Raw genomic sequence first — 47,666 nt, forward strand, 5'->3', positions numbered from 1 at the left:
TCGGCCACGGTCAGCGCATAGACGAAACCGCTGCACACGGCCTGCACGTCGAAAGCCGGGCAGCCGGCGATGCCGAGCTTGTTCTGGAGGATGGCCGCCGACGAGGGGAACACCATGTCGGGGGTCGAGGTGGCGACGATGATCAGGTCGACATCGGTTGCCTTGCGCCCGGCTGCCTCGAGGGCATGGCGGGCGGCATGCAGGCCGAGGTCGCTGCTGCCCACGTCGGGCGCCGCGAAATGGCGCGCATGGATGCCGGTGCGCTCGACGATCCACTGGTCGGAGGTCTCGATGCCGCGCGCCGCCAGTTCCTTGGCGAGATCGTCGTTGGTCACCCGGCGCGGCGGCAGGTAGCTGCCGGTGCCGGTGATGCGTGAATATGGGCTCATCAAAACGTGAAGCTAGACCGCGTCGGCCGTCGCCGCCGATTCCTGCCGCGCGAGCAAAGGCGCGGCGTGGGCGATGCGGGCCCGAACGCGGTCGAGCAGGTTGTTGCGAGCGGCATCATAAGCGCGATCCAGCGCATGGCCGAAAGCCGTCTCGTCGGCCGAACCATGGCTCTTGAAAACCAGCCCACGCAGGCCCAACAGCGCCGCGCCGTTGTAACGACGGTGATCCAACCTGCTTTTGAACGCTTTTAGAACCGGATAAGCAACGATAGCAGCAATCTTCGTGAAAATGCTCCGCGAGAATTCGACGCGGATGAACTCGCCGATCATCGAAGCCACGCCCTCGCTGGCCTTCAACGCCACGTTGCCGACAAAGCCATCGCAGACCACGATGTCCGTCGTGCCCTTGAAGATGTCGTTGCCTTCCACGTTGCCGTAGAAGTTCAAATCCTTGGAGTTGGCTGCCGTACGCAGCAATTGGCTGGCCTTCTTGATCGTTTCGCTGCCCTTGATCGCTTCCTCGCCCACATTGAGCAGGCCGACCGAAGGCGACTCGTTGCCCGTCAGCGCCGACACCAGCGCCGAGCCGAGCACGGCGAACTGAAGCAGATCCTCGGCATCGCAATCCACGTTGGCGCCAAGGTCAAGCACCGTGGTGGCGCCACCCTTCGCGTTGGGCAACTGCGGCGCGATCGCGGGCCGGTCGATGCCATCGAGCGTTTTGAGCAGGTAGCGCGCGATCGCCATCAGCGCGCCGGTGTTGCCGGCGGAAATCGCGGCCTGGGCCGCGCCATCCTTCACCTGCTGGATCGCGACCCGCATCGACGAGTCTTTCTTCTTGCGCAGCGCGATCTCGATCGGATCGTCCATGCCGACCACCTCGCTGGCCGGAACGACCCGGGCGCGGGGATGCGCGGCAAAGCCGGCCAGCGCGGCGGGGGCGCCGACCAGCAACAACGAGGCCTCGGGATGGCGCTCGAGAAAGGCACGGCAGGCCGCGAGCGTGACGCGCGGGCCATGGTCGCCCCCCATGCAATCGACGGCGAGCGTGATTGCCGAAGGCGCAGCAGTGGAAGCCGGGGAAGAGGAAGGCGTAGCCATCAAAACAAAGGCCCGATGCTACAAAAAAAGTAGCTTCGGGCCTTGGCCTTGGAGTGCGAAATCAGGCTTCGGACTTGTTCTTGAGCACCTGACGGCCACGGTAGAAACCGTTGGGGCTGATGTGGTGACGCAGGTGCGTTTCGCCGGTGGTCGGCTCGACGGCGATGCCGGGCACGCCCAGGGCATTGTGGGAACGGTGCATGCCGCGCTTGGAAGGCGACTTCTTGTTTTGCTGGACGGCCATGATGGCTCCTGGACGGTAAGGTGGGTGAGAGGATGCGGGCTCAGGCTGAAGCAGTGAGGCGGCATGAAGGACATGCCCAGGTTCCGAGGTTCTTGACCGAAACCCGCACTGCTGCGTACGGCGGCGCGCGCGAAGCCCATGATTATAGCCCAGACTGCCCGGATCGGGCTAGTCGCCCTGCCCGGGCTTGCGCGAACGCAACGCCCCGAGCACGGCGAAGGGGTTTTCGCGCTCCTTGTCGGGCGACTCGAAATCGGGGTCGACGGCCGAGAGCCGGACCGGCGCGGGGCACACCTCGTGCACCGGCATGACGGGAATCTCCATCAGCAGCTCGTCCTCGATCAGCGCATGCAGGTCGAAATCGCGGCTCGCGACCAGCAGGTCTTCCTCCGAGTCCTCGTCCTGGGCCGCCGCGGTCTCCTCGTCGGCCACGAAGCGGAACCAGCGGTCGACCTGCACCGGCGTGTCGACCGGCGACAGGCAGCGCTGGCAGACCAGCGGCACCGTGGCCTCGGCCGTCAGATGCAGCCAGGGCTCCTCGCGACCGTCCGCGCCGACGCGCTGCTCGCCGTCGGCCTCCCAGTGCACCACGGCATCGGGGGCTTCGGCCGCCATCTCGTCGACCAGCCGGGTGTAGTTGCGCACCGGATCGTCGGCGGACAGGGTGGCCGCCGCGGCGGCAAAGCCGGCGACATCGAGCCGGCCGGGGGCAAATTCTCTCTTCATCCGCCCCAGTCTAGCGCGCCGACGCCGGCTTGCCCGTCGGGCCGACCCGAAGGGTTGCGGCGCCTCCTTCACAATCGCCGCATGCAACGCACCGTGATCCTCGCCTCCACCTCGCGCTACCGCCGCGAGCTGCTCACCCGCCTGCGCCTGCCCTTCGAGGTGCATGCGCCCGAAGTCGACGAAACGCCGCGGGCCGGCGAGGCCCCGCAGGCCCTGGCCCAGCGGCTCGCGCTCGAGAAGGCCAACGCCGTGGCCGCCCGCTCCCCCGACGCCGTGGTGATCGGCTCCGACCAGGTGGCCGACCTGGCCGGCGAGTCGCTCGGCAAGCCCGGCGACCATGCGCGCGCCACCGCCCAACTGCGGCGCATGCGCGGCCAGACGCTGGTCTTCCAGACCGCAGTGGCGGTGGTCTGTCAGGCCACCGGCTTCGTCCAGCGCGACCTGGCACCCGTGCGCGTGGTGTTCCGCGAGCTCAGCGACGCCGCGATCGAGCAGTACCTGCTGGCCGAGCAGCCCTACGACTGCGCGGGCAGCGCCAAGAGCGAAGGCCTGGGCATCGCGTTGCTCGAGGCCATCGACAGCGACGATCCCAGCGCGCTGGTGGGCCTGCCGCTGATCCGCACCGCCCGCATGCTGCGCGCCGCCGGGATCGACCTGCTGTGAGCCGCGGCAAGCTCTACCTCGTGCCGGCGCCGCTCGATTTCGGCTGCGACACCCAGGCCCCGCTGCAGGACGCGCTGCCGCTCGGCACGCTGCAGACCGCCGCCGGCATCACGCACTGGATCTGCGAGAACGCCAAGTCCGCGCGCGCCTACCTCAAGCGCATCGACGCCGTGGCCCCGCTGGCGGCGCCGCTGCAGGCGCAGGTGATCCAGGAACTGCCGCGCGAGGTGCACAAGAAAGGCGACCACGCCGGCCAGTTCGACGCCCGCCCGCTGCTGGCCGCGGCGCTCGAGGGCCACGACATCGGCCTGCTCAGCGAAGCCGGCATGCCGGCCGTGGCCGATCCGGGCTCGTCGGTGGCCCGCGCGGCGCACGATCTGGGCATTTCGGTGGTGCCGCTGATCGGCCCGGTCTCGCTGCTGCTGGCGCTGGCCGCCAGCGGCCTCAACGGCCAGAACTTCGCCTTCGTCGGTTACCTGCCGCAGGACGCCGACGAGCGCCAGCGCCGCATCCGCGAGCTCGAGGCGCTGGCCCTCAAGACCGGGCAGACCCAGTTGTTCATCGAGACGCCCTATCGCAACGCCGCGCTGCTGCAGGCCCTGGTGCAGACGCTGCAGCACAACACGCGGCTGGCGGTGGCGCGCGGGCTCACGCTGGCCGAGGCGAACCTGCGTAGCGAAACCATCAAGGGCTGGCGCGCCAACAAGCCGCCGGCCGGCGTCGACGAACGCCTGCCCGCCGTGTTCGCGATCGGGCGCTGACGATGGCCGTGACCGCCGCCACGCGCTGGGCCTCGCGCGCGCAATTCTTCGCCTCGGGCTTCATCTTCGCGACCTGGGGCGTGCACGTGCCCACGGTCAAGGGGCACTACGGCATCGACGAGGCCCAGCTCGGCCTCGCGATGCTCGCGGCCGGCGCCGGCGCGATGTACGGCCTGACCAGCGCCGGCCGCTGGATCGGCCGCCACGGGCCGCGCCGCATGGCCGCGCTGTGCGGCTGCGTCTACGCGCTGCTGCTCTGCGGCCTGGTCGCGATGCCAGGCTACGCCGCCCTGCTGGGCCTGCTCGCGGTGTTCGGCCTGGTCACCAGCGTGTTCGACGTGGCGATCAACACCGAGGCCGCGCAACTCGAGCTGCGCGACGGCAAGCCGCTGATGAGCGGCATGCACGGCATGTTCAGCCTCGGCGGCATGGCCGGCGCGGCCAGTGGCAGCGCGGCGCTCGCGGCCGGGCTGGCCCCGCAGAACCATCTGCTGCTGGTGTCTGCCGCGATGGTGGCGCTGGTCGCGCTCTCGGCCACGCGCATGCTGCCGAAGCCGCCCGCGACGCCCGGAGCGGCCGAGGCCGATCACGGCTTCCGCCTGCCGCGCGGCGCACTCGCGGTGCTGGGCGTGCTCGCGGCACTGGGGTTGATCGCCGAAGGCGCGATCTACGACTGGAGCGTGCTCTACCTGCAGCAGGAGTTGGGCAGCCCGCAGAAGCAGGCCGCCCTCGCCTATGCGAGCTTCTCGGCCGCCATGGCGGCGGCGCGTTTCGGTGGCGACGCGCTGCGCGCGCGTTTCGCGCCCGCGGTGCTGCTGCGCGGCAGCGGTCTGCTGGCGGCGGCGGCGATGACGCTCGCGCTGCTCACCGACTGGCCCTGGCTCGCGCTGGTGGGTTTCGCGGGCGTGGGCATCGGCTTCGCGAACGTGGTGCCGATCCTGTTCGCGGCCTCGGCCAAGGTGCCGGGCGTGGAGCCGGCGCGCGGCATCGCGGCGGTCTCGGCGATCGCCTACCTGGGCTTCATGGCGGGCCCGGCGGTCATCGGGCTGATCGCGCGCGCCACCTCGCTGACGGCGGCGCTCTACGTGGTGGTGGTGTTCGCGATCGCGCTGGCGGCCTCGGCGCGCTACGCCGCGGCCGACCAGCCGGCCCGCTGAGGCCGCGCAGGCTTCAGCGCAGCGCCGGCACCGACTTCAGCGAACGGATCGTGGCGTCGCCCATGGCGGCGCCGAACTTCTTGGCCAGCTTCTCGGCCACGTTGTCGCGGCGGGTGTAGTCGATGACCTCCTCGGCCTTGATCACCTCGCGCGCCACGTAGTCGACGTTGCCGAGCTGGTCGGCCAGGCCGTAGCTCACGGCCTGTTCGCCACTCCAGAACAGGCCGCTGAACAGGCCCGGGGTGTCGAGCTTGAGGCGGTCGCCGCGGCCGGCCTTCACCACGCCGATGAACTGCTCGTGGATCTGGTCGAGCATCTTCTGCGCGTGCTCGCGCTGGGCGTCGTTCAGCGGGCTGAAGGGGTCGAGGAAGCCCTTGTTCTCGCCCGAGGTCAGCAGGCGGCGCTCGACGCCGACCTTCTCCATCGCGCCGGTGAAGCCGAAGCCGTCCATCAGCACGCCGATGCTGCCCACGATGCTGGCCTTGTCGACGTAGATCTTGTCGGCGCCGGCGGCGATGTAGTAGGCCGCCGAGGCACAGGTTTCCTCGACCACGGCGTAGACCGGCTTCTTGTACTTGGCCTTCAGGCGCTTGATCTCGTCGTTGATGATGCCGGCCTGCACCGGGCTGCCGCCCGGGGAGTTGATCAGCAGCACCACGCCCTTGGCACCGTCGTCCTCGAAGGCGGACTTCATGGCCGCCACGACGAACTCGGCGCTGGCATCGCCGCCGTTGGCGATCTCGCCCTTGATCTCGACCACCGCGGTGTGGGCCGTGGTCTTGGCGGTGCTCGGCGTGCCGCGCGACAGCGCGAACCAGGCCAGGAAGATGAAGAAGGCCAGCCAGGCCAGCCGCGTGAAGGTCTTCCAGCGCCGCGTGGCCTTCTGCTCGTTGAGGGCCGCGAAGGCCAGCTTCTCGAGCGTGGCGCGTTCCCAGCCGGCGCGCTGAGTGGGATCTTTGGACATGGTGCGTTGGGGGTCGGTCGAGGACGAAAGCGAGGGCGGGCTCGGCTCGAAAGGCTCGAAACCCTGGGGATCGGTGCGGTTCTGGTCGTTCATGGGAGCGGCGGGCGAACAGGCAGTCGCGAAGCGCGGCGCATGCTAGAAATTGAAGGGTTGGAGGTTCCAGGCAGTATGCCAGTGCACCACGCCGTCGCGTTCGCTCAGCGCGATCTTCACCAGGCCGCCGCGGCACGGGCCGCCCGCGCATTCGCCGGTGTCGGGCCGGTACACGGCGCCGTGGGTGGCGCACAGCAGCCACTGGCCTGTGTCGTCGAAGAAGCGGTCGGGCTGGAAATCCATCTCCATCGCCACATGGCTGCAGCGGTTGAGGTAGGCATGCGGCTGGCCCTCGAAGCGCACCGCGAAGGCGCGGCAGGTTTCGCCGCCGTAGACCACGTCGAAGGACACGGCCCGGCCGCCCTCGGCCAGGTCGGCCGAACTGCACAGTGGAATGCTGTCGTCGCTCATGACCCCATTGTCCCGATTCAGGCGTTGCGCAGCAGCCAGTCCCGCAGGTCGGCGATCGAATGCGCGATGTGCAGCGGCTTGAACTCGGCGAAGCTGTCGGGCTCGTGCGCGCCGTAGCTCACGCCCACGCCGGCGCAGCCCGCGTTCACCGCCAGCTGCAGGTCGTGGGTGGTGTCGCCGATCATCAGCGTGCGCTCGGCGGGCACCTCCAGTTCCTCCATCAGCTCGAGCAGCATGCGCGGATGCGGCTTGCCGAAGGTCTCGTCGGCGGTGCGCGAGGCGTCGAAGCGGTCGCGCAGCGCCACCGTCTTCAGTGCCTCGTTGAGGCCGCGGCGCGACTTGCCCGTGGCCACGGCCAGCTTGTGGCCGCGCGCGCGCAGCGCATCGAGCATCGGCAGCACGCCGTCGAACAGCACGATGTCGTCCTGGTGCTGCAGGTAGTGATAGCGGTAGCGGGCGCCGAGCTCGGGGTACTTCTCCTTGGGCACGTCGGGCGCGGCGCGCGCCAGCGCCTCGGCCAGCCCGAGGCCGATGACCCAGGCGGCGTCGTCCTCGCTGGGCTTGGCGCCACCGACGTCGACCACGGCGGCCTGGATGCAGCGCACGATCAGGCGCGTGGAGTCGTAGAGGGTGCCGTCCCAATCGAAGGCGATCAGGTCGAAGCGCGGGGGACGGTCGTTGGCGAGAGGTTCGGTCATGGGGTCGTGGGCGTGGGGTGGAGCGCCATCGCGTCGAGCGCGGCGGGCGGCATCAGCGAGCGCAGCTCGGGCGGCAACTCGGCCTGCAGTGCGACGCGTTCGCCGGTGGCGGGATGGTTGAACTGCAGCCGCCAGGCGTGGAGGAACATGCGCTTGAGGCCCAGCTTCTGCAGCGCGCGCCGGCGCTCGGATTCGCCGTACTTGTCGTCGCCGGCGATCGGATGGCCGGCCGACGCCAGGTGGACGCGGATCTGGTGCGTGCGGCCGGTCTTGATGGTGACGGCGAGCAATGACATCGGCGTGGCATCGCCGGGCAGCGACAGCGTGGCCAGCGCTCGCACCAGCGTCACGGCGCGCATCGCGTCGGGATGGTCCTTGGCCACCACGCGCACGCGGCGCTCGCCGGCGCCGGTGCCGCCATCGGGCAGCAGGTACTTGGCGAGCGGCGCGTCGAGCACCTTCCTGTTGGCGGGCCAGGCACCCTCGACCAGCGCCAGGTAGGTCTTGCCGGTCTCGCGCTCGCGGAACTGCTCCTGCAGCGCCACCAGCGCGCTGCGCTTCTTGGCGACCAGCAGGATGCCCGAGGTCTCGCGGTCGAGCCGGTGCACCAGCTCGAGGAACTTCGCGCCCGGGCGCGCGGTGCGCAGCTGCTCGATCACGCCGAAGCTCACGCCGCTGCCGCCATGCACCGCCACGCCGGCGGGCTTGTCGACGGCCAGCACGGCCTCGTCCTCGAGCAGCAGCGGGAATTCGCGCGCCGGCGCCGCACTCGCGACCTCCTCGGCGCGCTCGGCCACGCGGATCGGCGGCAGCCGCACCACGTCGCCGGCCTCGACGCGGGTCTCGGCCTGCACCCGCCCCTTGTTGATGCGCACTTCGCCCGACCGGATGATCCGGTAGACGTGGGTCTTCGGCACGCCTTTCAGATGGCGGAAGAGGAAGTTGTCGAGGCGCTGCCCGGCCGACTCGGCATCGATCGTGAGCAAGCGGATGGCCGCCGGCTGTCCGGCAAACTCCTTAGCCGCGGGGGCTTGCTTCGCACCTATAATGTTTTTCACCAGCGCGGTCGTGTAAGTGCTTGATTAGACAGAAGTTTAGAGCACTGCTGTCAAACACCCCGGCGGCGCTGCGAGGTCGATGCCGCTTTGGCGACGAGCCTGCAAACCCCGCGCAACTGCGCAAAGTGGCAGGCCAGACGCCCAAGTCAAGCCGACACCCACGAAACACCGATACGGAATACCAGCCTGCAGCCTTCAGCTGCCGGCGGATCGAAGCGAGTCCCTTTGTGCTGATGCTGCTGATTCAAATGTGCCTGCGCTGGCTGACCTGGTCCCGACCAGCGGCCTCGGGCATCGAATCGCCAGAACCGCGCGCCACCCTTGCGCAACGAGTTGTCGAACAGACAGCTTCTCAGCACCACGAAGGGCTCGCCCCCATCCACGCGCCCCCACTCCGGCTGTCGTCACCGAGCTGACGCTCGAGACGGCCGCTCGCGCTCGCGCGCCGCGGCACCCAGCATCCGGAGCCAAGCGGCAATTCCCCAAGTTTCGCGGGCGTCGTCCGTGCATCGTTGGCCCTCCAGGGCCGGTAGAACGATACATATAAGGACAACGCATCATGAAGCGGATGCTGATCAATGCCACGCAGGCCGAAGAACGCCGCCTGGCCATCGTCGACGGGCAGAAGCTCCTCGACTACGAAATCGAGATCGAGGGACGCGAACAGCGCAAGGGCAACATCTACAAGGCCGTCGTGACCCGCGTCGAGCCCAGCCTCGAAGCCTGTTTCGTCGACTACGGCGAGGACCGCCACGGCTTCCTGCCGTTCAAGGAAATCTCCAAGCAATACTTCGCCGAAGGCGTCTCGGCCAGCCAGGCCCGGATCCAGGACGTGATCAAGGAAGGCCAGGAACTGGTCGTCCAGGTCGAGAAGGAAGAGCGCGGCAACAAGGGCGCGGCCCTCACCACCTTCATCTCGCTGGCCGGCCGCTACGTCGTGCTGATGCCGAACAACCCGCGCGGCGGTGGCGTCTCGCGGCGCATCGAGGGCGACGACCGCGCCGAGCTCAAGGAGGCGATGGACCAGCTCGAGTACCCGAAGGGCATGAGCATCATCGCGCGCACCGCCGGCATCGGCCGCTCGGCGCCCGAACTCCAGTGGGACCTGAACTACCTGCTCAAGCTCTGGAGCGCCATCGACGGCGCGGCCAAGGGCGGCAAGGGCGCCTTCCTGATCTACCAGGAATCCTCGCTCGTGATCCGCGCGATCCGTGACTACTTCAATCACGACATCGGCGACATCCTGATCGACACCGACGACATCTACGACCAGGCGCAGCAATTCATGGCGCACGTCATGCCCGAGCATGCCGCCCGCGTGAAGCGCTACCGCGACGACGCCGCGCTGTTCAGCCGCTTCCAGATCGAGCACCAGATCGAATCGGCCTACGCCCGCACCGTGCAGCTGCCCTCGGGCGGCGCCATCGTGATCGACCACACCGAGGCGCTGGTCTCGGTCGACGTGAACTCGGCCCGCGCCATCAAGGGCGGCGACATCGAGGAAACCGCGACCCGCACCAACCTCGAAGCCGCCGACGAAGTGGCGCGCCAGATGCGCCTGCGCGACCTCGGCGGCCTGATCGTCATCGACTTCATCGACATGGACGAGTCGAAGAACCGCCGCGAGGTCGAAAGCCGCCTGCGCGACGCGCTGCGCCAGGACCGCGCGCGCGTGCAGTTCGGCTCGATCAGCAAGTTCGGCCTGATGGAGATGAGCCGCCAGCGCCTGAAGCCGGCGCTGAGCGAAGGCTCGTCGATCCCCTGCCCCCGCTGCGGCGGCTCGGGCCACATCCGCGACACCGAATCGAGCGCGCTGCAGATCCTGCGCATCATTCAGGAAGAGTCGATGAAGGACAACACCGCCGCCGTGCACGTGCAGGTGCCGGTGGAAGTCGCGTCCTTCCTGCTCAACGAGAAGCGCACCGAGATCGCCAAGATCGAGCTCAAGCAGCGCGTGAGCGTGCTGATGGTGCCGAACAAGACGCTCGAGACGCCCAACTACAAGCTCGAGCGCCTGAAGCACGACGACCCGCGCCTCGACCACATCGAGGCCAGCTACAAGATGGCCGACGAGATCGAGGATCCGACCTCGGTCACGCGCCGTTCGCAGGAACCCACCAACAAGCAGACGCCGGTCATCAAGGGCGTGCTGCCCGACGCGCCGGCACCCGTGGTGCCGGTCAAGCCCGAGCCGGTGCGCGCGCCCGTCGCCGCACCCGCGCCGGTCGCACCGCCCGTGGCGGTGGCGCCCGCGCCGGCCGAGCTGGGCTTCTTCGCCCGCATCAAGAGCTGGTTCGGCGGCGGCACGCCGGCGGCCGCGCCGGCACCCGCGCCCTCGGCCATTCCGGTCGAGCCGCCGAAGCCCGCGCGCCGCGAAGGCCGTGACGGCCGTCCGGGCCGCGATGGCGAAGCGCGCGGTGGACGCGACGGCGAACAGCGCCGTGGCGGCCGCGGCGGCGAAGGCCGCAATGCCGAAGGCCGTGGCGAGAACGGTGCCCGTTCGGGCAACCGCGACGGCGAACGCCGTGGCGGCGGCCGCAATGGCGAGCGCCGCGAAGGCGGTCGCGAGGGCCGTGAAGGTCGCGACAACCGCAGCGCCGAGCTGCGCGCCGATGGCCAGCCGCGCGAGAACAACCGCGAAGGCCGTCCGCCGCGCGAGGGCGATCAGCGCCGCGGTCGCGGCGAACGCCGCGAGGGCGAAGGCCGCAACGTGCCGGCCGAAGCGCTCGAAGGCGTCAGCCTCGAAGCCCAGCAACTCGCACCGAACGCGGTGCCGGGCGAGGAAGGCACGGCTGGCGGCGAACGCGCACCGCGCGCCCGTCGCGAACGGGGTGAGCGTGGCGGCGAGCGCGGTGAACGTGGTGAACGTGGTGAACGTGGTGAACGTGGTGAACGCAACAGCGAACGCGGCGAGCGCAACCTCAACGGCGAAGCGCCGCGCAGCGAAGCAGCCGCCGGCGAAGACGGCAACGCCGCGCAGGGCGAACGCACCGAGCGTGCGCCGCGCAACGGCCGCGAAGAGCGTGGCCCGCGTGGCGAACGCAACGACGGCCGCCGCGAGCGCCGCAACGACGGCCAGCCGCGCTTCAACGAGGAAGGCGAAGCCGCCACCGCCGCATCGGCCGACGCCGAAGCCGGCCGCGAAGCCGCACCGCAGGACGGCGCCGAGCAGGCACCGCGCCGCGACGGCGAAGAGCGCCGCGGCCGTTCGCGCGACCGCTACGGCCGTGACCGCCGCGAACGCGCCCCGCGCGAAGAAGGCGAAGCGCAGCAACCCGTGGCCGCCTTCGAAGGCGCGCCCGCCGAGGCGCAGAACCTGCAGGACGCGCCCGTCGCGCGCCAGCCGCAGCCGTTCGCGGAGCAAGCGGTGGCCCAGGCCGCCGACAGCGTCGCGGTCGTCGCCGAAGCCCCAGTCGCCGCGCCGCAGGTGCGCGAGCCCGCACCCCAAGCGCGCTTCGAGCAGCCGCAGCAACCCGCGGCGCCCGCGGCACCGATCGTGGTCGAACGCGCGAGCGCTCCGCAGCCGGCCGCCAACGGCCGCGCGCTGCCGAAGGTCCAGTCCTTCGAACTGCCGCTCGACGAGCTCGCGCAGATCGCTCAGAGCTCGGGCCTGCAGTGGGTCAACTCCGACGCCGAACGCATCGCGCAGGCGCGTGCCGCGATCGCCGCCGAGCCGAAGCCGGTCCATGTGCCGCGCGAGCGCCCGCCGGTGATCGTGCTCGACGAAGGCCCGCTGGTGCTGGTCGAAACCCGCCGCGAACTGGCCGCGATGACGTTGCCGTTCGAGCAGCCCGCTGGCGAAGCGCAGCCGGAGCAACGCGCGCTCTGAGCATCCGCTCGACTGCCATGAAGACGGCGCCCTCGGGCGCCGTTTTTCATGGGGCCGGCATCTCGAGGATCAGCTCTCCGAAGCGGCAGGCGCAGGGCGTGCGGCCGTTCTCGCTCCAGATCAGCGAGAAGTCCACGCTCGGCAAGGGCCGCAACCCATAGCGGCCGTCGACGATCTTCATGCCCGGCTCCACGTCCTCGCGCGTGATCACCGTTGCCGCGAGCCCCGCGAGCACCGCCGCGCGAATGCCCTGCGGGCTGGCCGAGGTGAACACCACGTGCCAGTCGATCGGGGCGAGGTCGAGCGCCGAGCCGGCCACCTGCCGGTAGACGCAGGGCTTGGGAAAGAAGGCCAGCGGCAGCGAGCCACCCCTGGGCGGCTCGAAGGTCTCGGCCGCGGCCCAGACCAGCTGCGTGCGCCGCAGCCGCGTGCCCTCCTCCACCTCGGGCGGCGACATCACGACCGCGAGGTCGAGCTCGCCGGCCTTGATCGCCGCGCGCAGGTCGACGTGCATGCTCACGCAGACCTCCATGCGCACCGACGGAAAGGCGCGCGCGAACTGCGACAGCAGCGGCGCCAGGCGCTCGCCCAGGAAGTTGTCGGGTGCGCCGAAACGCACCACGCCCGAGATCGGCGAGGGCTGGAAGCGCTGCGTCATGGCATCGAGCGTCGTCAGGATCTGCTCGGCATAGCGCAGGAAATCCTCGCCGTCCTCCGTCACCGTGAGGCGGCGCGTCGTGCGGTGCAGCAGCGCGCGGCCCACCTGCTCCTCGAGCCGGCGGATCTGGTGGCTGATGGCCGACTGCGTCAGGTGCAGGCGCTGCGCGGCGCGCGTGAAGCTGCCGGTCTCCTTCACGGCCACGAAGGCGCGCAGCAGGGTGGGATCGAAGTCCATGGCGGGGCGGGCGGGTCGTTCGAGTAGTGATGGAGATTAATGAATCTCACGAAATTAAATCATTTCCCTCATGAAGACCCTTTGCCCAGAATCGCGCTCCTCACGGCCGGCCTCCTCGCCGCGCCGCGCCAACCGGACGCCCCATGACCCTCTCACCCACCGCACGCAACCGCCTCGCGCTGGTCGCCCTCTGCCTCGTCGCCGCGATGTTCGGCCTCGAGATCTCCAGCATTCCCGTGATCCTGCCCACGCTCGAGAAGACGCTGCACGCCGACTTCGAGGCCATGCAATGGATCATGAATGCCTACACCATCGCCTGCACCACGGTGCTGATGGCGGCCGGCACGCTGGCCGACCGCTACGGTCGCAAGCGCGTGCTGGCGATCAGCCTGCTGCTGTTCGGCCTCACCTCGCTGGCCTGCGGGCTGGCGCCGAGCGCGCCGCTGCTGATCGGCGCGCGCTTCCTGCAGGGCCTGAGCGGCGGCACCATGCTGATCTGCCAGATCGCCATCCTCTCGCATCAATTCCAGGAGGGCCGCGAGCGCAGCCGGGCCTTCGCGATCTGGGGCGTGGTATTCGGCGTCGGCCTGGGCTTCGGGCCGATCGTCGGCGGCGCGATCGCCGCGCTGTGGCGCTGGGAATGGGTGTTCCTGGTCCATGCGCCGCTGGCCGCCATCGCCTGGCTGCTGGCCGCCGTCAGCATCGGCGAGTCGCGCGACCCCGAGGCGAAGCGGCTCGACCTCGCGGGCATCGTCACGCTGTCGCTCGCGGTGCTCGGCCTCACGGGCTACATCACGCAGGGGCCCGGGCTCGGCTTCGCGAGCGCGGCGGCTCTGGCCCTGCTCGGCGCCGCGGCCGCGAGCTTGGCGGCCTTCGTGGCGATCGAGCGAAGCCGCACCCATCCGATGTTCGACTTCTCGGTGTTCCGCATCCGCGCGTTCTCGGGCGCGATCCTCGGCTCGGTCGGCATGAACTTCAGCTTCTGGCCCTTCATGATCTACCTGCCGATCTACTTCCAGGCCGGCCTGGGCTACGACGCGGTGCAGGCGGGCACGGCGCTGCTGGCCTACACGCTGCCGACCCTGCTCGCGCCGCCGCTGGGCGAGCGGCTCGCCACGCGCTTTCGCGCCGGCATCGTGATCCCGGCGGGCCTGTTCGCCATCGGCGCGGGTTTCCTGCTGATGCGCTGGGGCAGCGGCGCCGCCGACGCGAGCTGGCTCACGCTGCTGCCGGGCTGCCTGCTGGCGGGCCTCGGCCTGGGCGTGATCAACACGCCGGTGACCAACACCACCACCGGCTCGGTGTCCGCGAGCCGCGCCGGCATGGCCTCGGGCATCGACATGAGCGCGCGGCTCATCACGCTGGCGGTCAACATCGCGCTGATGGGCTTCCTGCTGCTCGCGGGCATCGCCGACGCGCTGCGCCGCGCGCTGCCGGAACTGGCCGTGTCGCTGCCCGCGCTCGCCGAGCGGATCGCGGCCGGGCACCTCGCGACGCTGCACCGGGAGTTTCCGGCGCTTGCCGCGCTCGACCCCTCGGGCACCATCGCCCACGCGGCACTGCTGCGGAATTTCGGCGGGGTGATGCTCTACGGCGCGCTCGGCGTGTGGATGCTCGCGGCGCTGAGCGCGCTGGCCTTCCACGGCGGAAGCAGGCGGCCGGCGGTCGCCTGTGCCTCGCGTCCCTGAGCTATCGCAACGAAACCGGGTGGTTCTCGATCTGCGCCGCGTTGCGCCAGGCCAGCGCGGCCTGCTCGGCATCGCCGCGGTCCTCGGCCAGCTGCGCGAGCGCGAGCCAGGCGCGACGGTAGAGCTCGGGATCCTGCAGCCCCATGCCGGCCTGCGACAGCAGCTGCTGCGCCTTGCCCCAGAGCTGGCGCTTCATGCAGGCCATGCCCGCGAGGTACTGCAGGTTGGCATCGCGCGGGTTGTTGCGCTGGGCGCTCTCGATGCGCGCGAGCCAGTCGGCATCGACGGGATCGAGCCCCGCCTCGAGCGCCAGCGCGAGCTTGACGCGCAGCGCGTCGCCGAGACCGCGCGGCACCGACACCATGCGCTCCCAGACCGGCAGCAGCCAGCCGCGCGCCACCGGCAGGTCGCCCTTGAGCAGCACCATGCGCTGCGCGGCGTGGATGGCGACCTCGGGCATCTCGCGTTCGGCCGTCTCGAGTTCGGACCAGGCACGCAGCAGCTGCGCCGGATCGTGCGCGCCCGTCAGCAGCTCGGTCGCGAGCCCGCGCACGATGCTCTGCGCGGCGGCCTCCGAGAAGGCACGGTGCTTGGCCAGCAGCCGCGCGGTTTCGAGCGCCTCGAGCGTGCGGCGGTCCTGGCGCGCGGCCTTCAGCCGCAGCCGCAACGCCAGCGTGCGGCGCTGCGCGCCCTGCGGCAGTTCCTCGAGCCGCGCGAGCGCGGCGGCTGGATCTCGGTCTTCGAGCGCCCAGCGCGCGGCGCGCAGTTGCACGCCCTCGCGGGTCTCGGGGCTGGCCAGCAGGTTGCGGTCGGCACTCTCGTTGAGCGCCTGCTGCAGGTGGGCGTCGCGCGCCGGGCGGTCCTGCAGCGCCTGCGCGCTCTCGGCCGCGAGCAGGTGCGACAGCACGCGCACCTGCTGCGCCTGCGGCAGGCTGGCGCCGAGCGCGGCCAGGGTCTTCTCCTGCGTGAGCGCGGCCTGCGCGGCCTTGCGCGCGCGCGAGAAGCGGCCCGAGATCAGCTGCACCATCGCATCGAGCAGCGCCGAATGCAGCATGCGTTCCTTCTGCTGCATGCGCCACTGGCGCGCCTGCGTCGGCAGCGAGAACAGCGCGGCCAGCGCGCGCAGCGCCGCGTGCAGCAGCACGAACAGCGTCAGCAGGATCACCAGCACGAGGTTGAGCGAGAGATCGACCCGCCAGGGCGGCCAGAACACGGTGATCGTGCCCTGGTTGTTGCCGGCGAACAGCGCGACAGCCGCGGCGACGGCGAACAGCGCGAGGAGCCAGAGTGCGGCGCGCATGGAAAGCCCTGCCTCCTCAGCGTCCGGCCGCGGCGGTGGCCAGGGCGGCGAGCGTGTCGTCGATGCGCGGCGGCTCGGTGGTCTTCACCAGCGCCTGCAGCTGCTGCAACTGCGTGGCGGCCGCCTGCGTGCGGCGCGACGCGGGATCGAAATAGCGGTTGAGCGAGGCGGCCACGGTGGCGAGCTCGCTGCGCGTGACGTCGACCTGGCGCGACAGCAGCGACAGGCGCGCGTTGAGCAGCTTGAGCTTGAGGTTCTCGCGCAGGAAGTAGGTCTGGTCGGGCGCCAGCAGGATCGCCTCGGGCCGCTCGATGCGGCCCACGCGTACCAGCGAGCGCGCCTCGTTGCGCACCGTGAGCAGCGCGCGCTCCCACCAGGGCGCGTCGGCCGGCACCGGGTCGGACTGCCAGGCATTGAGGCCGGTGCCGCGCATCGCGACCGCGTTGAGCGGCGGCAGGTCGTCCACGCCGCGCATCAGTTCGTCGAGCTTCTGCAGCGCCTCGCCGCCATCGGCGCTGGCGGTGCTGCGCAGCCGGTCGGCGTCGCGCTGCATGGCGCGCTGCAACGGCGCCAGCCGTGGCTGGGCGGCGCGCGCGATGCGCAGGTCGCCGGCCTTCAGCGCGGCCAGCAGCGGCTCGACGCTGCCCGTGACCTGCGCCTGCTGCAGCGCGAGCCGCAGCGTGGATTCGATGTCGACCACCAGGTTCTCGTCGCGCGAACGCGAGAGGCTCTGCATCAGTTCCTCGAGCTGCGAGCGCTGCAGCGCGACCTCGGCGACCCGGGTCTCGGTGAGCGCCACGCGCGCGGCGGTGTCGCGCACCGTGTCCTTGGCCTCGCGTGCCAGCGTGCGCGCCTCGAGCGACTGCATCAGCGCCTCGCTGCTCTGGCGCGCGAGCTGCTCCTTCATGTTGCCGACCTTCTGCCACAGCGTGATCGACGTCAGCAGCGCGCCCAGCGAGACCAGGGCCAGCAGACCGAGGCCGATGCGCGTGAGGGTGGTGGCGGCCGCGGCGAGGGCGGCGGGAGATTGGGAGGAAGTCGTCAGCGGAGCCGGCACGGGTGCCTGGGGTGCGGCGGAGGCGGAAGAAGACTCGTCGGACGGAGGCACGGCGCTCATGCGAGGGATTCTATCGACGCAACCAGCGCCTCCAGCAGCGGCGCGCTCTCGCGCACCGTGCCGAAACCCGCGCCACGCGCGGCTTGCGCGATGCGCGGGTGGGTGGCGATGGCGCGCGCGGCCCGCCAATCGGTGGCCGGCAGCGCGGCGCGCAGGTTGGCGATCGCCTCGGAACTGCTGAAGAGCCAGAGCGCGCGGCCCGCCGCGCCCTCCCCGGCCAGCCGGCGCTGCGCGGCGTCGAGTACGGGCGCGAGCCGGCGGTAGGCCACCACGGTCTCGCGCCGCGCGCCCGCAGCGTCGAGCGCCTGCGCGAGCCAGTCGCGGCCCGCGGGAAGGCCCTGCGCGTCGCCGCCGCGCACGATCAGCACGCGCAATCCGGGCACGACCCGCGGCCCCACGATCGCCCACAGGGCTTCGGAATCGAAGCGGCCTTCGTCGGCCGCTGGCGTGTCGATGGCCTCGGGCGGAACACCGTTGCGTTGCAGCGCGCGCGCGGTGCCGGGGCCGGTGGCCCAGAAGCGGCAGCCGGCTGGCGGCGCGGCGCCGGCGTTGGCCTCGAAGAAGCGGTCGACCGCCGCGGCGCTCACGAACATGCGCGCCGCATGGGCGTCGTTCCAGGCCGCGCGCAACGGCGCGGCATCGGCGACCGGCGCGATCTCGATCAAGGGCAGCGCACGCGCGTCGAAGCCCGCGTCGCGCAGGGCATCGATCCACGGGGGAGCCTCGCGCGCCGGCCGTGTCACGAGGACGGTCGTCGCCACGGTTCCCACGCGCCTCAGTGGGCGCCCGCGTCGCGCAGCAGCGAGGCCGCGTGCAAACCGAGCGCATCGGCCTGCGCGTGATCGCCGGCCTCGGCGCGCGCGCTCACCTGCAGCATCGGCTCGGCGCCCTCGGGGTCGCCCCAGGCGGCGTCGATGCGCAGGCTGCCGTCGGGCTGCCAGCGCGCATGCGCGGCCAGCGGCATCGAGCAGCTGCCGCCCATCGCGCGGCTCACGGCGCGCTCGGCGGCGGTGGCGAGCCAGTCGCCGCTGTGCGCGAGCGGCGCCAGCAGTTCGATCAGGTCGGCGCGGTCGGCGCGCACCTCGATGCCCAGCGCGCCCTGGCCCGCGGCCGGCAGCATGGTCTCGGGTTCGAAGGCGATGCGGATACGCTGCTCGAGGCCCAGGCGCTTGAGGCCCGCGGCGGCGAGCACGATGGCGTCGTACTGGCCCTCGTCGAGCTTGCGCAGGCGGGTGTCGAGGTTGCCGCGCAGCGGTTCGATGCGCAGGTCGGGCCGGCGCGCGCGCAGCAGCATCACGCGGCGCAGGCTCGAGGTGCCGACCACGGCGCCCCGCGGCAGTTCGTCGAGCGAGGCATAGCGCGGCGACACCAGCGCGTCGCGCGGGTCCTCGCGCTCGAGCACGCAGGCCAGCACGAAGCCCTCGGGCAGTTCCATCGGCACGTCCTTGAGCGAATGGACCGCGATGTCGGCACGCCCTTCCTCGAGCGCGAGCTCGAGCTCCTTCACGAACAGGCCCTTGCCGCCGACCTTGCTCAGGGTGCGATCGAGGATCTGGTCGCCACGCGTGGTCATGCCCAGCAGGCGGACCGTGTGGCCCTTGTCTTGCAACAGCGCTTGCACGTGCTCGGCTTGCCACAAGGCCAGCCGGCTTTCGCGCGTGGCAATCACGATATTGCTCAAAACCGCCCCCGAAAAGTACATGAACAGAAACCGGCGGGATGCTAGCATGTTGCGCCGCAGCAACGGCGGCGACGCTCCATTCCAACAGCACTCCAAGTCTCCAGGAACAACATCGAATGAAAGCCAGCAAGACCCCTGCCGCCCCACCGAAGCGCAGGCAAGCCGAAGACCAGCCGCTGATCGACGACATCCGCCTGCTGGGCCGCATCCTCGGCGATGTGATCCGGGAGCAGGAGGGCAAGGAGAGCTATGAACTGGTGGAGAAGATCCGCACGCTGTCGGTGGCCTTCCGCCGCGATGCCGACCAGACCGCCGACCGCGCGCTCAAGAACCTGCTCAAGAGCCTGACCGCGGCCGAGACCGTGCGCGTGATCCGCGCCTTCAGCTACTTCAGCCACCTGGCCAACCTGGCGGAAGACCGCCACCTGATCCGCCGCCGCACCGAGGCCGAACGCGCCGGCGAAAGCGCCGACGGCGACCTGCAGACCGCGCTGGCGCGCATCCGCAAGGCCGGCGTGAAGCCCGACGAGATCGTGGCCACGCTGGCCCACAGCTACCTGTCGCCGGTGCTCACCGCGCACCCGACCGAGGTGCAGCGCAAGAGCATCCTCGACGCCGAGCGCGCCATCGCGCTGCTGCTGACCACGCGCGACGAGATCCGCCTGCGCCAGCAGGCCTATGCCGGCGGCACCGACGCGCTGTCGCCGCTCGAATTCGCCGACAACGAGGCGCAGATCCGCATCCGCGTCACGCAGTTGTGGCAGACGCGCCTGCTGCGCTTCTCCAAGCTCACCGTGGCCGACGAGATCGAGAACGCGCTGAGCTACTACGAGGCCACCTTCCTGCGCGAGATCCCGCGCGTCTACGCCGACCTCGAGAAGGCACTGGCGCAGGGCGGCCAGACGCCCTCGGTCGCGACCTTCCTGCGCATGGGCCAGTGGATCGGCGGCGACCGCGACGGCAACCCCAACGTCACGGCCGAGACCCTCGAGTACGCGCTGCGCCGCCAGGCCGAGCTGGCGCTGCGCCACTACCTCACCGAGGTGCACTACCTGGGCGGCGAACTGTCGCTCTCGGCCACCCTGATCGACGTCTCGGTCGAGATGCAGGCGCTGGCCGAGCGTTCGCCCGACACCAGCGAGCACCGCAAGGACGAGCCCTATCGCCGCGCGCTGACCGGCGTCTATTCGCGGCTCGCGGCCACGCTGCGCGAGCTCACGGGCGGCGAGGCCGCGCGCCACGCGGTGGCGCCGCAGAACCCCTACGCCACGGCCGAGGAGTTCCTCGCCGACCTGCGCACCATCGAGGACTCGCTCGGCGAGAAACACGGCAGCCTGCTGGCCGCGCCGCGCCTCAAGCCGCTGATCCGCGCGGTCGAGGTGTTCGGCTTCCACCTCGCCACGGTCGACCTGCGCCAGAGCTCCGACAAGCACGAGGCCGTGATCGCCGAGCTGCTGGCCACCGCGCGTATCGAGCCCGCCTACGCCTCGCTGGCCGAGGAAGCCAAGCAGACGCTGCTGCTCAAGCTGCTCGACGACGCGCGCCCGCTGCGCGTGCCCGATGCCGACTACTCGCCGCTCGCGAAGAGCGAGCTCGCGATCTTCGCGGCCGCGCGCGTGGCCCGCGCGCGCTACGGCAACGCGGCGATCCGCCACTACATCATCAGCCACACCGAGACCGTGAGCGACCTGCTCGAGGCGCTGCTGCTGCAGAAGGAAGTGGGCCTGCTGCGCGGCGCGATGGACAAGGACGCCACCTGCGACCTGATCGTGGTGCCGCTGTTCGAGACCATCGAGGACCTGCGCAATGCCGCGCCGATCGTGCGCGCCTTCTATGCGCTACCGAACATCCAGGCGCTGATCGAGCGCTCGGGCGCCGAGCAGGACGTGATGCTCGGCTACAGCGACAGCAACAAGGACGGCGGCATCTTCACGAGCAACTGGGAGCTCTACCGCGCCGGCATCGCGCTGGTGGCGCTGTTCGACGAGCTCAACAGGAAGAAGGCCAACCCCATCCGCCTGCGCATGTTCCATGGCCGCGGCGGCACCGTGGGCCGCGGCGGCGGCCCGAGCTACCAGGCGATCCTCGCGCAGCCCCCGGGCACGGTGCGCGGCCAGATCCGCCTGACCGAACAGGGCGAGGTCATCGGCTCGAAGTACGCCAACCGAGAGATCGGCCGGCGCAACCTCGAGACCCTGGTGGCCGCCACGCTCGAGGCCACGCTGCTGCCGCAGGGCAAGTCGGCGCCCGCCACCTTCCTGTCGGCGGCCGGCGAGCTCTCGAGCGCGAGCATGGCGGCCTACCGCAAGCTGGTCTACGAGACCCCGGGCTTCGGCGAGTACTTCTTCAGCGCCACGCCGATCCGCGAGATCGCCGAGCTCAACATCGGCTCGCGCCCCGCCTCGCGCAACCCCAGCCACAAGATCGACGACCTGCGCGCCGTGCCCTGGAGCTTCAGCTGGGGCCAGTGCCGCCTCACCATCCCGGGCTGGTTCGGCTTCGGCTCGGGCGTGGAGCAGTTCCTCGCGGCCGCCGGCAATGCCGCGGGCCGCAAGGAGCGCCAGGCGCTGCTGCAGCGCATGTACGCGCAGTGGCCCTTCTTCCGCACGCTGCTGTCGAACATGGACATGGTGCTCGCCAAGAGCGACCTCGCGCTGGCCTCGCGCTATGCCGAGCTGGTGAGCGACCGCAAGCTGCGCCAGAAGGTGTTCTCGATGATCGATGCCGAATGGCACCGCACTTCGGATGCGCTCACGCTGATCACCGGCGCCAAGCAGCGGCTCGAGGGCAATGCCGAGATGCAGCGCTCGGTGCGCCACCGCTTCCCGTACATCGACCCGCTGCACCACCTGCAGGTCGAGCTGATGCGGCGCTACCGCGCGGGCGACGGCGGCGAGCGGCTGCAGCGCGGCATCCACATCTCGATCAACGGCGTGGCCGCGGGCCTGCGCAACACGGGCTGAGGAGGCACGGCATGCAAGGCTCCTGTCTCTGCGGCGCCGTGGCCTACGAGGCCGCGAAGCTCGCGGGCCCGATCGGCCACTGCCACTGCCGGACCTGCCGCAAGGCGCATGCGGCCGCCTTCGCGAGCACGGCGCGCGTGGACCGCGCCGACTTCCGCTGGCTGCGCGGCCAGGACGACGCGCTCGCGGCCTTCGAGTCGACGCCCGGCAAGCTGCGCCATTTCTGCCGCCGCTGCGGCAGCCATCTGGTGGCCGAGTGGGTGGCCCAGCCGCAGGTGATCCTGCGCGTGGGCTCGCTCGACGACGATCCCGGCGTGCGGCCCAGCCAGCACATCTGGCGCTCGCACGACGTGCCGTGGATGGCCTGCGGCGAGGACCTGCCCTCGTTCGCCGAAGGCGCGCCGCCGAAGCCCTGAGCGCGCATTGCCGTCGATGGACGGCAATGCGCCGCCTGCGTGCGGTCGAGGACACGCAAACCCCTCGATTGTTCGCCCCCGGGAAACTGACAACTGCCGCGCGGCCCCTTTGTCGCGGGCGCCCGTGCGACCACACTGCGAAGCCCTTTGCAACAAGCATCGACCGCCGTGCCGGCCGATGCCCACCGGACTTCCTCCTCATGATGAACGCACCCAGCGGCGCCCCCTGCATCGACGCGCTGCCGCCCGATTCCGCGAAGACCTCGCGCTCGACCTGGCTCGCGGTCGGCTCGCTCTCGGTCGGCTCCTTCGCCATGGTCTCGACCGAGTTCATGCCGATCGGCCTGCTCACCGACATCGCCAGCACCCTCAACGTCTCCAACGGCACGGCGGGCCTGATGATCACCATGCCCGGCATCCTCGCGGCCTTCGCGGGGCCGGGCCTGATCGTGGCCTCGGGCCGGCTCGACCGCCGCACCCTGCTGATCGGCCTCACCGTGGCGCTGATCGCCTCGAACCTGCTCGCGGCCTTCGCGCCCAACTTCGCCACGATGCTGATCGCGCGGCTGATCCTCGGCCTGTGCGTGGGCGGCTTCTGGACCTTCGCGCCGCCGGCCGCCACGCAACTGGTGCCGCCGGCCCAGCAGGCGCGCGCGATGTCGCTGGTGCTGGCCGGCGTGTCGGCCGCCACCGTGCTCGGCGTGCCGGCCGGTGCCTTCCTCGGCACCACCTTCGGCTGGCGCGCCTCCTTCGCCGCCACCGGCGCGCTGGCCGGCGCCGTGCTGCTGGTGCAGCTGTGGCTGCTGCCGCCGCTGCCCTCGGCACGCGCCATCGGCGCGCGCGACCTGCTGATCCCGCTGACGCGGCGCATGGCGCAGGTCGGGCTGCTCGCGGTGCTGTTCTTCATCGCCGGCCACTTCGCCGCCTACACCTACCTCAAGCCGCTGCTGCAGCAGGTCTTCGGCCTCGACCCCAACGGCGTGACCACGCTGCTGCTGGTCTACGGCGCCGTGGGCTTCTTCGGCACCTTCCTCGGCGGCAGCATGGTGGCGCGCAGCGTGCGCGGCACCACCCTGCTGGCCGCGCTGCTGCTGGCCACGGCGCTGATCCTGTCGACGCTGCTGGGCACCGGCATGGTGGCCGGCGCGGTGGTGGTCGTGATCTGGGGCGTGGCCTTCGGCCTGATCCCGGTGGCGCTCACGGGCTGGATGCTCGAGGCCGTGCCCGATGCGCCCGAGGCCGGCCAGGCGCTGCTGGTCAGCGGCTTCCAGGTGGCGATCGCCTCGGGCGCGCTGCTCGGCGGCCGCGTGGTCGACGGCTGGGGCATCTCGAGCACCATGGTGATGAGCGGCGGACTGGTGCTGGTCGCGGCGCTGATCGTGGTCACGCTGGGCCGTGCGCGCGGCGCCGCCGTGGCGGCCTGAGCGGCAGCCTTCCCTTCAACGGCCGGGACGCCCGCGTGGCGCTCCCGGCCGTTTGCCTTCGGCCCCCGCCCGCGTGATCGCATCGAGCACCACGCGAAGGCCTTTGCCCACCGGCTTGTCGCGCCGCAGCACGATCGCCAGGCTGCGCGACAGCGGCGGCACCAGCCGGCTGATCTTGAGTTCGGGATGGGCGCCGCGCCCGCGCATCGCCATGCCGGGCACGATGGCGTAGCCCAACCCCGCGGCCACCATCTCCTTCATCGCCTCGACGCTGCCGAGTTCCATCACCGGCTGCGGCTGCAGCCCTTCGGCCGCGAACCAGCGGTCGACCAGCCGGCGCGTGTTGGCCGCGGGTTCGAACAGCACCAGCGGCAGCGGCGCCAGGTCGGCCGGCCCCACGCGCGCCTTCAGCGGCGCGAGGTCGGCGCGGCCGATGGCCACGAACTCGTCGTCGAGCACCGGCGTCACCTCGAGCGAACGCCCCGTGGCCGGCAAGGTGACGAGCGCGAGGTCGATGCTGTTCTCCTCCACCTTGCGCACGCAGTCGTCGGTGTTGCCGGTGCTCACCACCACGCTGAGCGCGGGGTACTGCTCGCGCAGCGCGCGCAGCAGCGGCGGCAGCAGGTGCAGGCAGGCCGTGGCGCCGGTGCCCAGCCGCACGCGGCCCGCGACCGCGCTCGCATGGTCGCCCAAGGCCTCGATCGCGTTCTCGACCGCCGCATCGATGTGCTGCGCATGCCGCAGCAGCTCGCTGCCGGCCGCCGTGGCCCGCGCGCGCCGGCCCACGCGCTCCACCAGCCGGACCGCGAGGCGGCGCTCGAGCTGGCGCACCTGCAGGCTCACGGCGGGCTGGGTCAGGCCCAGGCGTTCGGCCGCGGCCGAGAAGCTGCCGGTCTCCACCACCAGGCCGAAGGCGCGCAGCTGGTCGAGGTTGAGCGAGCGCTGCAGCGGTTTTTCCAAAGTTTTTCTCATGGCTTGCATAGGTGATCGAAGCTTCATTTATCGATCGCCGCGCGTCAAGATCGCGCCATGCCTTCTTCCGACCCTTCTTCCGCTTCCGCCGCTTCCGCCGCGGTCGAGATCGCCGACGCCGAGCCCCAGCACCTGGACCAGATCCAGGCCATCTACAGCCACTACGTGCTGCACGACCTCTGCTCCTTCGAGGAACAGGTGCCGACCGTGGCGCAGATGCTGTCGCGCCGCCTCGAGGTGCTGCGCCTGGGCCTGCCCTACCTGGTCGCGCTGCGCGAGGGCCGCGTGGTCGGCTATGCCTATGCCGGCGCCTACCGCGCGCGCTCCGCCTACCGCCACACGGTCGAGGATTCGATCTACGTCGCGCAGGGCGAACACGGCCGCGGCATCGGCAAGGCGCTGCTCGCGGCACTGATCGAACGCTGCGCCGCACGGGGCCTGCGCCAGATGGTCGCGGTGGTCGGCCACAGCGGCAACGCGGGCTCGACGCGGCTGCACGAGAGCCTGGGCTTCGAACGGGTCGGCGTGCTGCGCGACGTGGGCTTCAAGTTCGGCCGCTGGGTCGACACCGTGCTGATGCAGCGCGCGCTGGCCTGATGGCGGCGCCGGCCACCCTGCCCGCGCCGGGCTGGCTCGCGATGCTCTGCGCGAGCCGGCTGCTGCAGGCCATGATCGTCACGGCCTATGCCGGCGTGCTGCCCTTCACCATGGTCGACTGGCGGATGAGCGCCGCGCAGGCCGGCTCGATCCAGAGCGCCTGGCACGTGGGCTACATGAGTTCGCTGTTCGCCGTGGGCCTGCTCGCGGATCGCTTCGGCGCGCACCGCGTGTTTCTGCTCGGCAGCGCGGTCAGCGCGATCGCGGCGCTGGGCTTCGCGCTGTTCGCGAGCGGCCACCGCTCGGCGCTGCTGCTGTACGGGCTCGCGGGGCTGTGCGCCGGTGCCTCGTACACGCCGGGGCTGCAGCTGCTCGCGCGCAATGCCGAATCCGCCGTGCGCGGCCGCGCAATGGGGCTGTTCCTCGGCGCCTCGTCGCTCGGCTATGCGCTCTCGCTCGCGGTGGTGGCCGCGCTCGCGAGCCTCGCGCACTGGCGCCACGGCCTGATCGCGGCGGCGCTGTGCACCGCGGTGGGCGCGCTGCTCACCGTGCCAGCACTGCGCCGCATGCGACTGCCCACGGCACCGCCGCCGGCCGCGCGCGAAAGCACGCTGCGTGCGTTGGCCGAGACGGTGCGCGACAAGCCCGCGATGGCCGGCAACTGGGCCTATGCCTTCCATTGCTGGGAGCTGATGGCGCTGTGGGCCTGGCTGCCCGCCTACCTCGTGGCCTCGTCGGGCGATGTGCCCGCGGCCTGGAAGGGCGCGGGCATCGCGCTCGCGGCGCTGGCGCACCTGGTCAGCGTGTTCGGCAGCATCGCGGGCGGTGCCGCCTCCGACCGCTGGGGCCGCGCGCGCGTGATGATGGTCGCCACCCTCGCGAGCCTGTGCATGTCCTTCGCCTTCGGCTGGATGTGGAGCTGGCCGCTGTGGCTGCTGGCGGCGGCGGCCGCGCTCTACAACCTGTTCGCGATCGCCGACTCCTCGGTCTACTCGACCGCGCTGGCCGACGTGGTGGCGCCGCATCGCCTGGGCGTGGCCTATTCGGTGCGTTCGGTGATGGGCTTCGGCGCGGGCGCGGTCAGCCCCTGGGTGTTCGGCCTCGCGCTCGACTGGGGGCAGGCGCGCTTCGGCGTGGGCAGCACCCACGCCTGGGTGGCGGCATGGACCACGGTCGGACTGGGCGCGCTGCTCGGGCCGCTGATGATCGCGCGCTTCGCGCGGCTGGCCAGGCCACCGCGCTGAGCGTCCTCAGCCGCCCTCGCCCTGCGCCCACTCGGGGCTGTAGCCGCCCAGCGTCGGGTGGTACATCTCGTCGCCCGCATGCTGGGTGAACTCGACGTTGAGCCGGTCCTCGCGCAGCCCGAGGATCTCCGCGCAGTCGCGGCACAGCGCCTTCGCGACCGCGAGCCGCAGCTCGGCCGAACGGCCGCGCCGGATGTCGCACATCAGCACCGAGACCTCGACCGGCTGGCCATCGACCATGCGCCACACGCCGCCCTCGCCCGCCTCGCGCACCGCGACGCTGATGCGCCGGATGTCCACGCTCATCATCGCGGCATAGGTTTCGCACAGGCGCTGCGCAAGCCGCCGCTTGTCGGTGGCCGCATGGCGGCCGTTCACGTCGAGTTGCAGATAGGGCATGTCAGGCGACTCCTTCGAGGGTGGAAGCGAGGCGGAACAGCGCGGCTTCCCTGCCGGCCGCGGCCACCAGTTGCAGCGCGATCGGCAGGCCGTCGATGCGCCCCACGGGCACGCTGATCGCGGGCAGCCCGACCAGGTTCCACGGGCTCGTGAGCGACAGCAGCGCGGCGCGCACCTCGACGGCCGCGCCATCGATGCGGGGCATTCGCTCGCCGATGGCGGGCGCCAGCATCGGCACGGTCGGCAGCGCCAGCACCTCGTGCCGCCGCAGCAGCTCGGCCACGGCGCGCGCCACGGCCTCGCGCTGCGCGAGCGCGCGCACATAGCGCCAGGCCGGGATCGCCTCGCCGCGGCGCAGGCGCTGCAGCACCTCGGCATCGAGGGCCTCGGCGCCGCGCGCCACATCGTCCGCATGCACGGCGAAGGCCTCGCTGGCCTGCAGCGTGGAGAAGAGCTCGAACAGTTCGTGCGCCTGCGGCAGCCGCGCGGGCAGGTCCACCTCGTCGACCGGCAGGCCGGCGGCACCGAGGCGTTCGCGCACGGCGCGCGCGATGCGTGGATCGGTGCGCGCGAGCAGCGAAGGAACGATCCAGCCGATGCGCGTCGCGGGCGCAACCTCCGTATCGAAGGATGCCAGGCAGCCATAGGCCAGCGCCACGTCCTCGGCGTCGCGCGCGAACAGCCCCACGTGGTCGAGCGACGCGGCCAGCGGCCGCACGCCCTCGCACGAGATCGCGCCATGGGCCGGCTTGAAGCCCGCCACGCCGCACAGCGCCGCGGGCACGCGCACCGACCCCGCGGTGTCGGTACCCAGCGCCAGCGGCACCATGCCCGCGGCCACCGCGACCGCGCTGCCGCCGCTGCTGCCGCCCGACATGCGCGCGCTCGCATGCGGATTGCGCGCCGCGCCCTGCACCGAGCGGTCGCCGGTGGCGCCGTAGGCGAACTCGTGCAGCGTGGTCTTGCCGACCGGCACCGCGCCGGCCGCGCGCAACTGCCGCACGCAGGCCGCGTCGTCATGCGCCACGTGCTCGAGGTACAGCGCCGAGCCCTGTGTGGTGGGCTGGCCCGCGATGTCGATCAGGTCCTTGATCGCCACCGGCATGCCGTGCAGCGGGCCGCGGTCGATGCCTTGCCGCAGCTCGTCGTCGGCACGCAGCGCGGCGGCGCGCGCGCCCCGCGCATCCACGCGCACGAAGGCATTGAGCCGCGGGTTCCGAGACTCGATCGCGGCCAGCGAGGCCTCGACCAACTGCGCCGAGGTGCGCCGGCCCGCGCGCAGGTCGTTCGCGAGCGCGGCGATCGTCTGCCGCGCGAAGAAGCCGAAGGTCTCGCTCATCGCGGCAGCGCCCGCGCACCGACATAGCCGAGCAGCGGGTCGTAGAGGTCGGTGCGGCGGTCGCGGTGCAGGTCGTTGAGCGGCGTCCAGATCGGCGCCGAGCGCGCCGCGCCGATGTCGACGTCGGCATGGAGGATGGTGTCCTCGTCGGGCCCCGCGATGCGGCCGATCGGCCAGCCGTTGGTGCCCGCGATCAGCGAGTTGCCCATGAAGCCCGCGCCGCGCTCGGTGCCGATGCGGTCGGCCGTCGCGATGAAGATGCCGTTGGCATGGGCCGCCGTCATCGTGAGGTAGGCCGCCATGCAGGTGCCGCTGGCGTCGTACAGCGGCGGCGGCGTCCAGACCCAGTTGGTGGGCGCGCAGACGATGTCGGCGCCCAGCTGCGCGAGGATGCGCGGCACCTCGGGAAACCAGATGTCCCAGCACACCAGCAGGCCGATGCGGCCGATCCGGGTCTCGAACACCGGATAGCCCTCGTCGCCGGGCGTGAACCACAGCTTCTCGTTGTTCCACAGGTGGGTCTTGCGGTAGCGGCCGATGTAGCCCTCGGGCCCGACCAGCACCGCGGTGTCGAACAGCTGCAGCCCGTCCTGCTCGACCAGGCAGCCGACGATGTGGATGCCGTGCTTCGCCGCATACGACACCCACCCCTGCACCGTGGCACCGCCGGGCACGGGCTCGGCATGGGCATAGGCCTCGGCGCGGCCGCTGAAGCAGTAGCCGGTGGTCGCGAGCTCGGGCAGCACCACGAGCTGCGCGCCGTTGGCGACCGCGGCATCGAGCCGCTGGTAGATGGCCGCGCTGTTGCGCGCGAGGTTCTCCACGCCGACCTGCGGGTCGAACTGCACCACGGCCACGCGCACGGGGCTGGCGCGCAGGCCGGGAACGGCATCGGCGCCGCGGGCGATGCCGGCGGCGGGGGACGGTTGCGTATCGGATGAAACGGTCATGGATGGCTTTCTGCGCAATGGCAAAGGGAGGAATCGAATCGGCTATCTGGTTTTTATTTGAAACCTTATTGATCGTAGGCAGATCGGTTTTTGTTTGCAACCTGATGGGCCGGCCAGCCCCACCGCGCCGCAAGGTCTTGCGGCAGCGCGCATGCAGGCGGCGCCGAGATGGTTTAATCCTGCAACCACATCCACCCGCAACGCATCGCCATGGCCCGCCGCAAAAGCCTCAAGGAAGACGCCTGTCCCATGGCGCGCACGCTCGACATCCTCGGCGACCGCTGGTCGCTGCTGATCGTGCGCGACGCCTTCGACGGCATGAAGCGCTTCGGCGAGTTCCAGCAGAGCCTGGGCGTGGCGAAGAACATCCTCGCGGACCGGCTCAAGAACCTGGTGAACGAAGGCGTGCTGAGCCAGGCGCCGGCCTCCGACGGCTCGCTCTACCAGGAGTACCTGCTGACGCCCAGGGGCGAGGGGCTTTTCCCGGTCGTGGTGGGGCTGCGCCACTGGGGCGAGCAGCACCTCTATGCCAAGGGCGAGCCGCACTCGGTGCTGGTCGAGCGCGAGAGCGGCAAGCCGGTGAAGCGCATCGATCTGCGCACGCACGACGGCAAGCCGCTGGCGCCGGCGGCGACCTTCGTCAAGAAGCTGCAACCGAAGGCCGCGCGCGGCACCGCCTAGGCGGCATCCGTGTCAGCGGCCGGGGTTGTCGTCCTGCATCAGCCAATGCGTTCCTTCGGTCCATCCCATGAAAGGCTGGACGCGCGGGTCCTCCGTGGTGGCGGTGGCCACCAGTCCGGAAAGGATCGGCTCGAAGCGGCGCTTGAAGGCCTTCGCCTGCCCGCCCAGGCACGCCCGTGACCAGCCCAGGAACTCGATGACTTCGTCGTCGCGGCACTGCGAGAGGAAGAAGACCATCTGGCGCCAGGCATAGGCCGAGCTTTTGATCCGGATCAGGCTCGCATGCCGGTCCGCCGCGGGCAGTTGGAGCTGCGCGCAGATCCATTCGAAGCATCGGCGTGCCATCGCGGGCAGTTGCGCGGCAAGGCTTTCGCGCAGGCCCGACCCGGCAAGCAGGAGCGCCAGGTTGTGGGTGGTCAGCACCTGCACCTGCTCGATCACCATGCCGTTGCGCACCACGTTCCGCGCCGGCCACTCGATGCCCGCGCGCGACGCGCCCAGGCGGGCCAGGACATCGACCGCGTCCTTCGCCCCTCGCTTGGATGCGGCGTCCTGCGGCGCGCGCAGCGCCCGCAACACCGGGCCGTCGATGCCGTAGTAGCGGGCATAGAGGCTGCCCTCCACGACATCCGCGGCCAGCCTGGCGGCCTCGAGGAACTTCGGCGAGAACCGACCCATGAAGATGTCGGCCGCGATCTCCTCGACGAATGGCAGTGGCAGCCCGGCCATCTCGGCCAGGGCCCGCAGCTCCTGCAGCAGCTTGTTCGGCAGGATCGCCTGCGGGAACGACGTCAGGGCCAGGCGCGCGATCTCGGTCAGCGCCTGCCGCGCCGCCTCGCGCGAGGCCGAACCCGGCGCGCGGAAACGCGCGGTCGCGGCCACCCAGGGCAGTTCCGCCAGCTGCACCTGTCGTTCCAGATTCAGCAGCAGCAGCGAGCGCCGACGGCGAAACGCCTGGTCGATGGCGGACTGGAGCCGCCGCAGCGCCGGGTCGGCGATATCGGCGGCGCGCAGCGCGGCGGTCCATCGAGGCAGCACGCGGGCCAGCGCCTCGCCCGAGGGAATCGCGCCGCGCTCGACGAGCTCGCCGGCGGTTCCCTCGAGGGCGCGCGCAAGCTTGCGGCGAACCGAGTGCGGAATGGTCGTTCCTTCGCGGATGCCGCTCGCCGCGGCCTCCGATGCATCGACAGGGGCCAGAAAGGGCTCGATGTCGTCGAGCCCCGCTTCGGGCGGCACGGCCTCGAGCCGGTGCGCAACCTGGCGGCCGATCTGCTCGAAGGGAGGCGCGCCCGCTTCGTCGCGCTGGCGTTGCCTGAACGTCAGGCGTTCGGCAGCGCCGGGCAGGCCGTGTGTCGCGCGGTAGCGCGCGAGAACGAGTCGCAGCCGCCCCACCTCCCTACCGCTCAAGGCCGCGGGCTTCTCGACGCAGCGCCGCAACCCTTCGCGAAGCGTGAAGAAACTGTCACCTTCGCGCTCCGGCCGCCCGCATCGCGCGTGCAGCGCGCGTGCCTGCCGGTACTGGTCGAGCAGCATCGCGGCGCGCTCGTGCCAGCCTTCGGGATAGTGGGCACAGGGCCAGCCTCCGGACACGACGAAACTGTTCGCCTCGCCGCGCTGCCAGGCGCCATCGGCGGTGCGCAGCGCGAGGGGGGCATCGCCCCGCACGGTCTCGAACAGCAGCGCCGCCATGCGGTCATGCAGCGGAGCCCAGACCTCGACGGCTTCCTTCTGCGCCAGGATCGCCGCGTTCGGCTTCACCGCGCGCAAGCGCTGCATCACGGTGGCGACATCGTCGACCCACAGGAGCGTGCCCTGCGTGCGCGCCTCGGCCAGCTCGACCGGGTAGAAGCGCAGCCGCGAGAACCAGGGCGCGATCGCCTCCACCAGTTCCCAGGCCTGCTCCACATGGCCAGCGCGCAGCAGCCATGCCACCGCGAGCAGGGCGCCCTCCTCGGGCACCGCGACCTCGAAGCGTCTCGCATCGAGCAGCAGCCCGAGCCGCTCGAGGCCCGCGTCCGTGAGAAAGAAGCTGTTCAGTGCCCCTCGTGCATCGGCCTCGGGCACGCCCGGCGCGAGTTCGTCGCGCAACGTGCGTTCATGCGCCTGGAACGCCCCGCCCGCCAGCAGCGCGCCGGTCGCGAACCCGCCGGTCGCCACCTCGGGCGTGACCCAGGCGGGCATGTCCTTGAGCGGCGTGCGCGAGCCCGTGGCGATCGCGCCGCCGCGCTGCCCCTCGATCACGGCAGTCCACTGCCGCACGCGCTTCGCGGCGTTGCGGCGCACCGTCTCGTCGGCATGCTCGGTCGCGGCCAGCGCGCGGGCCAGCTGGAAAGCCGAGTAACCGCCGGCCGCCAGGGACGGATCGTCTTCCATGGTCATGCGAAATGAGTGGGGTCCGGGGGCTGGGGTTGAACCAGCGCCTTCTCGGTTACAAGCCGAGCGTTCTGCCACTGAACTACCCCGGAACAGAAACGATGAAGATCAGGTGTCCGGCTCTTGTATCACAGGGCCTCGACGGCCTTGCCCGCGGCCTACTCGCCCAGCAATTCGCCGATCGGCTGCAGGTCCTCGACCCGGTCGCAGATGGCCTTGATCACCATGGTGATCGGGATGCCCAGCAGCAGTCCCCAGACGCCCCAGAGCCAGCCCCAGAAGATCACGCCGACGAACACCGCGACCGGGTTCATCCGGCTGGTACGGCTGGTGAGCCAGGGCATCAGCAGGTTGCCGACCAGGGTGTGGATCAGCAGCGAGGTGCCGGCCACCAGGATGCCCATCTCGAGGCTGTTGAACTGCAGGAAGGCCACCAGGCCCGCGGCCGAGAGCACGATCACCGAGCCGATGTAGGGAATGAGGTTGGTGACGCCGGCCACGATGCCCCACACGGCCGCGTTCTGCAGCCCGATGGCCCAGAAGGCCAGGCCGGTGGCCACGCCCACGAGCACGCTGGTGAAGATCTGCACCAGCAGGTAGCGCTCGATGTTGCGCGTGATGTCGTCGAGCACGTGCACGGTGATCTTCTTCTTCTCGAGGCTGGAGCCCGAGATCTTGATCAGCTTGCGCCGGAAGGTGGAGCCCGAACAGAGCGCGAAGTAGGTGAGGAAGGCCACCAGCGTGAGCTGCCCGGCCGCGCCGAGCAGGCCGACGGTGCCGGTCCAGAGGTAGTCGCGCACGTTGAACGGCGGCCGCTCGATCACCACGCGCGCGACGCCGCGGCGTGCCAGCGCGCGCGAGTTCTCCTCGGCCGCGCGCTCGAGCTGCGAGGCCGCCTGCTGCACGCTGTCGAGCGTGCCGCCGGTGCTCTTGTCGGTGCGCGTGGCCTGGCGCAGCTTCTGCGCGGCGGCCGGCAGCGAATCGAGCAGCGCCGAGGCGCTGCCCGAGAGCGAATAGCCGGTCCAGCCGATGGCGCCGCTGAGCCCGAGCAGGATGACCGCCGCGCCGATCCAGCGCGGCAGCCACCAGCGCTCGAGCCGGTCGACCAGCGGCGACAGCGCATAGCTCAGCAGCAGGCTCAGCATCAGCGGGATGAACACCGACTGCGCCCACTGCAGCGCGAACACGCTGGCCAGCACCGCGAGCACCACCAGCGAGAAGCTGCGCACGTCGACCGGCACGCGCAGCACCGGCAGGTCGCGCTCGGCATCGGCCTCGGATTTCGGCGCGGGCGGCGGCTCGGGACGCAGCGCGGGCGCGGGCGAAGCCGCGGCCACCACGGGCTCCTCGGGCCGCGGCGCAAGGTCGGGCGCGGGCACTTCCTCCGGCGCGGCCGGCGGCCGCGGGGCGTCGTCGTCCTCGCGCGCCTTGTCGTTCATCGTGCGTCCTTGATGACTTCGCGCACCGCCGCCAGCTGCCGGCGCGACACCGCGACCAGCTCGGGCACGGTCGACAGGCGCAGCGCCCAGCCCTCGGCGTCCTCGCCGTCGTCGTAGCGCTCGAGCGCGCGGATCGCGCTGCGCGCCACCAGCGCGTTGCGGTGCACGCGCAGGAAACGCTGGGGATAGCGCTCCTCGAAATCGTTGAGCGAGCCGTCGAGGATGTGGCTGCGCGCGGCCGTGCGCACCGTGAGGTACTTGTACTCGGACTTCAGGTAGACGATCTCCGCCAGCGGCACGCGCTCGGCGCGGCCGCGGTCCTGGATCAGCACGCTCTCCTGCGCCACCTTGTCGCTGGCGCGCTCCTTGAGGTAGCGCTCGGCCTTCTGCAGCGCCTGCTGCAGCCGCTCGGCGCGCACGGGCTTGGTGAGGTAGTCGACCGCGTCGAGCTCGAAGGCGGTGACGGCATGCGCCGCATGGGCTGTCACGAACACCACGGCCGGCGCGTCGGCGCGCTCGCGCAGCGCACGCGCCACCTCGATGCCGTCGATGCCGGGCATGTGCACGTCGAGCAGCACCACGTCGAGCTTCATCGACGCCAGCTGCGCCTGCGCCTCGGCGCCCTGCGCGGCCTCGGCCACCACCTCGGCCGCGGGCGCTCTGCAGTCGCGCAGCAGCGTGCGCAGCCGCGAGCGGGCCAGCGCTTCATCGTCGACGATCAATGTCCTCAGGCTCATTCATGTCCCCCCACGCAATGGCATGCGTTCATGATTCGGCGGGTATCGCGATGCGCACCCGGTAGCTCTTCTGGTCCATGCCGGCGCTGAACTGCATGCGCATGTCGTGCAGCAGCCGCAGCCGGTCCCGCACGTTCGCCAGCGCGATGCCGTGGCCGCGCGGCAGCGGTTGGTCGGCCCAGCGCAGCGGCGGCAGGCTGTTGACCACCTCGATCACCACCATCGAGCCGCGCCGCTCGGTGCGGATGCGCAGCCTGGCACCGTCCGGGCTCGGCTCCACGCCGTGCTTGATCGCATTCTCGACCAGGGGCTGCAGCAAGAGCGGCGGCAGCCGCGCGTCGCTGGCCGCGGCATCGAGGTCCCAGCGGATGCGCAGCCGCTCGCCGAAGCGCACCTGCTCGATCGCGAGGTAGCGCTCGGCCAGCGCGATCTCGTCGGCCAGGGTGCCCGATTCGCCGGGATCGGCCAGCGCCTGGCGGAACAGCTCGCTCAGGTCCTCCAGCATGGTCTCGGCCTTGGCGGGCTCCTCGCGCACCAGCGCAATGGCGCTGTTGAGCGTGTTGAACAGGAAGTGCGGCCGGATCCGCGACTGCAGTTCCTCGAGCCGCGCGGTGGTGGCGGCCGGTGTCTGGCCGCGCGCGCGCAGCACCATCGCCGCCATCACCATGCCCGCGAAGAAGGCGCCGGCCAGCGCGCTCGCGAACCAGGGCGCGCTGCCCAGCACGCCCGTGAGCCGCAGCAGCCCGCAGCCGTAGAGCGCCGAGATGGCGCCCAGCACCGCGCCCACCGCGTACTGCCATGCAACCGGCAGCCGCCGCAGCGGCTTCTTGAGCCCGCAGGCCGCGACCAGCCACAGCAGGGTGGCCGGCAGCGCGCCGCCCGTGACGGTGGCGGCCTGCACCAGCCACTCGCCGGGCGAGCCCGAGACGAACATCGCGGCCACGCCCACCACCGCCTCGACGAAGACCACGGTGCGCAGCACCACGCCGATCTGGCAGGCGTCGAACAGCACGGCCTGCGCGCGCGCGGACGGGCGCGTGCGGTCGGAGGACGCGGCGGATGGGGTGGCCGATAAAATCGCCGGCTTGCGCATTCGCAGATACATTGGGTAACCAGCCCATTATTGCCTCCCGAACGGCTCCCATGACCCAAAACCAACTCGACAAGAAATCCGAAGCCTGGTCCGCCCTGTTCTCGGAACCCATGAGCGACCTCGTGAAGCGCTACACCGCCAGCGTCTTCTTCGACAAACGCCTGTGGCAGGCCGACATCGAAGGCTCGCTCGCCCATGCCGGCATGCTGGCCGCGCAAGGCATCATCACCATGCAGGACCACGCCGAGATCGAGCGTGGGATGGCGCAGATCCGCGCCGAGATCGAATCCGGCGCCTTCGAGTGGAAGCTCGACCTGGAAGACGTGCATCTGAACATCGAGGCCCGCCTGACCCAGCTCGTGGGCGACGCCGGCAAGCGCCTGCACACCGGCCGCAGCCGCAACGACCAGGTCGCGACCGACGTGCGCCTGTGGCTGCGCGGCGAGATCGACCTGATCGCCGAGCTGCTGGTCACGCTGCAGAAGTCGCTGGTCGACATCGCCGAGAAGAACGTCGAGGTGATCCTGCCGGGCTTCACCCACCTGCAGGTGGCGCAGCCCGTGAGCTTCGGCCACCACATGCTGGCCTACGTCGAGATGTTCAGCCGCGACGCCGAGCGCCTGGCCGACGTGCGCCGCCGCGTCAACCGCCTGCCGCTGGGCGCCGCCGCGCTGGCCGGCACCAGCTATCCGCTCGACCGCGAGCTGGTCGCCAGGACGCTGAACATGGAAGGCGTGTGCCAGAACAGCCTGGACGCCGTGAGCGACCGCGACTTCGCGATCGAGTTCAGCGCCGCCGCCAGCCTGTGCATGGTGCACATCAGCCGCATGAGCGAGGAGCTGATCCTCTGGATGAGCCAGAACTTCGCCTTCATCCAGATCGCCGACCGCTTCACCACGGGCTCGTCGATCATGCCGCAGAAGAAGAACCCCGACGTGCCCGAGCTGGCGCGCGGCAAGACCGGCCGCGTGGTCGGCCACCTGATGGCGCTGATCACGCTGATGAAGGGCCAGCCGCTGGCCTACAACAAGGACAACCAGGAAGACAAGGAGCCGCTGTTCGACACCGTCGACACGCTCAAGGACACGCTGCGCATCTTCGCCGAGATGATCGGCGGCATCACGGTCAAGCCCGAGGCGATGGAACTGGCCGCGCTGCGCGGCTACGCCACCGCCACCGACCTGGCCGACTACCTGGTGAAGAAGGGCCTGCCGTTTCGCGACGCGCACGAGATCGTGGCCCACGCGGTCAAGGCCGCGACCTCGCACAAGGTCGACCTGGCCGAGCTGCCGCTGGCGGTGCTGCAGCAGTTCAACCCGAAGATCGAGAAGGACGTGTACGACGTGCTGAGCCTGCGCGGCTCGCTCAATGCACGCAACATCCTCGGCGGCACGGCGCCCGCGCAGGTCAAGGCGCAGATCGCGCGCCACCGCGCCCGCCTCGGCTGACCGCACCGGCCCTCGGCACCGCGGGGCCCCGCCATGTTCTACGCCATCCCGCTCGAGAACCGCCCGAGCTGGCGCAACCCGCCGTGGATGACGGTGCTGCTGATCCTCGTGAACATGCTGGTGTTCTGGGGCCCGCAGCGCAGCGAGGAGAACGCGCAGGAGCGCGCCGCGCGCTACTACGCGAAGAGTTCGCTGCCGGCGCTCGAGCTGCCGGCCTTCGTCGACTGGCTCGAGCGCACCCGGTCGCCGCGCGCCGAGGCCGCGCGGCAGCTGCTCGAGCGCAAGCGCACCGGCGAGCTGCTCGAGGGCCTGCAGCACGAGCGCGTCTTCCTGCGCCAGCTGCGCGCCGACGAGGTGATCACGCCCGCGCATCCGCGCTTCGACGAATGGAAGCGCGACCGCCGGGAGTTCGATGCCCAGTGGCCCGCGCCCTTCACCGAGCGCTGGGCGCAGGACTACGCGAAGGACGCCGAGTTCAAGCCCTGGACCTGGATCACGGCCGCCTTCCTGCACGGCAGCACCGGCCACCTGCTGGGCAACATGCTGTTCCTGTTCCTGTTCGGCTTCTCGGTCGAACTGGCGCTCGGACGCACCACCTTCCTGAGCTTCTACATCCTGGGCGCCGTCGGCGCCTCGGCGCTGGCCGACTGGGCCTATGCGGGCAAGGGCAGCTACGGCCTCGGCGCCTCGGGCGCGGTGTCGGCGCTGATGGGCATGTATGCCGTGATGTACCGGCTGCGGCGCATCCGTTTCTTCTACCAGCTGTTCTTCTACTTCAACTACGTCACGGCGCCGGCCCTGCTGCTGCTGCCGGCCTGGATCGCGAACGAGCTGCTGCAGCACCTGGTGGGCGGCCAGGGCATCGCCTACATGGCGCACCTGGGCGGGCTGCTCAGCGGTGCGGCACTGATGACGCTCGCGCTGGCGCTCGGGCGCGTGAAGGCGCCCGAGGCGCTGGCGGCCGAGCGCGGCCGTGATGGAGGCAACGGCGGCGACGGCGAGTTCCAGCGCCGCGTCGCCAACGCGCGGCGGCTCGGCGCGGCGATGAAGTTCGAGTCGGCCAGCGTCGAATGGCGCGCCGCCGCGGCGCTGCGCCCGAACGACGCCGACACCTTGCGCGCCTGGTTCAACACCGCGCGGCTGCAGCCGGCCGGCGACGACTTCCATGCCGCGGCGCGGCGCATCTTCCGCCTGAGCGCCACCGACCCCGACACGCTCGCGCTGCAGCATGCGAGCTTCACCACCTACCTCGACCAGGCGAAACCCGGCGTGCGCCTCAAGCCCGACGACATGGCGCGGCTCGCGCGCCGCTTCGTGCGCATCCGCCAGTTCGAGGACGCGCGCCGGCTCTGCACCATCCTGCTGAAGACCGCGCCCGACCATCCCGAGCTGGCCGACACGCTGTCGGTGTGCGCCAACGGCCTGCTGCACGCGGGCGAGCGCGACAAGGCCGTGGGCCTGCTGCCGCACCTGCTGCGGCTCGCGCCCGACGACATGGTCACGCGCGCGCTTCAACGCGCATGAAGCGCGCCTGAAGGCGCCCCAAGTACATCTAACTTTGCATTCCGGCAAAGCGTCTGTCACAGGACTTTGTCAATCTTTGGCACTGGACTTGCAGGGCCTCTCTGTAAAGCTCGCTTCCGGCCTCCCGCCGCATTGAACTCGGGAGCGCCCGTTCGCTCCATTTGGGGCCTTCGTCACTTCCCCCTGCCCATGCCCGATCACCTACGCCGTCCCTTCCCGCTGCCCATCGCAGCCCTCGCGCTGGCCGCCGCCATCACGCTCGCCGGCTGCTCGCGCAACGAGGCCGCCGCACCAAAGCCGGCGGCGGCCGCGGCGCCCGAACGGGAAGTCGGCACCGTCACGCTCAAGCACGAGACGCTGGCGCTGAGCACCGAGCTGCCGGGTCGCACCGCGGCCCCGGTCATCGCCGAGATCCGGCCGCAGGTCGGCGGCATCCTCAAGGAGCGGCTGTTCACCGAAGGCTCGCAGGTCAAGGCCGGCCAGGTGCTCTACCAGCTCGACCCGGCCTCGCTGCAGGCGGCCCATGCCAGCGCGCAGGCCAGCGTGCGCAAGGCCGAGTCGGCGCTCGCCACCGCGCGCACCGTGGCGCGCCGCAATGCCGAGCTGGTGAAGATCGACGCCATCAGCCGCCAGGTGTTCGACGAATCGCAGGCCGCCGAGCAGCAGGCCGAGGCCGACCTCGGCGTGGCGCGCGCGGCCGAGCAGACCGCGCGCATCCAGCTCGGCTACACCCGCATCACCTCGCCGATCAGCGGCTGGGCCGAGCTCTCGAGCGTCACGCCGGGCGCGCTGGTCACGGCCAACCAGGCCACCGCGATGACCACGGTGCAGCAGCTCGACCCGATCCACGTGCACGTCACCCAGTCGAGCAGCGAGCTGCTGCGCCTGAAGCGCGAGCTCGCCAGCGGCCGGCTGCAGCGCGCCAGCGATGCCGAGGCGCGCATCCAGCTGGTGCTCGAGGACGGCAGCAAGTACCCGCACCCCGGTCGCCTGACCTTCAGCGGCGTCACCGTCGATGCCGGCACCGGCAGCGTGACCCTGCGCGCGGTGGTGCCCAACCCCGACCGGCTGCTGATGCCCGGCATGTACGTGCGCGCCGTGCTGCAGGAGGGCGTGAACGCCGCCGCGCTGCTGGTGCCGCAGCAGGCCGTGACGCGCGCGCCCGACGGCAGCGCCTCGGCGCTGGTGATCGATGCCGAGAACAAGGTCGCGAAGCGCCCGATCCAGGTCGGCCGCGCGATCGGCACGCGCTGGCAGGTGCTCGAGGGCCTCGCCCCCGGCGACCGCGTGATGACCGAGGGCTCGCAGCGCGTGAAGGTCGGCGACAAGGTCAAGGTGGTCGACCTCGGCGCCCGCGCCGCGGCCGGCCCGGTGGCCGCCGTCGCGCCCGACGCGGCCGACGCCGCCACCGATCCCGTGGCGCGCTGAGGTCGGGCCATGGCGCAGTTCTTCATCGACCGACCCATCTTCGCGTGGGTGCTCTCCATCGTCGTCATGCTCGCGGGCCTGATGGCGATCCGCACGCTGCCGCTCGAGCAGTACCCCGACATCGCGCCGCCGCGCGTGTCGATCAACGCCACCTACACCGGCGCCTCGGCCAAGACGGTCGAGGACTCGGTCACGCAGGTGATCGAGCAGCAGCTCAAGGGGCTGGACAACCTGCTGTACATGCAGTCGACCAGCAACTCCTCGGGCGTGGCCCGGCTGTCGCTGACCTTCAACCCCGGCACCAGCATCGACGTGGCCCAGATGCAGGTGCAGAACAAGCTGCAGCAGGCCATGTCGCGGCTGCCGCAGCAGGTGCAGAGCCGCGGCGTCACCGTCACCAAGGGCGGCAACGACTTCCTGATGATCGTCTCGATGTTCTCGGGCGACGGCAGCGCCTCGGCCGTGGACGTGGGCGACTACATCAGCAGCAACCTGGTCGACGTGATCAGCCGCATCGACGGCGTGGGCGAGGTCCAGACCCTGGGCACCGGCTACGCCATGCGGCTGTGGCTCGACCCCGACAAGCTGCGCAAGTACGCGCTGATGCCCTCGGACGTGAACGCCGCCATCACGGCGCAGAACGCGCAGGTGTCGGCCGGCCAGCTCGGCGCGCTGCCGGCGGCGGCGCAGCAGCAGCTCAACGCCACCATCACCGCGCGCAGCAAGCTGCAGACCGCGGAGCAGTTCGAGAACGTGGTGTTGCGCGTGACGCCTGACGGCGCCGTGGTGCGGCTGAAGGACGTGGCGCGCGTCGAGCTCGGCGCCGAGAACCTCACGGTGCGCTCGCAGCTCGACGGCCGGCCCGGTGCCGGCCTCGGCGTGGTGCTGGCCGATGGCGCCAACGCGGTGCAGGTGGCCGAGGCCGTGAAGGCCAAGGTCGAGGAGCTCAAGCCGCTGTTCCCGAACCAGCTGCAGACCTTCGTGAGCTACGACACCACGCCCTTCGTCAGCGCCTCGATCGACGAGGTGGTGAAGGCGCTGCTCGAGGCCATGCTGCTGGTGGTGCTGGTGATGTATGTGTTCCTGCAGAACTTCCGCGCCACGCTGATCCCCGCGATCGCCGTGCCGGTGGTGCTGCTGGGCACCTTCGGCGTGCTGTCGATGGCCGGCTACTCGATCAACACGCTCACCATGTTCGGCATGGTGCTGGCGATCGGCCTCCTGGTGGACGACGCCATCGTGGTGGTCGAGAACGTCGAGCGCGTGATGCACGAGGAAGGGCTCTCGCCCAAGGAGGCCACGCGCAAGTCGATGGCCGAGATCACGCCCGCGCTGGTGGGCATCGCGCTGGTGCTGTCGGCGGTGTTCGTGCCGATGGCCTTCTTCGGCGGCTCCACCGGCGTGATCTACCGCCAGTTCTCGATCACCATCGTCTCGGCGATGGCGCTGTCGGTGTTCGTGGCGCTCACGCTCACGCCCGCGCTGTGCGCCACGCTGCTCAAGCCGGTCGCCAAGGGCGGGCATGCGGCGCCGCGCGCCGGCCTGCTGGGCCGGGTCGACCGCTTCTTCGCGGCCTTCAACCGCGGCTTCGACCGCAACGCCGCGCGCTACGAGGGCGTGGTCGGCGGCATCGTGCGGCGCGGCAAGCGCAGCCTGGTGGTCTACCTGCTGATCGCGGGGGTGATGGCGCTGCTCTTCATGCGGCTGCCGACCTCCTTCCTGCCCGACGAGGACCAGGCCTTCCTGCAGGTGCAGGTGACGCTGCCGCCGGGCGCCTCGAACGCGCGGCTGCAACCCGTGACGCAGCAGGTGCAGCAGTACTTCGCCAAGCAGCCCGAGGTGCTGAGCGTCAACGTCATCACCGGCCAGAACGGCGACCAGAGCTCGGCGCGCGCCTTCGTCAAGCTCAAGGACTGGGCCGAGCGCACCGGCAAGGGCCAGTCGGCGGCCGAACTCGCGCGCCGTGCCAACAAGGACCTGTCGACCGTGCGCGACGCGCGCATCTTCGTGCTGCTGCCGCCGGCCGTGCGCGGCCTGGGCGCCAATGCCGGCTTCAACTTCCACCTGAAGGACATCAACGGCCTGGGCCACGACGCGCTCGTGAAGGCGCGCGACCAGGCCATCGAGCTGCTGGGCCAGCGGCCCGAGGTGGCGAACGTGCGCAGCAACAACCTCGACGACACGCCCGAGTTCGCGGTCGACATCGACGATGCGCGCGCCGGCGCGCTGAGCCTGGCGACCGCCGACATCGACAGCACGCTGTCGAGCGCCATGGGCGGCACCTACATCAACGACTTCCTCGACAAGGGCCGCGTGAAGCGCGTCTACATGCAGGGCGACACCGACTTCCGCATGCTGCCCTCGGACATCGACCGCTGGAGCGTGCGCAACAGCCTGGGCCAGATGGTCTCGTTCCCGGCCTTCTCGAGCTCGCGCTGGAGCTACGGCTCGCCGCAGCTGCAGCGCTACAACGGCAGCCCGAGCTACGAGTTCGTGGGCGATGCCGCGCCGGGCGTGAGCTCGGGCGACGCGATGGCCGCGGTCGAGGAGGTGATGAAGCAGATGCCGCCGGGCATCGGCTACGAATGGACCGGCGCCTCGTTCCAGGAGCGGCTGTCGGGCGCGCAGGCGCCGCTGCTCTACGCGATCTCGATCCTGTTCGTGTTCCTCTGCCTTGCCGCGCTCTACGAGAGCTGGTCGGTGCCGTTCTCGGTGATCCTGGTGGTGCCGCTGGGCATCGTGGGCGCGCTGCTGTTCACCAGCCTGCGCGGCCTGAGCAACGACGTGTACTTCCAGGTCGGCCTGCTGACCACCGTGGGGCTGTCGTCGAAGAACGCGATCCTGATCGTGGAGTTCGCCAAGCAGCTGCAGGAACAGGGCAGGAGCGTGCTCGATGCCACGCTGCAGGCGGTGCGCCTGCGGCTGCGCCCGATCCTGATGACCTCGCTGGCCTTCGGCTTCGGCGTGCTGCCGCTGGCCATCGGCACCGGCGCCGGCGCGGGCGGCCGCCAGTCGATCGGCACCGCGGTGCTCGGCGGCATGGTGGTCGGTACCGCGCTCGGCATCTTCTTCGTGCCGCTGTTCTTCGCGCTGATCCGCGGCTGGCTCGCGGGGCGGCGCAAGCCCGCGCCGAAGGACGAGCCCCTCGCACCCGCGCAGACCGCCGGGCAAGGAGGCCACTGATGCGCCACGCCCTCCCCTTGCGTTCGCTGACGCTCGTCGCCGCCGCCGTGCTCGCGGGCTGCGTCAACCTCGCGCCCGACTACCAGGCGCCCGCGCTGCCGGTGCCGCAGACCCTGCCCTCGGCCAACGTCGAAGCCACCACGCCGCTCGACGCGGGCTGGCGCGACTTCTTCGTCGAGCCGAAGCTGCGCGCCGTCATCGAACTCGCGCTCGCCAACAACCGCGACCTGCGCGTGGCCGCGCTCAACATCGAGCGCGCGCGCGCCCAGTACGGCATCGCTCGCGCCGGGCTCTTTCCCACCATCGACGCCGGCGCCGGCGGCAGCCGCTCGCGCACGCCGGGCAGCCTCTCGACCGGCGGCGAGCCGCGCTACGCCACGCAGTACAGCGCCGACCTCGGCCTCACGAGCTACGAGATCGACCTGTTCGGCCGCGTGCGCAACCTGAGCGAGTCGGCGCTGCAGAGCTTCTTCCAGACCGAGGCCACGCAGCGCGGCACGCAGATCAGCCTGGTGGCCTCGGTCGCCACCGCCTGGCTGCAGCTCGCGGCCGACGAGCAGCGGCTGCAGCTCGCGCGCCACACGCTCGAGAGCCAGCGCCGTTCCTTCGACCTGATCCAGCGCGGCCATGGGCTGGGCGCGCAGTCGGGCCTCGCGCTCGCGCAGGCCCAGAGCACGGTCGACGCGGCGCGCGCCGACGCGGCCGCCTTCGACAGCCAGGTCGAGCAGGACCGCAATGCGCTCGCGCTGCTGGTCGGCGCCACGCCGCCGGCCGAGCTGCTGCCCACGCCGGCCGCGACCGACCCGAGCACGGCCACGGCCGCCCCCGCCGAGCCCGCGCCCGCCGCGCGGCTGCTGGTGCCGCCGGCCGGCCTGCCCTCGAGCGTGCTGCAGCAGCGGCCCGACGTGCTCGCGGCCGAGCATGCGCTGCGCGCGAGCAACGCCGACATCGGTGCCGCGCGCGCCGCCTTCTTCCCGCGCATCGCGCTCACCGCCTCGGCGGGCACGGCCAGCAGCACGCTGTCGGGCCTGTTCGCCAGCGGCAGCAGCGCCTGGAGCTTCGCGCCCTCGATCAGCGTGCCGATCTTCGACGGCGGCGCCAACCGCGCCAACCTGCGCGTGGCCGAGGCGCAGCAGAAGATCCAGCTCGCGAGCTACGAGAAGACGGTGCAGACCGCGTTCCGCGAAGTGGCCGATGCGCTGGCCGAGCGCCGCACGCTGGCCGAGCGGCTGGACGCGCAGCGCTCGCTGCTCGACGCCACCTCGCGCAGCTTCTCGCTGTCGCAGTCGCTGTTCCGCAGCGGCGCCAGCAGCTACCTCGACGTGCTCGATGCGCAGCGCGCCTACTACGCCGCGCAGCAGACGCTGATCGGCCTGCAGCTCACCGAGCAGACCAACCGGCTCACGATCTACAAGGTGCTGGGCGGGGGCTGGAAGGAGAGCTGAGGCCGCTCAGGCCGACGCCGCCACGCCCGGCGCCGGCCGCAGCAGCCAGCGCACCTCCTGCGTCTGCTCGCTGTCCGGGTAGCGGTTCTCGAGCGTGGTCAGGATCGGTTGCGCCATGTCCGAACGGCCCAGCCCCTGCACCAGCACGCGCGCGGCCAGCTCGTAGGCCTGCGGGATCGCGGCATGGCCGCGGAAGCGCCGGTCGAAGCCCGCGAGCAGCGCCAGCGTGCCGTGGGCATCGCCGCCGCGCCATTCGGCGCGCGCCATCGCGATCACCATCGCGGGGTCCTCGAGCGCGAAGGCCTTGTCCTTCTCGCGGCAGGCCTTGAACACCCTGAGCGCCTCGGACGCGAGGTCGCGTCGCATCAGCAGCGGGATGAAGCGGCGCGCCTGGTCGAGCATCGCGTCCTTCTTGTCGGGCACGAGCGCCAGCACGCGGTGGTAGCGGCGCTGCGCCGCGAGGTCGTCCGAAGGCGCGGTGCGCTGCGCCTCGTAGGCGAGGCCGAGCGCGGCCGCGAGGTCGCCCTCGGTGATGCACTGCGCGACCTCGGCGTCGAGGCGCTGCGCCGCGATCTGCTCGGGCGTGCGGCGGTCCACCGGCGCGCCGTCGTCCACGCCGCCGCCGGGCAGCAGGTCGATGCCCAGTGCCGCATGGTGCTGGTACATCACGTAGCCCAGCAGGCTGGCCATCACCCAGCCGAAGTAGATGAAAGCGAAGTTGATGATCGGCAGCGCGATGCGCCCGTCGATCACCGGCAGCAGCATGGCGATCGCGATCTGCGCGCCGGTGCTCAGCAGGAACAGGAAGAAGCACAGCAGCGCATAGGGCCAGCCGATGATGCGCATCGTCTCCCACACGTAGCCGGGGTTCATCGCCTGGAAGAAGCTGCACGACTGCACCAGCACGATCACCGCGGCCGGAAAGGTGAAGGACATGACGAACACGCCGACCGTGGCGAGCATCGGATCGAGCCTGGCCAGCGCGCCGATCGCGATGCCCTGCACCAGCGAGATCGCGAACAGCTTCCACGGCAGGTTGACCCACCCGTCGTCGAGCGTGCGCGGGAAGTCGGCCGAGCGCCAGATGCCGCGCGAGCCCAGCGCCACCACCTTGAAGCCGTAGCGGCTCGCGGCCAGCACGATGCCCAGCTCGATCAGAAGGATCGCGAGCACGTCGGGCAGGAAGAACACCGCCTCGAACAGCAGGCTGCACAGCGCGAGCGCCAGCCCGTACATGAGCGGGCGCATCTGGAAGGGAAAGGCGAAGAAGCTGTTGAGGCGGTGCCAGAACGGCGGTGGCGCGGGCGGCTCGTCGTCGAGCCGGCGGTCATGGGCCCTCATGGCGCGGCCCCCGCTGTCCGGGCCTCGCAGCGGCTGGCCATCGGCGCACGCGCGCGCCCGCCGATGAAGCCATGGCACGCGCCCACGCGGCGCGCGATCACGATCGCGATGTTCCTCATGCTCCACCCCGCGCGCCTCGGCGCTCCCGCTGCTGTTCTATGTGCGGGGCAGTATACGTTCGCAAATGTTTCCAACGCCCACCCAAATGGGTGGTTCGCGCGCGCAAAAGCCACCGGAAGCCGGGGGCACGCCCCGGTCTTCGCGATGGCGGCGCGAGGCTCAGCCCGCGCGGTAGAAGATGTAGTCGGCCTGGTACTTGACGACCTGTTTCTGGCCCATGTTCGAGGCGCCGCAGGCCGCGGCCGGCGCGACGCCGCCCTGGGTCGCCACGCGCTGGATGTAGCTCACGTTCTGCATCGCGCCGGCGCCCGTGGCCGGATTGGCCTTCACGAGCTGGTGCGGGATGTTGCCGCTGCCGTTCGGAGCGACGGCGACCTGCGTGGCCGTGACCTTCGAACCGTCGGCGCTTTCCCAGGTGGCCGGCGGACCGTAGTACTTGCCGACCTGCTTGCCGCCGCGATCCCAGAGCTTGGCATCGGGGCCGACGAAGAACCATTCGTACTGGCCGGCGGCGTTGGCCTTGACGCGGCATTCGTAGGTGATATCGCCGGTGCCCACGGTTTCCATGACCACCATGTGGCCGGCCGGCACCTTCACCGCGTCGGGCAGGGAGGCCTGCGAGAACGTCGCGGCGGGCTTGGCGCCCATGCCGGAGCAGGCGGCGAGCCCGACCACGGCCAGCGCGGCGGCCAGGGCGTTCAGGGTGCGGATATGCATGATCGTTTCCTTTTTCAGATCGGCTTCGGGAGAGGTGAAAGAAGAAGCGGTCCGTTGTTGTCGTACGTTTCGACGGCCTCCTGCCCCTGTACGCGCGCGACGGCCGAACGGATTCAGCACGCGCGCAAGGCCGGTTGAATCCGGCGCCGCCGCGCGGCCGTATTCCAGGGATGCAAAGCGATGCCCCACAATCGGCGAATGACCGCACCCAGCCCCGACGCCGAGCTGATGGCGCTGATCGACCGGATCGGCCATCGCGACGAAGCCGCCCTGCGCATCCTGTACGACCGGACCGCCCCGAAGCTCATGGGCCTCGCGATGCGCGTGGTCCGGCAGCGCGAATGGGCCGAGGACGTACTGCAGGAGAGCTTTCTCACCGTCTGGCGCGTGGCCGGCGACTACCGCGCCAGCCTGAGCCCGCCGCTGGCCTGGCTCGGGCTGATCGTGCGCAGCCGCGCGCTCGACCTGCTGCGCCGCCGCACCGCCGACCGGGCCCAGCTCACGCAGGAATTCGACGAGCTGATGGCCGACACGCTCGAATCCGAGGCACCGAACCCGGCCGACACGGCCGATGCCAGCGAGCAGGCCTGGGCGCTGCACCAGTGCCTGAGCCAGCTCGAGGGCCGGCAGCGCGAGGTGGTCAGCCTGGCCTACCTGCGCGAGCTCAGCCATGGCGAACTGGCCGACCAGCTCAAGCTGCCGCTGGGCACGGTCAAGACCTGGATCCGGCGCGGCCTGGAGAAACTGCGCGTCTGCATGGGACGCTTCGCGTAGGCGCAGAGAAAGTAGCCCCGCCATGAAACTCACCGCCCATCCCGAACTGCTGGAGCTGCTGGCCGCGAGCCACGCGCTCGGCACCCTGCGTGGCGGCGCGCGCCGCCGCTTCGAGACCCTCGCGCGCGAACAGGCGCCGGTGCGCGCCGCCGCGCTGGTCTGGCAGGGCCGACTGGCCAGCATGACCGAGCTGCAGAGCCCGGTCGTGCCCGACCCGGCCGTCTGGACCCGCATCCGCAACATGATCGACGCCGAGCAGGCGCAGCTCGCGCTGGCGCGCCAGC

At 71.1% G+C, this 47,666-nt stretch carries 40 protein-coding genes, 1 tRNA gene and 1 pseudogene (1 of these 42 cut by a window edge); 18 read left to right on the forward strand and 24 right to left on the reverse strand.

All coding sequences use genetic code 11. The features are described from left to right. From ACODT0_RS27325 to ACODT0_RS27340, 4 genes are all read right to left on the reverse strand, one after another. Nucleotides 1–389, reverse strand: the start of a protein-coding gene (locus tag ACODT0_RS27325; RefSeq protein WP_057592297.1) for a beta-ketoacyl-ACP synthase III. The gene continues 589 nt to the left of window position 1, outside the view; the window shows 389 of its 978 coding nt (coding positions 1–389); its start codon is at nucleotides 387–389; its stop codon lies beyond the left edge, outside the window. A 12-nt stretch (nucleotides 390–401) separates the two neighbouring features. After that, nucleotides 402–1,490, reverse strand: coding sequence for a phosphate acyltransferase PlsX (plsX, locus tag ACODT0_RS27330; RefSeq protein WP_082321870.1), 1,089 nt, complete (start codon nucleotides 1,488–1,490; stop codon nucleotides 402–404). Between the two features lie 61 nt (nucleotides 1,491–1,551). Continuing rightward, the gene (gene rpmF / locus ACODT0_RS27335) at nucleotides 1,552–1,734 is read right to left on the reverse strand and encodes a 50S ribosomal protein L32 (protein WP_057592299.1); all 183 of its coding nucleotides are present in this window, start codon (nucleotides 1,732–1,734) and stop codon (nucleotides 1,552–1,554) included. A 168-nt stretch (nucleotides 1,735–1,902) separates the two neighbouring features. After that, nucleotides 1,903–2,460 carry a YceD family protein gene (locus tag ACODT0_RS27340; protein WP_296730621.1) on the reverse strand — a complete coding sequence of 186 codons (558 nt, stop codon included), beginning with the start codon at nucleotides 2,458–2,460 and terminating at the stop codon, nucleotides 1,903–1,905. An 81-nt stretch (nucleotides 2,461–2,541) separates the two neighbouring features. Between ACODT0_RS27340 and ACODT0_RS27345 the strand changes: the two genes are divergently transcribed. Genes ACODT0_RS27345 through ACODT0_RS27355 form a run of 3 tightly spaced genes read left to right on the forward strand, consistent with a single transcriptional unit; the run spans nucleotide 2,542 to nucleotide 5,041 of the window. Continuing rightward, complete coding sequence (locus ACODT0_RS27345; protein ID WP_489042771.1) at nucleotides 2,542–3,123, forward strand: Maf family protein; 582 nt, start codon at nucleotides 2,542–2,544, stop codon at nucleotides 3,121–3,123. Further along, the gene (locus ACODT0_RS27350; protein WP_261208728.1) at nucleotides 3,120–3,884 is read left to right on the forward strand and encodes an SAM-dependent methyltransferase; all 765 of its coding nucleotides are present in this window, start codon (nucleotides 3,120–3,122) and stop codon (nucleotides 3,882–3,884) included. The genes ACODT0_RS27345 and ACODT0_RS27350 overlap by 4 nt, the downstream gene beginning before the upstream one ends. A gap of 2 nt (nucleotides 3,885–3,886) precedes the next feature. Continuing rightward, entirely contained in the window at nucleotides 3,887–5,041 is a 1,155-nt protein-coding gene (locus ACODT0_RS27355) for an MFS transporter (RefSeq protein WP_057592303.1), read from the forward strand. Between the two features lie 13 nt (nucleotides 5,042–5,054). On the opposite strand, the gene ACODT0_RS27360 is transcribed toward ACODT0_RS27355, so the two are convergent. From ACODT0_RS27360 to ACODT0_RS27375, 4 genes are read right to left on the reverse strand one after another with little or no spacing between them, the layout of a single operon-like run. Then, the gene (locus ACODT0_RS27360; protein ID WP_057592304.1) at nucleotides 5,055–6,098 is read right to left on the reverse strand and encodes a S49 family peptidase; all 1,044 of its coding nucleotides are present in this window, start codon (nucleotides 6,096–6,098) and stop codon (nucleotides 5,055–5,057) included. Nucleotides 6,099–6,140: 42 nt separating this feature from the next. Beyond that, nucleotides 6,141–6,509 (reverse strand): Rieske (2Fe-2S) protein, encoded by a 369-nt coding sequence (locus ACODT0_RS27365; protein ID WP_057592305.1) that lies wholly within the window; start codon nucleotides 6,507–6,509, stop codon nucleotides 6,141–6,143. Between the two features lie 17 nt (nucleotides 6,510–6,526). After that, nucleotides 6,527–7,207: an HAD family hydrolase gene (locus ACODT0_RS27370; RefSeq protein ID WP_057592306.1), complete on the reverse strand. Its 681-nt coding sequence runs from the start codon at nucleotides 7,205–7,207 to the stop codon at nucleotides 6,527–6,529. Beyond that, on the reverse strand, nucleotides 7,204–8,265 hold the full coding sequence (locus ACODT0_RS27375; protein ID WP_489042772.1) for an RluA family pseudouridine synthase: 1,062 nt from the start codon (nucleotides 8,263–8,265) through the stop codon (nucleotides 7,204–7,206). Before ACODT0_RS27375 ends, ACODT0_RS27370 begins: the two co-directional genes overlap by 4 nt. 559 nt (nucleotides 8,266–8,824) lie before the next feature. Between ACODT0_RS27375 and ACODT0_RS27380 the strand changes: the two genes are divergently transcribed. Then, nucleotides 8,825–12,094 carry an Rne/Rng family ribonuclease gene (locus ACODT0_RS27380; protein ID WP_489042773.1) on the forward strand — a complete coding sequence of 1,090 codons (3,270 nt, stop codon included), beginning with the start codon at nucleotides 8,825–8,827 and terminating at the stop codon, nucleotides 12,092–12,094. 46 nt (nucleotides 12,095–12,140) lie between these two features. Here the strand turns inward: ACODT0_RS27380 and ACODT0_RS27385 are convergent, their stop codons facing one another. Then, nucleotides 12,141–12,989, reverse strand: a complete 849-nt coding sequence (locus ACODT0_RS27385) for a LysR family transcriptional regulator (RefSeq protein WP_057592309.1) — start codon at nucleotides 12,987–12,989, stop codon at nucleotides 12,141–12,143. A gap of 143 nt (nucleotides 12,990–13,132) precedes the next feature. Between ACODT0_RS27385 and ACODT0_RS27390 the strand changes: the two genes are divergently transcribed. After that, nucleotides 13,133–14,677, forward strand: coding sequence for an MFS transporter (locus tag ACODT0_RS27390; RefSeq protein ID WP_489042774.1), 1,545 nt, complete (start codon nucleotides 13,133–13,135; stop codon nucleotides 14,675–14,677). Between the two features lies 1 nt (nucleotide 14,678). Here the strand turns inward: ACODT0_RS27390 and ACODT0_RS27395 are convergent, their stop codons facing one another. The 4 genes from ACODT0_RS27395 to hemC are packed head-to-tail and all read right to left on the reverse strand — an operon-like array spanning nucleotide 14,679 to nucleotide 18,796. Beyond that, nucleotides 14,679–15,977, reverse strand: a complete 1,299-nt coding sequence (locus ACODT0_RS27395; protein WP_057592311.1) for a heme biosynthesis protein HemY — start codon at nucleotides 15,975–15,977, stop codon at nucleotides 14,679–14,681. A gap of 16 nt (nucleotides 15,978–15,993) precedes the next feature. After that, entirely contained in the window at nucleotides 15,994–17,094 is a 1,101-nt protein-coding gene (locus ACODT0_RS27400) for a uroporphyrinogen-III C-methyltransferase (protein ID WP_489042775.1), read from the reverse strand. Next, nucleotides 17,091–17,855: a uroporphyrinogen-III synthase gene (locus ACODT0_RS27405; RefSeq protein WP_489042776.1), complete on the reverse strand. Its 765-nt coding sequence runs from the start codon at nucleotides 17,853–17,855 to the stop codon at nucleotides 17,091–17,093. Before ACODT0_RS27405 ends, ACODT0_RS27400 begins: the two co-directional genes overlap by 4 nt. A 14-nt stretch (nucleotides 17,856–17,869) precedes the next feature. Next, nucleotides 17,870–18,796, reverse strand: coding sequence for a hydroxymethylbilane synthase (hemC, locus tag ACODT0_RS27410; protein WP_489042777.1), 927 nt, complete (start codon nucleotides 18,794–18,796; stop codon nucleotides 17,870–17,872). Nucleotides 18,797–18,891: 95 nt separating this feature from the next. Between hemC and ppc the strand changes: the two genes are divergently transcribed. The 3 genes from ppc (at nucleotide 18,892) to ACODT0_RS27425 (ending at nucleotide 23,578) form a co-directional block, all read left to right on the forward strand. Continuing rightward, nucleotides 18,892–21,738 carry a phosphoenolpyruvate carboxylase gene (gene ppc, locus ACODT0_RS27415; RefSeq protein ID WP_489042778.1) on the forward strand — a complete coding sequence of 949 codons (2,847 nt, stop codon included), beginning with the start codon at nucleotides 18,892–18,894 and terminating at the stop codon, nucleotides 21,736–21,738. Nucleotides 21,739–21,749: 11 nt separating this feature from the next. Then, complete coding sequence (locus tag ACODT0_RS27420; protein WP_057592316.1) at nucleotides 21,750–22,154, forward strand: GFA family protein; 405 nt, start codon at nucleotides 21,750–21,752, stop codon at nucleotides 22,152–22,154. A 200-nt stretch (nucleotides 22,155–22,354) separates the two neighbouring features. After that, nucleotides 22,355–23,578, forward strand: a complete 1,224-nt coding sequence (locus ACODT0_RS27425; RefSeq protein WP_203204835.1) for an MFS transporter — start codon at nucleotides 22,355–22,357, stop codon at nucleotides 23,576–23,578. A 15-nt stretch (nucleotides 23,579–23,593) separates the two neighbouring features. Here ACODT0_RS27425 and ACODT0_RS27430 read toward each other — a convergent pair whose 3' ends face one another. Continuing rightward, complete coding sequence (locus ACODT0_RS27430) at nucleotides 23,594–24,559, reverse strand: LysR family transcriptional regulator (RefSeq protein WP_489042779.1); 966 nt, start codon at nucleotides 24,557–24,559, stop codon at nucleotides 23,594–23,596. A gap of 48 nt (nucleotides 24,560–24,607) precedes the next feature. On the opposite strand from ACODT0_RS27430, the gene ACODT0_RS27435 reads away from it, so the two are divergent. Both ACODT0_RS27435 and ACODT0_RS27440 read left to right on the forward strand, forming a co-directional pair. Then, complete coding sequence (locus tag ACODT0_RS27435) at nucleotides 24,608–25,147, forward strand: GNAT family N-acetyltransferase (protein ID WP_489042780.1); 540 nt, start codon at nucleotides 24,608–24,610, stop codon at nucleotides 25,145–25,147. Further along, nucleotides 25,147–26,391 carry an MFS transporter gene (locus tag ACODT0_RS27440; RefSeq protein ID WP_489042781.1) on the forward strand — a complete coding sequence of 415 codons (1,245 nt, stop codon included), beginning with the start codon at nucleotides 25,147–25,149 and terminating at the stop codon, nucleotides 26,389–26,391. Before ACODT0_RS27435 ends, ACODT0_RS27440 begins: the two co-directional genes overlap by 1 nt. A 6-nt stretch (nucleotides 26,392–26,397) precedes the next feature. Here ACODT0_RS27440 and ACODT0_RS27445 read toward each other — a convergent pair whose 3' ends face one another. Genes ACODT0_RS27445 through ACODT0_RS27455 form a run of 3 tightly spaced genes read right to left on the reverse strand, consistent with a single transcriptional unit; the run spans nucleotide 26,398 to nucleotide 29,079 of the window. Beyond that, nucleotides 26,398–26,790 (reverse strand): hypothetical protein, encoded by a 393-nt coding sequence (locus ACODT0_RS27445; RefSeq protein WP_057592320.1) that lies wholly within the window; start codon nucleotides 26,788–26,790, stop codon nucleotides 26,398–26,400. A 1-nt stretch (nucleotide 26,791) separates the two neighbouring features. After that, a complete protein-coding gene (locus ACODT0_RS27450) occupies nucleotides 26,792–28,129 on the reverse strand; it encodes an amidase (RefSeq protein ID WP_489042782.1) in 1,338 nt (445 codons plus the stop codon). Beyond that, nucleotides 28,126–29,079, reverse strand: a complete 954-nt coding sequence (locus tag ACODT0_RS27455; RefSeq protein ID WP_082321872.1) for a nitrilase family protein — start codon at nucleotides 29,077–29,079, stop codon at nucleotides 28,126–28,128. The genes ACODT0_RS27450 and ACODT0_RS27455 overlap by 4 nt, the downstream gene beginning before the upstream one ends. Nucleotides 29,080–29,289: 210 nt before the next feature. Between ACODT0_RS27455 and ACODT0_RS27460 the strand changes: the two genes are divergently transcribed. Next, nucleotides 29,290–29,760, forward strand: a complete 471-nt coding sequence (locus tag ACODT0_RS27460) for a winged helix-turn-helix transcriptional regulator (protein WP_057592322.1) — start codon at nucleotides 29,290–29,292, stop codon at nucleotides 29,758–29,760. Between the two features lie 12 nt (nucleotides 29,761–29,772). On the opposite strand, the gene ACODT0_RS27465 is transcribed toward ACODT0_RS27460, so the two are convergent. The 5 genes from ACODT0_RS27465 to ACODT0_RS27485 all read right to left on the reverse strand — a co-directional run bounded on the left by ACODT0_RS27465 (nucleotide 29,773) and on the right by ACODT0_RS27485 (nucleotide 35,402). After that, the gene (locus ACODT0_RS27465; RefSeq protein WP_489042783.1) at nucleotides 29,773–32,139 is read right to left on the reverse strand and encodes a hypothetical protein; all 2,367 of its coding nucleotides are present in this window, start codon (nucleotides 32,137–32,139) and stop codon (nucleotides 29,773–29,775) included. 14 nt (nucleotides 32,140–32,153) lie between these two features. Continuing rightward, nucleotides 32,154–32,225, reverse strand: a tRNA-Thr gene (locus ACODT0_RS27470). 66 nt (nucleotides 32,226–32,291) lie between these two features. Further along, entirely contained in the window at nucleotides 32,292–33,572 is a 1,281-nt protein-coding gene (locus ACODT0_RS27475; protein WP_057592324.1) for an AI-2E family transporter, read from the reverse strand. Continuing rightward, nucleotides 33,569–34,309, reverse strand: coding sequence for a LytR/AlgR family response regulator transcription factor (locus ACODT0_RS27480; protein ID WP_489042784.1), 741 nt, complete (start codon nucleotides 34,307–34,309; stop codon nucleotides 33,569–33,571). The genes ACODT0_RS27475 and ACODT0_RS27480 overlap by 4 nt, the downstream gene beginning before the upstream one ends. Before the next feature lie 28 nt (nucleotides 34,310–34,337). After that, nucleotides 34,338–35,402, reverse strand: a complete 1,065-nt coding sequence (locus tag ACODT0_RS27485) for a sensor histidine kinase (RefSeq protein WP_057592326.1) — start codon at nucleotides 35,400–35,402, stop codon at nucleotides 34,338–34,340. A gap of 50 nt (nucleotides 35,403–35,452) precedes the next feature. Between ACODT0_RS27485 and argH the strand changes: the two genes are divergently transcribed. The 5 genes from argH (at nucleotide 35,453) to ACODT0_RS27510 (ending at nucleotide 44,430) form a co-directional block, all read left to right on the forward strand. Beyond that, nucleotides 35,453–36,850, forward strand: a complete 1,398-nt coding sequence (argH, locus tag ACODT0_RS27490) for an argininosuccinate lyase (protein WP_093348594.1) — start codon at nucleotides 35,453–35,455, stop codon at nucleotides 36,848–36,850. Between the two features lie 33 nt (nucleotides 36,851–36,883). Then, nucleotides 36,884–38,374: a rhomboid family intramembrane serine protease gene (locus ACODT0_RS27495; protein WP_489042785.1), complete on the forward strand. Its 1,491-nt coding sequence runs from the start codon at nucleotides 36,884–36,886 to the stop codon at nucleotides 38,372–38,374. Between the two features lie 189 nt (nucleotides 38,375–38,563). Then, on the forward strand, nucleotides 38,564–39,802 hold the full coding sequence (locus ACODT0_RS27500; protein ID WP_057592329.1) for an efflux RND transporter periplasmic adaptor subunit: 1,239 nt from the start codon (nucleotides 38,564–38,566) through the stop codon (nucleotides 39,800–39,802). A gap of 9 nt (nucleotides 39,803–39,811) precedes the next feature. After that, a complete protein-coding gene (locus tag ACODT0_RS27505; protein ID WP_261208770.1) occupies nucleotides 39,812–42,985 on the forward strand; it encodes an efflux RND transporter permease subunit in 3,174 nt (1,057 codons plus the stop codon). Next, a complete protein-coding gene (locus tag ACODT0_RS27510) occupies nucleotides 42,985–44,430 on the forward strand; it encodes an efflux transporter outer membrane subunit (RefSeq protein WP_413764266.1) in 1,446 nt (481 codons plus the stop codon). Before ACODT0_RS27505 ends, ACODT0_RS27510 begins: the two co-directional genes overlap by 1 nt. 6 nt (nucleotides 44,431–44,436) lie before the next feature. Here the strand turns inward: ACODT0_RS27510 and ACODT0_RS27515 are convergent, their stop codons facing one another. Together ACODT0_RS27515 and ACODT0_RS27520 are read right to left on the reverse strand one after the other, a co-directional pair. Continuing rightward, a complete protein-coding gene (locus ACODT0_RS27515; protein ID WP_489042786.1) occupies nucleotides 44,437–45,771 on the reverse strand; it encodes a tetratricopeptide repeat protein in 1,335 nt (444 codons plus the stop codon). Between the two features lie 279 nt (nucleotides 45,772–46,050). After that, nucleotides 46,051–46,608 (reverse strand): DUF3455 domain-containing protein, encoded by a 558-nt coding sequence (locus ACODT0_RS27520; RefSeq protein WP_261208774.1) that lies wholly within the window; start codon nucleotides 46,606–46,608, stop codon nucleotides 46,051–46,053. Between the two features lie 198 nt (nucleotides 46,609–46,806). Between ACODT0_RS27520 and ACODT0_RS27525 the strand changes: the two genes are divergently transcribed. Both ACODT0_RS27525 and ACODT0_RS27530 read left to right on the forward strand, forming a co-directional pair. After that, nucleotides 46,807–47,382, forward strand: coding sequence for an RNA polymerase sigma factor (locus ACODT0_RS27525; RefSeq protein WP_296730687.1), 576 nt, complete (start codon nucleotides 46,807–46,809; stop codon nucleotides 47,380–47,382). Between the two features lie 22 nt (nucleotides 47,383–47,404). Further along, nucleotides 47,405–47,666 (forward strand): annotated as a pseudogene (locus ACODT0_RS27530) (anti-sigma factor); the annotation flags it as partial.

The organism is Variovorax sp. FG153 (assembly GCF_057809595.1).

Coding starts and splice junctions, on each gene's coding strand:
- ACODT0_RS27345 (WP_489042771.1), top strand. CDS start 2,542: ATGCAACGCACCGTGATCCTCGCCTCCACCTCGCGCTACCGCCGCGAG.
- ACODT0_RS27385 (WP_057592309.1), bottom strand. CDS start 12,989: ATGGACTTCGATCCCACCCTGCTGCGCGCCTTCGTGGCCGTGAAGGAG.
- ACODT0_RS27500 (WP_057592329.1), top strand. CDS start 38,564: ATGCCCGATCACCTACGCCGTCCCTTCCCGCTGCCCATCGCAGCCCTC.
- ppc (WP_489042778.1), top strand. CDS start 18,892: ATGAAAGCCAGCAAGACCCCTGCCGCCCCACCGAAGCGCAGGCAAGCC.
- argH (WP_093348594.1), top strand. CDS start 35,453: ATGACCCAAAACCAACTCGACAAGAAATCCGAAGCCTGGTCCGCCCTG.
- plsX (WP_082321870.1), bottom strand. CDS start 1,490: ATGGCTACGCCTTCCTCTTCCCCGGCTTCCACTGCTGCGCCTTCGGCA.
- rpmF (WP_057592299.1), bottom strand. CDS start 1,734: ATGGCCGTCCAGCAAAACAAGAAGTCGCCTTCCAAGCGCGGCATGCAC.
- ACODT0_RS27515 (WP_489042786.1), bottom strand. CDS start 45,771: ATGAGGGCCCATGACCGCCGGCTCGACGACGAGCCGCCCGCGCCACCG.
- ACODT0_RS27430 (WP_489042779.1), bottom strand. CDS start 24,559: ATGCAAGCCATGAGAAAAACTTTGGAAAAACCGCTGCAGCGCTCGCTC.
- ACODT0_RS27455 (WP_082321872.1), bottom strand. CDS start 29,079: ATGACCGTTTCATCCGATACGCAACCGTCCCCCGCCGCCGGCATCGCC.
- hemC (WP_489042777.1), bottom strand. CDS start 18,796: ATGTACTTTTCGGGGGCGGTTTTGAGCAATATCGTGATTGCCACGCGC.
- ACODT0_RS27495 (WP_489042785.1), top strand. CDS start 36,884: ATGTTCTACGCCATCCCGCTCGAGAACCGCCCGAGCTGGCGCAACCCG.
- ACODT0_RS27420 (WP_057592316.1), top strand. CDS start 21,750: ATGCAAGGCTCCTGTCTCTGCGGCGCCGTGGCCTACGAGGCCGCGAAG.
- ACODT0_RS27485 (WP_057592326.1), bottom strand. CDS start 35,402: ATGCGCAAGCCGGCGATTTTATCGGCCACCCCATCCGCCGCGTCCTCC.
- ACODT0_RS27400 (WP_489042775.1), bottom strand. CDS start 17,094: ATGAGCGCCGTGCCTCCGTCCGACGAGTCTTCTTCCGCCTCCGCCGCA.
- ACODT0_RS27390 (WP_489042774.1), top strand. CDS start 13,133: ATGACCCTCTCACCCACCGCACGCAACCGCCTCGCGCTGGTCGCCCTC.
- ACODT0_RS27450 (WP_489042782.1), bottom strand. CDS start 28,129: ATGAGCGAGACCTTCGGCTTCTTCGCGCGGCAGACGATCGCCGCGCTC.
- ACODT0_RS27395 (WP_057592311.1), bottom strand. CDS start 15,977: ATGCGCGCCGCACTCTGGCTCCTCGCGCTGTTCGCCGTCGCCGCGGCT.
- ACODT0_RS27425 (WP_203204835.1), top strand. CDS start 22,355: ATGATGAACGCACCCAGCGGCGCCCCCTGCATCGACGCGCTGCCGCCC.
- ACODT0_RS27525 (WP_296730687.1), top strand. CDS start 46,807: ATGACCGCACCCAGCCCCGACGCCGAGCTGATGGCGCTGATCGACCGG.
- ACODT0_RS27360 (WP_057592304.1), bottom strand. CDS start 6,098: ATGAACGACCAGAACCGCACCGATCCCCAGGGTTTCGAGCCTTTCGAG.
- ACODT0_RS27380 (WP_489042773.1), top strand. CDS start 8,825: ATGAAGCGGATGCTGATCAATGCCACGCAGGCCGAAGAACGCCGCCTG.
- ACODT0_RS27520 (WP_261208774.1), bottom strand. CDS start 46,608: ATGCATATCCGCACCCTGAACGCCCTGGCCGCCGCGCTGGCCGTGGTC.
- ACODT0_RS27480 (WP_489042784.1), bottom strand. CDS start 34,309: ATGAGCCTGAGGACATTGATCGTCGACGATGAAGCGCTGGCCCGCTCG.
- ACODT0_RS27435 (WP_489042780.1), top strand. CDS start 24,608: ATGCCTTCTTCCGACCCTTCTTCCGCTTCCGCCGCTTCCGCCGCGGTC.
- ACODT0_RS27510 (WP_413764266.1), top strand. CDS start 42,985: ATGCGCCACGCCCTCCCCTTGCGTTCGCTGACGCTCGTCGCCGCCGCC.
- ACODT0_RS27340 (WP_296730621.1), bottom strand. CDS start 2,460: ATGAAGAGAGAATTTGCCCCCGGCCGGCTCGATGTCGCCGGCTTTGCC.
- ACODT0_RS27370 (WP_057592306.1), bottom strand. CDS start 7,207: ATGACCGAACCTCTCGCCAACGACCGTCCCCCGCGCTTCGACCTGATC.
- ACODT0_RS27445 (WP_057592320.1), bottom strand. CDS start 26,790: ATGCCCTATCTGCAACTCGACGTGAACGGCCGCCATGCGGCCACCGAC.
- ACODT0_RS27475 (WP_057592324.1), bottom strand. CDS start 33,572: ATGAACGACAAGGCGCGCGAGGACGACGACGCCCCGCGGCCGCCGGCC.
- ACODT0_RS27355 (WP_057592303.1), top strand. CDS start 3,887: ATGGCCGTGACCGCCGCCACGCGCTGGGCCTCGCGCGCGCAATTCTTC.
- ACODT0_RS27365 (WP_057592305.1), bottom strand. CDS start 6,509: ATGAGCGACGACAGCATTCCACTGTGCAGTTCGGCCGACCTGGCCGAG.
- ACODT0_RS27465 (WP_489042783.1), bottom strand. CDS start 32,139: ATGACCATGGAAGACGATCCGTCCCTGGCGGCCGGCGGTTACTCGGCT.
- ACODT0_RS27440 (WP_489042781.1), top strand. CDS start 25,147: ATGGCGGCGCCGGCCACCCTGCCCGCGCCGGGCTGGCTCGCGATGCTC.
- ACODT0_RS27460 (WP_057592322.1), top strand. CDS start 29,290: ATGGCCCGCCGCAAAAGCCTCAAGGAAGACGCCTGTCCCATGGCGCGC.
- ACODT0_RS27505 (WP_261208770.1), top strand. CDS start 39,812: ATGGCGCAGTTCTTCATCGACCGACCCATCTTCGCGTGGGTGCTCTCC.